This is a genomic window from Kitasatospora sp. NPDC057500 (assembly GCF_042802195.1).
Lineage (GTDB): Bacteria > Actinomycetota > Actinomycetes > Streptomycetales > Streptomycetaceae > Kitasatospora.
In genome coordinates, this window is record NZ_JBHVER010000050.1 from 1 (window position 1) to 42,426 (window position 42,426).

Genomic DNA, 42,426 nt, shown 5'->3' on the forward strand with positions numbered 1-42,426 from the left:
CGCTCGGGGCGGTCAGCCTGGTCACCGACGTCTCCTCGGAGATGGTCACGGCCGTGCTGCCGCTCTACCTGGTGCTGGGCCTCGGCCTCTCACCCCTCCAGTTCGGCTTCCTCGACGGACTGTTCAACGGCGCCACCGCGCTGGTCCGGCTGCTCGGCGGACGGCTCGCCGACCGGGGCGGCGGCCGCCACCGGACGGTCGCCGGGGCGGGCTACCTGCTGTCGGCGCTCTCCCGGCTCGGGCTGCTGCTGGCCGGCGGCGCGGCCGGCGGTATCGCCGCCGCACTGGCCGCCGACCGGCTCGGCAAGGGCGTGCGGACCGCCCCGCGGGACGCGATGATCACGCTCAGCGCACCGCCGGAGGCGCTGGGCCGGGCGTTCGGCGTGCACCGGGCGATGGACACCACGGGGGCGCTGCTCGGGCCGCTGGTCGCGTTCGCGGTGCTGTGGGCGACGGCGGACGCCTACGACGCGGTCTTCGTGGTCAGCTTCGCCACCGGCCTGCTCGGCGTCCTGGTCCTGGTGCTCTTCGTCCCGGCCGGGCCGCCCGTGCCGGCGCCCGCACCGGTACGGGCCGCGGCCGCGCCCGGGCCGGCGCGGACGAAGCACCGGGTCCTGCGCGACCCGGTGTTCCGGCGGGTGACCGCCGCCGCCGCGCTGCTGGGCGCCGCCACCATCGGCGACTCCTTCCTCTACCTGCTCCTCCAGCGCGGCCTCGACCTGTCGCCCGTCCTCTTCCCGCTGCTGCCCCTCGGCGCGGCCGCCTGCTACCTGCTGCTGGCCGTCCCGGCCGGCCGGCTCGCGGACCGGGCCGGGCGGCGCACCCCGTTCCTGCTCGGCCACGGCGCGCTGCTGGCCGCCTACCTCACCCTGCTGGCACCGCTCGGATGGCCTTCCGCCGTCCTCGTCCTCGTCCTGCTCGGCGTCTTCTACGCCGCCACCGACGGCGTGCTGATGGCGCTGGCCGGGCCGGTGCTGCCGGCCGGCGGCCGGGCGGGCGGGCTCGCGGTGCTGCAGACCGGGCAGGCGCTGGCCCGGCTGGTCGGGGCGGCCGGGTTCGGCGTCGCCTGGACGTGGTGGGGACCGCGCCCCGCCCTGCTGGCCGCCGCCCTCGCGCTGGCCACCGCTCTCGCCGCCGCCTGGCGGATCCTGCCGGGAAGGAGTGACGCATGAACCCGCTGAACCCGCGCGCAACGGTGAAGGCACGCACGACCGTGCTGGTCCTCGCCCTCCTCGTCCTGCTGGGCGGCTCGCTCGGCTACGTCCTGCACGCCCGCGAGCGCGGCGGCGGGCGGCAACTCGTCGCGGCGGAGGCCTCGTTCACCCTGAACGAGGCGGGCCTCTACTACCGCGACGGCGCCACCGGACGGGTCGCCCGCACCCCGGGCACCCCGGACGGGCCGTCCTGCGAGCGGTTCTACGCGGCGGGGGAGCGGGCGCTGTGCCTGCGGGCGCTGCCCGGCACCCCGGCCCGCACCCAGGCCGTGGTCTACGACCGGGCGTTCACCGAACTGCGGACGGTCACCGTGCCCGGCATCCCGAACCGGGCCCGGGTGTCGCCCTCCGGACAGGTGCTCTCCTGGACCACCTTCGCGGTCGGGGACTCCTACGCGAAGAGCGGCTTCTCCACCCGCACCTCGATCCTGGACCTGCGCACCGGCTACCTGGTCAAGTCGATCGAGGAGATCCCGCTGACCCTCGGCGGCGCCCGGTACCACGCCGCCGACGTCAACTACTGGGGCGTCAACTTCGCCGCCGACGAGAACCGCTTCTACGCCACCGTCGCCACCGGCGGCCGCACCCACCTGGTCGAGGGCGACCTCAAGGCGTGGTCGGCGCGCGCCCTGCGGGAGAACGTCGAGTGCCCCTCGCTCTCCCCGGACGGCACCCGGATCGCCTTCAAGAAGAAGGTCTCGGACGACCCGGCCGCCCCCTGGCGGCTGTACGTGCTCGACCTGGCCGACCTGCGCGAGCACCCCACGGCCGAGTCGCACAGCGTCGACGACCAGGCTGCCTGGCTGGACGACGCCACCCTCGCCTACGCCCTCCCGGCCAGGGAGGGCAAGGGCGGCGACGTCTGGACGGTCCCCGCGGACGGCACCGGCGCACCGCGGCTGCTGGTGCCCGGCGGCTCCTCACCGGTCACCGTGCCGGCACCGTCCCGCTGACCGTGCGGGGCGGCCCCCACTCCGCACGGTGCGGGCCGCCCCGGACCGGCTCAGCGCTGCTCGGCCAGCCAGTCGCCGAACCGGGCCTCGGCGAGCCGCGCGCCGGGCCCGGGCAGCAGCGTGCGCTCCTCCAGCGCGGCGCCGAAGTAGCGGGCGCCGGGGTCCGTCACGACCGTGCGCGGGTCGTCCGTCCCGGCCAGCGCCGTACGGACCAGCTCGTCCAGCCCGAAGACCTCGGGACCGGCCACCTCCACCACGCCGTTGACGGGCGCGCCGACCGCCGTACGGGCCACGGCGGCGGCCACGTCGTCGGAGCGCACCGGCTGGATCCTCGCGGCGGACAGCCGCACGGTGTCCCCGTCGGTGGCAGCCGCCGCGATGCCCTTGGCGAACTCGAAGAACTGGGTGGCGTGGACGATCGACCAGGGCAGCCCGGAGGCCTTGATCAGCTCCTCCTGCGCCTGCTTGGCGCGGAAGTAGCCGCTCTCCTGGAGCCGCTCGGTGCCGACCACCGACAGCGCCACGTGGTGGGTCACCCCGGCGTCCGCACCGGCCTTCAGCAGGTTGGCGGTCGAGGTGCGGAAGAACGCCAGGACGGCGTCGTCCTCGAACGAGGGGGAGTTCGACACGTCGACCACCACCGGGGCCCCCTCCAGGACCTCGGCCAGGCCCTCGCCGGTGAGTGTGTCGACCCCGGTGCCGGGGGCGGCCGGAACCGCCTCGTGGCCCTGCTCCTTGAGTGCGGCCACCAGCTTCGAGCCGATGAGTCCGGTGCCACCGATCACGACGACCTTCATGAGGGGGATCCTCTCTGTGATTCTTCCGGTTCCCGCGGGCGGCCCCGGACGTGCGCCGGCCGGCCCCGCCCGCACCAGTAGGACAGCGCGGCCCCCGGATCTGTGACAACGACCCGGGTGAACCGGGTGGTACCGGGCTCAGCCCTCCAGCGAGGCCACGAAGGGCGCCAGCCGGGCCGGGTTCATCACCCACATGATCCGCTCGATCCCCTCGGCGGAGGCGTCCAGGCAGAGCAGGGCCGTCGCGGCGCCGCCGGCGGAGACCAGCACGGCCGGCAGCCCGTTGGCCTCCACCCACCGCAGCTCCGTCCCCGGCCAGAAGCGCGGTGCGAAGGCCGCCAGGTACCTGGCCACGACGGGGCGGCCGGTGACCGGGACGCGGGAGGCTCCGCGGACGCCCCCGCCGTCGGAGTAGCTGACGACGTCCGCCGCGAGCAGTTCCTCCAGCACCGCCAGGTCGCCGGTGCGCGCGGCGCCGACGAACACCTCCAGGAGCCGCCGGTGCTCGGCACGGTCCACGCGCGCCCGGCGCGCGGCGGCCAGGTGCCTGCGCGCCCGGCTCACCAGCTGGCGGGCGTTGGCCTCGCTGGTCTCCACGATCTCCGCGATCCGCCCGTACGGGTAGTCGAAGGCCTCCCGGAGCACGTACGCCGCCCGCTCCACCGGATTGAGCCGCTCCAGGAGCAGCAGCACGGCCAGCTCGACCGCCTCGGCGCGCTCGGCCCCCAGCTGAGGATCCGCCCGGGTGTCGACGGGGTCGGGGAGCCACGGCCCGACGTACGACTCCCGCCGCACCCGGGCCGACCGGGCGACGTTGACGGCCAGCCGGGTGGTGACGGTGGCCAGGAACGCCGCCGGGTCGCGGACGCCGGCGTGGTCGGTGCTGCGCCACCGCAGCCAGGCCTCCTGGACGATGTCCTCGGCCTCCGCCGTACTGCCGAGGATCCGGTACGCGATCCCGAACAGCTGCGGACGGACCGCGAGGAAGTCCCGGGTCGCCGGGTCGGGCGGGCCGGCGTCTGCGGCGGTCTGCACGGGTCGGTGTCCTCCACTGGGTGCGGCCGGGGGAGGCCGGACACGGCCCGGGCGGGACCGCGGCCGGCCTCCCTCCCGGGCTCAGCCGAACTGGCCGGGCCGGTACGCCCCGGCGGGCTGCCGGTTGATGACGTTGATCCGGTTGTAGGCGTTGATCACGGCGATGAGCGAGATCAGCGCGGCCAACTGGTCCTCGTCGTAGTGCTCGGCGGCGTTCTCCCAGGCCTCGTCGGTGACGCCGCCGGCGGCGTCCGCGATCCGGGTGCCCTGTTCCGCGAGCTCCAGCGCGGCGCACTCGGCGTCGGTGAAGACGGTGGCCTCCCGCCAGGTCGCCACCAGGTTCAGCCGCTGGGCGCTCTCACCCGCGTGCGCGGCGTCCTTGGTGTGCATGTCCGTGCAGAAGCCGCAGCCGTTGATCTGGCTCGCGCGGATCTTCACCAGCTCCTGCGTCGCGTGCGGCAGCCCCGCGTCGGACAGCACCTTGCCGGCCGAGTTGATGTGCCGCAGGACCCTGGCCCCGACACCGTTGCCGAAGAAGTCGAGACGGGCGTCCATGGTGTGCTCCTCGTGTCGTCGGGATTCACCTTCTTGACCGGACCGGACGGCGGAATGTGACACGGCTCCACTGTGGCCCGCATCACATCTGTCGGAGCCCTGGAGGGCCGGGGATGCCGGCCGGACCCGACGGCGTGTCACAACCCGCCGGGCTCGCCGGTCTTCTGACCGTACGACCGAAGCCGGTGCCCGCCAGGGCACGGGCGAAACGGAACCCGTCGCGCGGCGCCGGCGGCGGTGGCCGGCCCCCGGAACCCCGCCGCTGTCCGCCCATGTCCGGAGGAGGACACATGCACCCCCGTTCGAAGAGCACCCTGGCCGCGCTCGCGGTGTCGGCCGCGGTACTGGCCGGGTCGGCCGCCGCGACCGGAACCGCCGCGGCGGCCGAAGGCCCCTCCGCGGCCGCGGCCGCGATCTCCGTCTGCCTGCACGCGCAGCTCGTCGACTGCGGCATGGTCCCGGTCACCGTCAAGGACGCGGGCAAGGACACCTGGTCGGGCTCCCGCTGGCAGGACTCGATCTCCTCCCTCACGAACATCACCACCGCGCGGATGTGCTTCTGGGAGCACAACGGCTACCAGGGCCGGTACTTCGTCCTGGAGAGCGGCCACCAGGTGACCGACCTCGGGGGCACCGTGTTCAACGACGCGATCTCCTCCTGGAAGCCCTGCTAGCAGCGGCCGCGCCCCGTCACGGGCCGGTCCGGCACTCCCGACGAGGAGCGCCGGACCGGCCCGCCGCGCTCGGTCCGCCGCGGCAGCGGGCCGGGCGGCCCGCGTGGGCCGGACGGCCCACGACACGATCCCCTCGACGGAAACGGAGGAATCCGTGCAGACGATTCCCACCAGCGACCTCGACCTCTTCACCGACCGGGCCCTGGGCGACCCCTACCCGCTCCACCGCGAACTGCGCGGCCTCGGCCCGGTCGTCGAGCTCACCGCGCACGGCGTGTACGCCCTCGCCCGCTACCGCCAGGTGCGCGAGGCGGCCGCCGACTGGCGGGTCTTCTCCTCGGCCCAGGGCGTCATGATGAACGACCGGATCAACTCCGCCCTGCAGGGGATCACCCTGTGCAGCGACCCGCCCGAGCACACCCGGATGCGCCAGGTGCTGGGGCGGCCGCTGCGCCCGGAGCGGCTGCGCGAGCTGGTGCCCCGGATCGAGCGCGAGGCGGAGCACCTGGTCGGCCGTCTCGTGGAGCAGGGCTCGTTCGACGCCACCACGGAGCTGGCCCGGCACCTGCCGCTCACCGTCGTCTCCGAACTCGTCGGCCTCGGAGACGCCGGCCGCGCGCACATGCTGGAGTGGGCGAACGCCACCTTCGACGCCCAGGGCCCGATGAACCGGCGGACCGTCGAGGCCTTCCCCGAGCTCGACGAGATGGTCGCCTTCGCACTGCGCGAGGCCCGGCCCGGCACCCTCGACCCGGCCGGCTGGGCCGCCGAGCTGTACGCGGCGGCCGAGCGCGGCGAGCTTCCGGTGGAGCAGTGCCCGTTCATGGTGATCGACTACATCGCGCCCAGCCTGGACACGACGATCTACGCCGTCTCCAGCGCCGTCCACCTGTTCGCGACGCACCCTGAGCAGTGGGCCGTCCTGCGCGCCGACCCCTCGCTGCTCCCGCACGCCGTCAACGAGGTGCTGCGCCTGGAGTCCCCGATACAGCGCTTCACCCGCGTCGTCACCGAGGACCACGAGGTCGAGGGGTGCACCCTGCCCGCGGGCTCGCGCGTCATGCTCCTCTACGGGGCGGCCAACCGGGACGAGCGCCAGTACCCCGACCCCGACCGCTTCGACGTGCGCCGGCGCCCCTCGGACCACCTGGCCTTCGGCCGGGGGGAGCACGCCTGCGCGGGCCTGGGCCTGGCCCGGATCGAGATGCAGGCCGTCCTGGCGGCCCTGCTGCCCCGGGTCGGCCGCTTCGAACTCCTCGCCGCGGAGCCCGTGCTCAACAACGTCCTGCGCGGGTGGGCGAGTTGCCGGGTCCGGGTGCACCCGGCGGCGGACTGACGCCGGATTGACGCCGGATCAGGAACCGGTGTCCGTCGAGGCGCGGACGACGAGCTGGGGCTGGAAGCGTTCGACCCGCTCGGTCCGTTCGCGGCTCGGCGCCTGAAGCAGGGTCAGCGCGCGTTCGGCCATCGCGGAGAGCGGGTGGCGGATGGAGGTGATGGGCGGGTCGAAGAGTTCGAGTATCTCGGTGTCGTCGAAGCCGGTGACGGCGATCTTCCCGGGCACGGCGACCGATGAGCGGTGCAGGGTGCTCACCAGCCCGACGGCGAGCACGTCCGCTCCGCAGACGACTGCGTCGATCCGGTCGCGCTGTTCGACGATGCGCCGCCCCGCCGTGCGGCCCGCGTCGGTGGTGAAGTTGGGCAGCAGGACGGTGGTGGCGCCGTCGCCCTGGACCTCGGTGAAGGCCGCGAGCCGTTCCGCGCCCGAGGAGGAGGCCTGGTCCGCGGCGACCAGCGCGATCCGGTGACGGCCCGTCTGTTCCAGGTGCTCGACGAGGAGTCGGACGGCGGCCGCGTTGTCGAGGGTGACCGCCACGGTGCCGGAGCCCTTGGCCCACCGGTCGAACAGGACGACCGGGCGGCGGGCGGCGGCGTTGCGGATGGCGGGTCCGGACTCGTTGGCCGAGACGGGGACGACGAACAGGCCGTCGACCCGCCCGCCGAGCAGCGTGTCGATCTGCTCGGCCTCGATCGCGGGGTCGTTCGCCGCGTCGGAGACCATCAGCGTGCCGCCGGCCGCCCGCACGTGCTGGGCGATGGCGTCGGCGAGCTGGACGAAGTACGGGTTGGCGAGCGTGGGGACGACCACGCCGACGGTACCGGTGCTGCCGGTGCGCAGGGCCCGGGCCGAGTGGTTGGCCTGGTAGCCGAGCCGCCGGGCGGCCTCCTCGACCCGGCGGGCGAGCTCGGGGTCGACGTTGCGCGGTGTCCCGGCGAGTACCCGTGAGGCCGTCGCGCGGGAGACGCCGGCGGCCTCGGCCACGTCGAGGAGTCGGGGCGCTGTCACGTGGGTGTCCTTCGGATGGGTGGGCGGTGGAGGGGCCACGACATCGGGGCGGTCTTTTCACGAGGAGGCTACTTGACGGCCGGGGGGTGCTGGTACAGCATGTCGGAAATCGATCTCCCAAAGGAGCGTCAATGCCGTCCATCACCGTCGTCGGTTCGGTGAACCGCGACCTCGTGCTGAGCGTCGAGGGCCTGCCGCACCCCGGCGAGACCGTGCTCGCGCGGCACTTCGCCGAGGGGGCCGGCGGTAAGGGCGCCAACCAGGCGGTCGCCGCGGCGCGCCTCGGATCCCGGGTGCGCCTGGTGGCCAGGGTCGGCACGGACGCGGCCGGCCTGCTGGCCGCGCTCGCGGCCGAGGGCGTGGACGTCACCGAGGTGCGGACGGACGAGCGGCACCCGACCGGACTCGCCGCGGTGGTCGTCGACGGCGCGGGCGAGAACACCATCGTCGTGAACCCGGGGGCCAACGCGGCCCTCGGCGCCGAGGACCTGCCCGCCAGGCTGGTCCGCTCACCCGGCGAGATCGTCCTCGTGCAGAACGAGATCGCCCCCGGTGTGGTCGACCTGGCGGTCCTGCGCACCCGCGAGCAGGGCGGGACCGTGGTGTTCAACCCCGCGCCGGCCCGCCCGGTCGCCCCGGGCGTGCTGGCGGCGGTCGACGTCCTGGTCCCCAACCTGGGCGAACTCGCCTCCCTGCTCGGCGCCGACCGCCCCGCCGGACTGCCCGAGGCGCGGGAACTGCTGGAGCACGCCGTGCTCCCCTGCCGGGCCGTCGTGGTCACCCTCGGGGCCGACGGCGCGCTGCTCAAGGAGTCGCACGGCCCCGGCGTCCTCCACGTCCCCGCTCCGCGCGTGGACGCGGTGGACACCGTGGGCGCCGGCGACACCTTCTGCGGAGCCCTCGCGGACGCCCTCGGCCGCGGCGCCGCCCTGCCGGCCGCCGTCGAACGCGCGGTGCGTGCCGCTTCGCACGCCGTCACCGGCCTCGGCGCCCAGTCCTCCATGCCCTACGCGGCCCAGCTCGACACCACCTCCCTCCCCTCCGCCCCCTGACACCCCCCACGGGCCCCTCACCAGCACAACGGAGAACCACCCATGAAGAACCTCAAGATCGGCCTGTTCGAGAACGCCCAGACCAACGCGAGCGGCACCGCCACCTGGCGCCACCCCGACAGCCGGCGGCACCTCTTCGACACCCTCGGGTACTGGCGCGAGCTCGCCACGATCTGCGAGGACGCCAAGCTGGACTTCCTCTTCCTGGCCGACGCCTGGGGCTGGTCGGAGATCGACGGCACCCGCCCGCCGATCGCCACCGAGGAGACGCTCGACCTGCCCCGGCTCGACCCGGTCGTCGTCGCGTCCGCGCTGCTGTCGACGACCACGAACCTGGGCCTGGTGATGACCGGCTCCGTCCTGGTCGAGCCGCCGTACGCCTTCGCCCGCCGGATGGCCACCCTCGACCAGCTCTCCGGCGGCCGGATCGGCTGGAACGTCGTGACGACGGGCACCGCCGACACCGCCGTCAAGGCCTTCGGCATGGAGATGGTGGCGCACGACGACCGCTACCGGATGGCCGAGGACTTCCTCGACCTCGTCTACAAGTACTGGGAGGGCGCCTGGGAGCCGGACGCCCTGGAGAAGGACAAGGACGGCCGCTTCGCCGACCCCGCCAAGGTCCACCTGGTCGACCACAAGGGACCGTTCTTCCGCTCGCAGGGCTACGGCAACACCGCACGCTCCCCGCAGGGCACCCCGGTGCTCTTCCAGGCCGGGGCCTCTCCCGCCGGCCGCCGGGTCGGCGGACGGCACGGCGAGTGCATGTTCGTCGGCAGCGGCTCCGTCCAGCAGCTCGCCGGGCACACCGCCTCCATCCGCGAGGAGGCGGTCAAGGCCGGCCGCCGGGCCGACGAGGTCAAGGTGATGTCGGCGTTCTCCTGCGTCGTCGGTGCCTCCCGCTCGGACGCCGAGCGCCGCTACCAGCGGATCCTGGACGCCCAGCGGCCCGAGGTCACCGTCGCCAGCTACGCCATGTTCACCGGGCTCGACCTCTCCTCCTACGCGCCGGACACCCCCATGACGGAGCTGTCCACCGAGATGTCGCAGACCCAGGTGGCCCGCTTCGCCGGCAAGACCGTCGGCGACGTGCTCGCCGACTGGCACACCCACGGCGTCGGCGCGCGCCCGGTCGTCGGCACGGCCGAGGAGATCGCCGACGAGATCTGCGCCCTCGCCGAGGGCGCCGACCTCGACGGGTTCCTGCTCTCCCCGGCGGTCCAGCCGGCCTCGACCACCGAGTTCGTCGAGTCGGTGCTGCCGATCCTGCGCAAGCGCGGGGTCTTCCGCGGCGAGTACACGGAGGGCGAGAGCCTGCGCGAGCGGCTCACCGGGGCGGACGACCGCGCGCTGCCGGCCAGCCACCCGGCGGCGCGGTACCGGCACTGAGAACAGCACCCGAGAGGAGAGGATGACGATGACCATGGCCACCCTTGCCCCCGAACCGGCCGGGACGTCCACGCCGGCGGAGCTGGACGCGGCGACCCTGCGACAGGCGTTCGGGGCCTACCCGACCGGTGTGGTCGCGATCAGCGCGCTGCGCGCGGGCGAGCCGGTCGGCTTCGCCGCCAGTTCCTTCGTCTCGATCTCGCTCCAGCCGCCGATGGTCGCCGTCAGCGTCGCCCGCACCTCCACCACCTGGCCGCGCCTGGCGGAGGCCCCCGTCCTGGGACTGAGCGTGCTCAGCCACGGCCAGGGCGCGCTCTGCCGGCGGCTGGCCTCCCGCGAGGCCAGGCGTTTCGACGGCGTCGCGTGGTCGGCGACGCCCGAGGGCGCCGTCCTCGTCGAGGACGCCGCGCTGTGGCTGACGGCCAGGGTGGGCGCGACCTACGACGGCGGCGACCACGAGATCGTGCTCCTGGAGCTGATGAGCGTCGAACTCTTCGACGGCGTGGAGCCGCTGGTCTTCCACACCAGCCAGTTCCGCGAGCTGCTGCCCCATGCCTGAGACCTCCGGGTCCGGCGCCCCGGCCGCCCGCCCGCACCTCACCGGCACGGTGGTGCACGGCGCCGGCCGGGGCCACGGGCTCGGGTTCCCCACCGCCAACATCGCGGCCGGCCCGGACTCCCCGGTCCCGCCGGCCGCGGTGTACAGCGGCTGGGTGGTGCGCCACCGCACCGGCGCCGTCCACCCGGCGACGATCAGCGTCGGATCGAACCCGACCTTCTGCGACACCGCCGAGGTCCACGTCGAGGCGTACTGCCACGACCTGGCGGAGGACGTCTACGGCGAACCGGTCACCGTGTGGTTCGCCGAACGGCTCCGCGACACCGTGAAGTTCCCCTCTCCCGCCGCCCTGGTGCGCGCCGTGCGGGAGGACGTCCGGCGCTCCGAGGCCGTCCTCGCCTCGGACCACGGGCGGCGCGTCCGCGACGACGCGCTCGCCGCGCACCGCAGCACCATCACCGCCCCCTGAGGCTCCCCGCACGGTCCTGCCCCCCACCACCGTGCCGCGCCTCGCCACCGGCCCCGTCCCGGGCCGCAGCTCACACCCAGGCTTGTTCCCCCAGCAAACAAAGGTGTAGGTCATGAGCGCACTCGAGTGGCTGAACAACCAGTTCAGCTTCTTCGGCATCCCCGTCTACTGGTCCGACTTCCTCGGCAACATCCTGGCGCTCGCGACCGTCTGGCTCGCCCTGCGCCGCTCGCTGGTCGCCTGGCCCGTCCAGATCCTCGGGTCGGTCCTGCTGCTGATCGCCAGCCTCAACGTCCACCTCGGCGGCAACGCCGCCCGGCAGGTCGTGATCATCGCCTCGGCCTCCTGGGGCTGGGCCACCTGGCGGCGCAGCCGGCAGCAGGAGGGCGCCATCAACGTCCGCTGGGCGTCCTGGCGGGAGCGCGCGGTCCTGATCGCCGTCATGGCCGTCGGCACCTTCGCGTTCGCCGCGGTGCTCAAGGCGAACGACGCCTCGTTCTACCCCGGCGCCCCCTGGTGGATGGTCCTCGCGGACGCCTGGATCTTCGTCGGCTCGATCCTGGCGATGTACACCCAGGCCCGCCGCTACGTGGAGTTCTGGTTCGTCTGGCTGGCCGTCGACCTGGTCGGGGTGCCGCTCGCGATCCACTCCGAGCTGTACTTCTCCGGCATCGTCTACGGGATCTTCTTCATCATGGTCCTCATCGGCATCCGCGACTGGGCCTCGCACAGCAAGGGCCAGGAGATCGCCTCCCCGCTGGAGCCGGCCGTGGTCGTGGAGGGCCGCGGCGACACGACCCCGGCCGCCAGGCCGTAACCCGGCCGCGGCGGCACGGTGACGGCCACGTCCTGCGAGCCACTCTCCCGGGCCCGCAGGACGTGGCGTCGGCGCGCTACCTGCTCCGGCCGATCAGCCGCAGGACGGAGTCCGGCGGGTCGGCTTCCTTGTCCTTGACGTGCGAGTCGGGGACCGCCGGCCCGTAGACCTGGCGCATCGGGACCAGACCGCCCCAGGCGTTGCCGTGGTCCCAGTCCCGGTCCTGCTGGTTCTCGTGCTCCGGTTCGGGGGCCGCGTGCGTCTTGGACCTCACGATCGTGTCCTTCTCCGTCAGGCTGACGGAGAGGACCCCGACGGTGGGGGTGTGCTCCTCGTCCGAGTCCAGTTCACCGCCCTTGCCGTCCTTGATCGGGCGCAGCTCGGGCCACCGGCCCGGGACGACCTGGTTGCAGAGCGCCTCGAACGCCTTCGCCCGGTTCGCCGCAGCGACCTTCCGCGCGACGCCGTCCACCACCACGGAGCGGTAGTTGAGGGAGGTGCTGATCGCCGCCCGTCCGACGAGCAGGCCGTCGAGCAGGGTGACGGCCAGGCAGACGGGGACCCCGGTGTCGCTCCACAGCTGCCGCAGCGAGGGCTCCAGCTTCGTCTGCGGCGGCCAGTGGATCGAGCCGTGCAGGTAGATCAGCTTCTGGTCGGCCTCCTCGTGGTAGGCGTAGACCATGGGCACGCACCTCGGCCGGCCCGTGACGGGGTCGACGTGGGCGAGGGAGCAGACGTAGCCCTTCCTGAGGACCGCGGTGGCCGCCGCCAGGTCCTCGACCTCCTTCGTCCGCTTGAAGTGCTGGTTCATGCCTCCTCCTTGTCGGCGTCCTCCCGGGCCTTGTCGAGGATGCCCTGGACCACGCCCGTCGGGTCCTGGCCGTGGAAGGGGCGGCCGAAGAGCCAGTTGTAGAGCATCTCCCGGGAGATCTGCGGCTGGTAGTACGGCACCTCGTGCCCGGAGTCGGGCACGGCGACCTGGGTGACGTTGTCCAGGGTCCGGACGAAGCCCTTCGGGTGCCCCTGCGCCTGCTTCCAGATCAACCGCTTGGCGTTGCCCCAGCCGTTCTTCATGATCTCGGCGAGGATCTCCTCGGTGCTCTGGTAGCCGCAGGCGGTGTCGAAGTCCCCGGTGTAGAGCAGGACCTGGTACTTCTCCTCCGCGTGGATGAGGTCGGCGTACAGCGGCGATGCGTCCGCCATGACGTCGGCCTTCAGCGCGGTGGCCACCGGTCCTGAGTTGTCCGCGAACTGCCATTCGTGCTCGGCGTGCACGGCCGTCTTCACGGGTCCGCTGTTGAGGTAGGCGGGAAGCGAACCCGGGGACAGGTCGTCCCAGCGCCGCACGTCGTAGACGTCGAAGTTTCCCCCGAACGCCAGCACGGCGTTGACCAGGCCGTTGCCGAGATCGGTGGCCTTCTTCATCCGTCCGGCCTTGAGGGCCTCCTGGAAGTCGAGGTAGGCGAGGTCCAGGGCGGCCTTCTGGTTCAGGCCGAGGAATCCGGACGCGTAGGCGTAGTCGATCATGACGCGCACCGAGAGTTCCGGTTTGATCCAGCCGTTGCCCACGGCGATCCCGCGCAGGTTGAGGTGCGTCCCGGTGCCGCCGGCGTTCTGCTCGTGGATCCGCTTGGCGATGTACGGCACGTACTTGCCCGCGTAGCTCTCACCGCAGACGTAGAGGGGACACGCCAGGTACTCCGGGTAGGTGTCGAAGAACCGCTGGAGCGCCAGCCAGAACATCTGACTGAGGGTCTCCTCGTCCTCGACGTAGACGTCCTCGGTCTCGCAGTAGCTGTATCCGGCCCCGACGGGCTGGTCCCAGTAGAGGAGGTGAGCCTCCTGGTTCCAGCTGTCGGGGCTGACCGAGACGGATCCGGCGGCGTCGTCGCCGATGCGCACCGGGCCGTTCTCCAGGAACAGCCCCGCGAGCGAGGAGGCGCCGGGCCCGCCGTTGAGCCAGATCAGCAGGGGGGTCCGCCCGATCAGCTCCTTCTGCTTGTCGGCGTCGAGGTTGGGGTCGCAGGTCTGGCTCTCGAAGAACCAGTAGAACAAGTGGCTCTTCGCCGTTCCCGGGCCGTCGACGTCCGCGTACCCGGCGTAGGACCGGGCGGTCTTCGGGAGGCCTTCCTCCTCCTTCTTGGCGGGGTCGGGGTAGAAGTGGATCTTCTGCGTGTTGGAGGCGTTCGCCGGGATCGAGTACACGGGCTGACGGGGCATGGGGCACCTTCCTTGGCGGGCTGGGGGTCAGGCCGTCAGCGTGATGCGACCGGGCAGCGGGCGGACGTAGCGGTCGATGTGGCGCTCGGTGTGCGCGACCTCCTGGAGGACCCCGATGCGCTGGCCCAGGAGGAGTTGGAGCGCGGGGAACCGCTTCTCCTCGAACAGCAGGATGTTCAGCGAGCCGCCGTACTGGAAGTAGCCGATCTCGTCGCCCTTCGTCACCGGGACCGGCGCCGACCCCGCCGTGATCCTCCGGAACGGGTCGAGGAACCGCACGGAGCCGATCGAGTTGAGGCCGACGGGCACCAGGCCGACGTAGCCCTCGCCGTCCGGGTCCCCGTTGTGGTCCAGGTACGGCGTCTTGATGATGACGTAGCCGCGGCGGAAGTCCTCGAACAGGCTGTAGTCGTACCCGTAGCCGACGTTCCCCTTGTTGAGCAGGTCGGGGAAGTCCCGGATCCCGTAGTAGACGCCGCCGATGTCGTCGCGGGACTCGACCACCTCGCCGCCGACCGGGGCGTGGTAGCGGTGGTAGGTGTCGGGCATGAGGATGCAGGACACGGCCGTGCCGCCGATGAACCTCTCGGCGTACTCGGAGCCGTCGAGCAGCCTGCCGACGCTCATGGTGACGGCGGCCTTGATGGGGAGCGGTGTGTCGGGTGCCAGATTGTCGACGATCATATTGATGATGCAGTCGGTGGGGGCGGTCACGACGCTGGGGTCCTCGGGGTAGTCGATCTTCCGCGCGTTGGGCTTCAGTTCCCTGATGAAGAACTTGTTGAGGGTCGACCAGTCACCCTCCTTGAAATCGGCCATCCGCTTCGGGCCGAGTTCGTCGATCCACTGCTGGACCAGTTTCTCGGAATCCTTGGAGTCCATCTGCCGGCCCTGCAGCTGTGTGAAGTCGGCCAGCATGTCACGCCCTGATTCGCTGGTCACGAAAGCGAGGCCGGCGGCGTTCTCGTAGCTGATCCAGCTGAATCTGCGGATGTACTGGAGTCCGTCGGAGATGGGCTGCTTCCAGCCCCAGTCGTACCACTCGACGAAGAAGTCCGCCAGGGTCTTCCCGTCCGCTCCCCGCCAGTCCTTGTAGACGTCCGAGTCCGGGTACACCGTGGGCGGCGTCAAACTCCTGATCGCCGCGTCGAACTTCTGCCGGAAGTCACTTTCCTCGTCATTGTAGAGTTTCTCGACCTTTTCCTTGAATTCCTTGATGTTCTGCGAGGCCACGTCCTGCTTCCTTCCGTTCGGTGGGACCCTCTCCGGGTGCTGGTACACCCTCACCAAGTACGGCCCGATCCGCGGGGCGCCGCGCCAGCAGCTAGGCCGTTCGTCTAGAAACCACCTCCGCCTGGCGGTACGCCGCGTGTCGATCCCGGCCGCGGGTGGTCCTGAAGTCGTAGCGGGGGAGGGGCACTTCGGCGGGGGAGTCCGCTACCGGCGGTGGACGCGCCAGGCCGTCGCGGGCCTCTACGGTCGCCCCGACGGCCCGCCGAAGCACCCGAGGGGAACACCGTGATCCGCGCCGCCAAGTCGGCCGCCGCACTGGCGGCGCTGGCCCTGACCGTCCTCACCGCACCGGCCGCCGAGGCCGCCGCCGACCCGCTCGCCGCGCTGCGCGGGCAGCAGCCGCACTGGGCCTCCTGCGCAACCGGCCCCGACGACGCCGCGGGCGCCGACCTCGACGCCGCCGGCGCCCGCTGCACCGAGGTCACCGTCCCGCTGGACTACCGCGATCCCGGCGGGCGGACGATCGGCGTGGCCCTCTCCCGGCTGCCCGCCACCGACCCCGCACACCGCCTCGGCACGCTGTTCTACAACCCGGGCGGCCCCGGCGTCCCCGCCCGCCACCTCGCCCTCGCCCTGCGGCAGGCCGCCCCCGCGCTGGGCGCCCGCTACGACATCGTCGGCATGGACCCGCGCTTCGTCGGCGCAAGCACTCCGTTCGACTGCGGCTGGCCCACGGCCGGACCCGGCTCGGCCGGACCCGACCGGCTGGCCTTCGACCGGGCCGCCGAGGTCGCCAAGGACCTCGCGGGCCGCTGCGCCCCGTACCGCGACCTGCTGCCGCACGCCTCCACCCGCAACACCGCCCGGGACATGGACCTGGTGCGCTCCGTCCTCGGCGAGCCGAGGATCTCCTACCTCGGCTCGTCCTACGGGAGTTACCTCGGCGAGGTCTACCTCCAGCTGTTCCCCGGGCGGGTCGGCCGGGCGGTGTTCGACGCCGCCATGGACCCGGACCGCTTCGGCCCCGACCTGACCGCCACCCAGGGCCCCGCGATGGACGCGGCGCTCACCGCCTGGGCCGCCTGGGCGGCTCGCCACGACGACCGCCACCACCTGGGCGCGACGACCGCCGGGGTGCTGGCCTCCGTCGAACGGGTGCGGCTGGCCGCCGGGCGCGGACCGCTGACGGTCGGTTCGCACCGGGTCGACGGCCGGGCGCTGCCGCAGGTGCTGTGGACGGTGTCGGCCGGCGACGACGCCGACGCCTACGGGGAGTTCTCCGCCCTGGTACGGGTCCTGGCCGACGCGGCGGAGGGCCGGCCGGCCCAGCCGACCGCGCTGCTGGAGGCGGTGCTGACCGGCCTGGCGGCGCCGGACACCGGTGGCTACGCCGCGGTGCAGACGGCGATCATGTGCGCGGACCGGGCCGCCTCGCGCGACCCGCTCGGCTACTACCGCGACATCCAGGCCCACCGCGCCGACGAACCGCTGTTCGGCCCGCTCACCCGCAACCTCACCCCGTGCACCTTCTGGCCCGCCGAGCCCGCCGAACCGCCCACCCGGGTCCGCAACGCCGTCCCGGTGCTGCTCGTCGGCGCCGACGGCGACCCGGCCGCCACCTACCCCGGCCAGCTCTCCGCCCACCGCGCCCTGACCGCCTCCCGCCTGGTGACCTTGCGCGGCGCCTTCCGCCACACCGTCTACGCGGGCCTGTTCGCCCCCCGCGACAGTTGCGTGGACGCGGCCGTCGACCACTACCTCGTCGACGGCGTCCTCCCGACCCACGACTACGACTGCCCGTCACCCCGCCCGTAGCCCCGGACCGCACCGGGGTTCGGCACTCCCCGGAGGACGGGACGGCCCGGCGCGGGAATCCCCTGCGCCGGGCCGTCGTTCATCCGGTGCCGGATCACCCCCGCCGTTCGAACAGCGGCACCCGTACCGGCTCCGGCCGGGGCGCGGCGGCCCGGCCCGACAGTGAGGAGTCCTGCGGCGACAGCATCAGGGCGATTCCTCCGAGCGCGAGCAGGACGAGGATCGCCACCGCGAGCGGGGTGATGAACTGCGAGGCGGGGAGGCCGTCGGCCGGGGCGCGGCCGTCGAGCACGACCGAGACCGCGGCCATGCCGGTGTAGTGCATGGCGACCACGGCGACCCCGGCGATCAGCGCCGACGCCAGCGAGGCGAGCAGACCGGTGATGTTCAGCGTCATCCACAGCGCGACGGTGGACGCGGCCACGGCGATCGCGACCGAGGCGGCGACGATGGGCGTGTCGTAGGAGACCTGTCCCTGGACGTGCATCGCCGCCATGCCGAGGTAGTGCATCGCGGCGACGCCCAGTCCCATCACCGTGCCGCCGATCAGCAGGGTGGACAGGCCGCGCGGCCGGTAGCCGACGTAGAGGATGCCGAGGCCGCAGACCGTGATCGCGAGCAGCAGGCTGCACAGCGTCAGCGGCACGTTGTAGAGGATGGTCGAGCCGGTGACGTTGAAGCCGAGCATCGCGATGAAGTGCATCGTCCAGATGCCGCAGCCGATCTCGGCGGCGCCGAGCAGCAGCCAGCCGAGCCGCCGGCGCGGCGGCAGGTCGAGGGCGCGGACGGTGCAGCGGAGGCCGAGTGCGGCTCCGAGGCAGGCGACCGCGTAGGAGAGGACGGGATTGATCCATCCGTAGTGGAAGCCGTCGATGGGGGCGGTATGGGTGTGCATGGAGGTACCTGAGCTGACCTGTGGTTGATGGACGGGTTCGGGAGCGGCCCGCGCCGTGACGAGGGCGGCGCGGTCCTCCCGGCTCCAGGGGTACACGGAGGACCGGAACGTCCGGGGAAGGCCGGCTGAAGGGTAGTGGTCCACCGGTCGGCGGCGCCCAGGTGTCGGGCCGCACCCGCCCCCGGTCGGTGTACCGTCACATCGCTCCTTGAAGGCCCGGTTTCGGCGACCCCCGCTGCCCGCCCGGTCTCGAAGGTCACGGACGGTGCCGCGGAGGTGTCGGCAGAGCCCCACCGGCCTCACGTGCGGCTCCATACTAACGACCCCCGCAGGTCAAGGACCGGGCGGGGGTTCTCCGGGGGATTTTTCGTGAAGGTTGCGGGTCGACGGTCCCGTGGCGGGTGGACCGCGCGGAACTGACGCCGGGTGCGCTGAAGGGGAGCAGGGCCCCCCGGCCGGACCGATCGGGGAGGGGGCCCGCCGCTACCGCTCCTGCCGCCGCGTGACCTCCGCGACCAGGGCGGTGATGTGGGCACGGGTGACGCCGAGGCCGAAGCCGGTGAACTTCAGCAGCGGCACCTGGTGGGCGGCGGCCAGGAGCCGGGCGTCGCTCTCGGCCAGGGTGGCGGCGAACGGGAGGTCGGCCAGGTGCTCGGCGAGGACGGCGGAGCCGATCGGGTGCGCGAGCCACTCGCCCAGGCTGGAGTGCGGGGTCAGCGGGTCGAGGACGCCGTCGCCGGGCGTCCGCAGCCAGGTGCGCAGGCGGATGTCGCGGGAGGAGGCGCCGACCTCGACGGTGAAGGTGCCGGGGTCCAGCCGCCAGGTGCCGCGGGTCGTCGACCAGCGGGCGAGGTCGCGGGCGGTGATCCGGAACTCGGCGCGGCCCGAAGCGCCGGGCTCCAGGCGGAGCTTGGCGAATCCGCGCAGTTCGTGGCGGGGCCGGGTGGGCTGCGGCTCGTCGACGGCGAGGTAGAGCTGGACGATCTCGGCGCCGGCGCGGGAGCCGGTGTTGGTGACGGTGACGCGGGCCGTCCAGGCGTTCTCGCCGATCCGCTCCACCTCCAGGTCGTCGTGGTCGAAGGTGGTGTAGCTCAGCCCGTGGCCGAAGGGGTAGGCGACCGGGACGTCCACGGTGTCGTAGTGGCGGTAGCCGACGTAGCGGCCCTCGCCGTACACGCTGTGCCCGTCCTGGCCGGGGAAGTGCGGGTAGCAGGGGGTGTCCTGGATCCGGAGCGGGATGGACTCGGTGAGCTTGCCGGACGGGCTGTGTGCGCCGAACAGCAGGTCGGCGAGGGCGCTGCCGCCGGCCTGGCCGCCGAGCCAGGCCTCCAGGACGGCGGTCGCGTCGTCCTGCCACTCGGCGACGGAGACCACCGACCCGTTGGCCAGCACGACCGCGACCTGCGGGCAGACCGCGGCCACGTGCCGCAGCAGCTCCAACTGCTCGGCGGGCAGCCGGATGTGGGAGCGGTCGAGACCCTCGGTCTCGGCGGTGTCGGGCAGGCCGAGGAAGAGCAGCGCGGTGTCGGACCCGGCGGCGAGGGCGACCGCCTCCGTGGCGAGGACGGCGTCGGGGGCGCCGTCCAGGGTGAAGCCGGGGGCGAAGGCGAGTGCGAGGCCGGGGCCGGCCTGGGCCCGGAGCGCGTCCCAGGCGGTGTCGAGCCGGGTCGGGGTGACCCGGGAGCTGCCGTGGCCCTGGTAGCGGGGGGTGCGGGCGAACTCGCCGATGACCGCGACCCGCCGACGGGCCTGCGGGTCGAGGGGCAGCAGGCCGCCGTCGTTCTTGAGCAGCACGGCGCCGTCGCGGGCGGCCTCGCGGGCCAGTTCGTGGTGGGCGTCGGCGTCCCAGGCGGCCGACTGTCCGGCCCGGTCCACCCGGTCGCGCAGCCGCAGCACGCGCTCGGCGGCGGTGGCGACGGCGGACGCCTCCAGTCGGCCCTCCTCGACGGCGGTGACGATCTCCTCGTCGGTGCCGGTCGGCGGCATCTCCAGGTCGAGCCCGGCGGCCAGGGCGGCGACCCGGTCGTTGACGGCGCCCCAGTCGGACATCACCAGGCCGTCGAAGCCCCACTCCTCGCGCAGGATCCGGGTGAGCAGCCCGCGGTCCTGACTGGCGTGCACGCCGTTGATCCGGTTGTAGGAGCACATCACGGTGTACGGCGCGGCCTCGCGCACGATGTGCTCGAAGGCGGGCAGGTACAGCTCGCGCAGCGTCCGCTCGTCGACGTCCGCGCTGACCCGCATCCGCTCGGTCTCCTGGTTGTTGACGGCGAAGTGCTTGACGCAGGCGCCGATCCCCAGGGACTGGATGCCGGTGACGACGGCGGCCCCCATCCGTCCGCTGAGGTGCGGGTCCTCGGAGAAGTACTCGAAGTTGCGGCCGCACAGCGGGCTGCGCTTGATGTTGACGCCGGGGCCGAGGACGACGTCGACGCCGAAGACGGACGCCTCCCGGGCGAGGGCGGCGCCGACCCGGTGCGCGAGACCGGTGTCCCAGCTGGAGCCGAGGGTGACGGCGGGCGGGTAGCAGGTGGCGGGCAGGCCGGTGCCGAGGAAGGAGACGCCGGGGCCGTCCCCGGCGGGGCGGCGGATGCCGTGCGGGCCGTCGGAGACGGTGAGTGCGCGGACCGTGTCGCGCACCGCCGTGGTGGTCCACGAGGTCGCGCCGGAGGTGAGCGACGCCTGCTCGGCGAGGCTCAGTTCGGAAGCCCGGTCGGAGGTCATGCGGTCCTGCTCTCTCTGCGCTGGTGCGGGCCCGGGGGGCCGGTCGGCGGGGCCGCCGCCGGGAGGTGGGTGGGGGTGGTGCTCAAGGACGGCTCCTTCGCCGTACAGGTGGGGGGTGGCGTCACCCTAACCGTGAAAACTTAGGAGCTCAAGGTTTTCGTGCTCCCGCTCCGCCCCGGACTCGTAGAATCCGCTCATGACCAAGCCCCGGGGCCCCTACGCCAAGACGTCCTCGAAGCGACGGCAGATCATCGAGGCCGCGCTCGCCGCCTACGCCGAGGCGGGCAGCCGCAAGGTGTCGGTGCGCGACATCGCCCAGCGGGTCGGGATGACCGACGCCGGGGTGCTGCACCACTTCGGCGGCCGGGAGGCCCTGTTCACCGCCGTCCTCGCCGCCCGTGACGCCGCCTCCGAGGAGCGGTTCGGGGCGTTCGAGGACCGCGGCGTGGACGACTTCCTGCGCATCCTCGCCGACAACGCGTCCACGCCCGGCCTGGTCAAGCTCTTCGTGGACCTCGCCGCGGCCGCCGCCGAGCCGGCCCACCCGGCCCACGGCTACTTCGGCGAGCGCTACGACGGCCTCCGCCGGCGCCTCGCCGACAAGGTCCTCACGCAGGACGCCGTCCGGCCGGACACCGTGGACGAGGACCGCGCGGCCGAGGCCGCCTGGGCGGCCCGGATCCTGATCGCCGCGACCGACGGACTGCAGCTCCAGTGGCTGCTCGACCCCCGCATCGACATGGCCGACGACATCGGCCGCCTCGCCGGCGTGCTGCTGGACGCCCGGGTGGAACGGGAGCGCCCGGTCAGCTGACCGGGACGGCCAGCAGTGTCCGCCACCCCCGCCGGACCAGCCCGGGCACGTCGACCGACGGGTCGTTCAGCCCCTGCAACTGCGCCCCCTCGACGAGTGCCAGGAAGGCGGCGGCCGTGAAGTCGGGGTCCGGCCCCGGATCCACCGAGCCGTCCGTCCGCCGTGCCTCCAGGTGGCCGCGCACCGCCGAGCGGAAGCGCTCGAACCGCTCCCGGAAGTACGGGTGCGCGGGGTGCCCCGGGTCCAGCGAGGCCGCCGCGAGGTGGACGTACAGCCGCACCCGCGCCGGGTTCGCCGCGTTGGCCTCCATGACCCGCGCCATGAACTCGCCGGGATCGCCGGCCCCGGCCAGCGCGTCCCAGCGCAGCGCCGCCAGTTCGTCGGTGTCGCGCAGGACCTCGGTGAGCAGTTCGTCCTTGGACGCGAAGTGGTGCATCAGCCCGGTCAGGCTGATCCCGCTCTCCTTGGCGATGGCGCGCAGCGACGTGCCCCGCTCGCCCTCGCGGGCGAACACCTCGAAGGCCGCCGCCAGGGCGCGTTCACGCTGCGCCCGTCCCTTGGGCGTGGAGCTGCGGTTGGCCACGGGGGGATTTTATGCGACCGCCGCAGGTCGTCCCGGCGAGGTCTTGTCGCGAAAAACCGAACACTGTACTGTTCCGGTCACCTCCCGACCGAAGCCGGACCACGGCGCCGACGCGCGCCCGGCCGGCCGCCGACTCCGCGGACCGCGCGCCCACCGCCCCGCCCTCCGCGCGGGCCCGTGACGGCACTTCCCCGAGGACACCCAATGGACACTGACGTCATCATCGTCGGAGCCGGCCTGGCCGGACTCACCGCCGCCCACGAACTCACCTCCCGGGGACGCAAGGTGATCCTCGTCGACCAGGAGAACGCCGCCAACCTCGGCGGCCAGGCCTGGTGGTCCTTCGGCGGCCTGTTCCTGGTCGGCTCGCCCGAACAGCGCCGGATGCGCGTCAAGGACTCCTTCGACCTCGCCTGGAGCGACTGGCAGGGCAGCGCGGGATTCGACCGCCAGGACGACGAGGACCGCTGGGCGGTGCGCTGGGCCCGGGCGTACGTCGAGTTCGCCGCGGGGGAGAAGCGCTCCTGGCTGGCCGGCCACGGGCTGCGCTTCCTGCCCACGGTCGGCTGGGCCGAGCGCGGCGACCTGCGCGCCGACGGGCACGGCAACTCGGTCCCGCGCTTCCACGTCGCCTGGGGCACCGGCACCGGCGTGGTCGCGCCGTTCGCCCGCTCCGCCCGGCAGGCCGCCGCCGAAGGCCTGCTGACCTTCCGCCACCGTCACCGCGTCGACGAGATCGTGGTCACCGACGGCGTGGTGACCGGCGTGCGCGGCCGGGTCCTGGCCCCGGACGACTCGGTGCGCGGCGCGGCCTCCAGCCGCGAGGAGGCCGGCGACTTCGAACTCTCCGCCCAGGCCGTGGTGGTGGCCGCCGGCGGTATCGGCGCCGACCACGACCTGGTCCGCGCCCACTGGCCGGCCCGGCTGGGCACCCCGCCCGCGCACATGGTCACCGGCGTCCCCGCCCACGTCGACGGGCGGATGCTCGGCATCACCGCCGACGCCGGGGCGCGGCTGGTCAACAGCGACCGGATGTGGCACTACACCGAGGGCCTGCACAACTGGGACCCGATCTGGCCCGGCCACGGCATCCGGATCCTGCCCGGCCCCTCCTCGATGTGGTTCGACGCCCTCGGCCGCCGCCTTCCCGAGCCCTGCCTGCCCGGCTACGACACCCTGGGCACCCTGCGCCACCTGCGCACCGACCCGGAGCTGGCCGGGCACGACCACTCCTGGTTCGTGCTCACCCAGAAGATCATCGAGAAGGAGTTCGCCCTCTCCGGCTCCGAGCAGAACCCCGACATCACCGCCGGCGACCGCAAGGCCTTCGTGCGCGAGCGGCTGCTCGGCAGGGGCGCGCCCGCGCCGGTCGAGGCGTTCAAGCGGCACGGCGAGGACTTCGTGGTCGCCGCGACGCTGGAGGAACTGGTCGCCGGGATGAACGCGCTGACCGACACCCCGCTGCTGGACGCGGCCCGGATGCGGGAGCAGGTCGAGTCCCGGGACCGCCAGCTGTCCAACCCCTACAGCAAGGACGCCCAGGTGCAGGGCCTGCGCAACTCCCGCCGCTACCTGGGCGACCGCCTCGGGCGCACCGCCGCCCCGCACCGGCTGCTCGACCCGGCGGCCGGCCCGCTGATCGGCGTCAAGCTGCACGTGCTCACCCGCAAGACGCTCGGCGGCATCCAGACCGACCTCTCCTCCCGCGCGCTCGGCGCCGACGGCACGCCGGTGCCGGGACTCTACGCGGCGGGCGAGGCCGCCGGGTTCGGCGGCGGCGGAGTGCACGGCTACAACGCGCTGGAGGGGACGTTCCTCGGCGGCTGCCTGTTCTCCGGCCGCGCGGCCGGTCGCGCGGCGGCGGAGGCCACCGCCTGACCGGCAGGCCGAGGGAGGACGGGGTTCCGGTCACCGAGGGGTGTGTTTTTGGACTGCCGCGACGGGTCGCGCAGGTGTTCCCGGGAGCGGGTTGCCCGGACTGGTGATCGATGGTTTCCTCGGTCCTCGTGACCTCTCCGGGACCACGTGTCGCATACGAAACTGATGCTACATCAGTTCATGGCGCTACGTCAGAAGACCTGTCCCAAGCGGGACTTGAATGGATCGATGACGATCCGTCAGGACTGTTGACCGACCCGGCCGACGGTCCGGCGGCGGGCGTCCGGGCGGCGGGCGTCCCGGTGGTGGTGGACGAGCGGGACCGGTGCTTCTTCGACCACCCGCTCGACCACGTGCCGGGGATGGTGCTGGTGGCGGCGGTCCTCGACCTGCTCCGGGCGCGGGCACCGCGACAGGCGGCCGACGGCCGGCTGCGGCTGTCGCTGACCTTCGACCGGATGTGCGAGCTGGGCCCGCCGGTGTGGTTGCACAGCGAACCCGCCGCGGCCGACGACGGCCCGGCGTGGCGGCTGCTGGCCGTGCAGGACGGCGTGACCGTCTGCCGGGCCTCGGCCGGCCTCGGCGGCGCCGCCGGCCCGGCCGTGCCGCCCGCCACCGCCCGGGCCGTGGTGTCCGGCGGCGCCCGGGAGCGGCACGCGGCACCCGCCGACCCGGCCCTGGTCCACCGTCACCTGCCGGAGAACGTCATGGTCGGCGGAGCGGTGCGGACGGAACGGGCGGCCGTACTGGTGCCGCCGCCGGGGCACCGGCTGGCGGGCGCAGGGACGCACACCCCGGCCGCGCTGATCGAGTCGGCCCGGCAGTTGGCGACGATGCTCGGCCACACGGCCCACGGCCGCGCCGCGGACGCGCAGATGCTCTGGCTGTCGCTGGAGGCGGACCTGCCGACCGGCCTGCCGGCGGCGGTGCCGCTGGAGCTGTGGTGGGAGTTCGCACCGCCGCGCGGCGCACGCGCGGTGTACCGGTTCGCCGTGGTGCAGGCGGAGAGCGGCGAGCGGTTCGGACGGGTCGAGATCGGCGTCCACACCCTCAGCCGCGCCGGATACCTGAAGCGGAGGGCGGCCGGATGAGTGCGGTGGAACCGGCGGCGGGCACGGGCCGCCCGTCCTGGGCGGCGCGGGCGCCGCGGCTGTTGTTCGTCGTCGCGGTCCTCGCGGTCGGCACCGGGCTCGTGGTCCACCTGCGGCACGCCGGCGACCCGGTGGACCTGGTCGCCGCGGTCCTGGCCGCCTGCTACCTGGGGTGGCTGGCGGTGGAGATCCCGGTGACCTTCCGCACCTCCGGCGCCGCGCCCAGCGAGTCGGCGACGCTGCTGCTCTACGCGGCGGCCCGGATCGCGACGGCGGCCGCGGCCGTGCTCGGCCCGCTGCCCTGGGACACCTGGTCGCCGCTGCTGCTGATCCCGGCGGCGGTGTTCACCGGCGGGGTCGTGCTGCGCCAGGCGGCGATCCGCACGCTGGGCCGCTTCTACTCCCACCACGTCACCCGCCAGAGCGACCACCAGGTCGTCACCTGGGGCGTCTACCGCGTCATCCGGCACCCCGCCTACGCGGGGATGCTGTCGGCGCACCTCGGTTTCGTCGCCTTCTTCCTGAACCCGCTGAGCGCCGTCCTGCTGGTCGCGCTCGCCGCCGCGATCACCTTCCGGATCCGCACCGAGGAGCGGATGCTGATCGACATCCCGGGCTACCGCGCCTACGCGGACGGCCACGCCCGCCTCCTGCCGGGCCTGTGGTGAGCGCGCCCGTCCGCCCGGCGCGGGTCCGGGTTCCGGCCACCCCGGACGAACTGCTGACGACCACCCGCTCGGTGCGCCTGCGGCTGGACCTGACGCGTCCGGTGGACCTCGGCGAGGTGCGCGCCTGCGTGGAGACCGCGCTCCAGGCGCCCAACGGCGGAAACACCCAGCGCTGGCACTGGCTGGTGGTGACCGACGTCGGCCTGCGCGAGCGGATCGGCGCGGTCTACCGGAGGGCCTTCGAGGTCCGCTATCCGCCCTCGGCCCGCGCGGGAGGCTTCGGCGCCGGGCTGACCGACCGGATGCTGGAGGGCGGCCGGCACCTGGCGCGGCACCTGCACGAGGTGCCGGTCCTGGTCGTCCCCTGCCTGGACCTCGGCGGCCGGCCCCTGCCCGCGGGCAACCAGGCGGGGCTGTGGGGCTCGCTGCTGCCGGCCGCCTGGAGCTACATGCTCGCCGCGCGCGCCCGCGGCCTCGGAACGGCCTGGACCACGGTGCACCTGGACGCGGAGAAGGAGGTCGCCGACCTCCTCGGCCTGCCGGACGGCGTCCGCCAGGGGGCACTGATCCCCACCGCGCACGTGGTGGGCGACGGATTCGGACCGGCACCGCGCCGGTCCGTGGACAGCGTGCTGCACCTGGACGGCTGGGGCGGCGGGGCGGGCAGGGGCGGCGAAGGGTGGGGCGGATGACCGAGTTCGTGGTGACCGCGGCGGGGGGCGGCGGTGCGCCGGCGGACGCCGCGCGGGTGGGGAACAAGTTCGCCCGTCAGGAGGTGCTGCGGCGGGCCGGGTTCCGGGTACCGGAGTTCTTCTGCCTGACGGCCGCGGCCTTCGACGAGGCCCTGGACGCGCTGCGCCCCGCGCTGCCGCCGCTGCCGGCCGACGGCGCCGGGCAGGACGCCGTCGAGGCCTGGTGCGCGGCCGCCCGCGCGGCGCTGGTCGCCTCGGCCCCGCCCCCGGTGCTGGCCGAGCGGGTCCGCGAGGAGTTCGCCGCGCTCACCGGGCCGGACGGCCTGGTCGCGGTCCGGGCCTGTGTGGTGCCGGTCACCGGTGCGGACGGGGCGGTGGGGGAGGACAGCGCCGTCGACCCCTTCGCGGGCATGAGCGACAGCTTCCTCTACGTCGACGAGGACGGCCTGGCCGACGCGGTGGTGCGCTGCTGGGCCTCCGCCTTCAACCCCCAGGCCGTCCGCTACCGCATCCTGCGCGGCCTCGACCCGCGCCGCGCCCGGGTCGCGGTCGGCGTGCAGCGGATGGTGCCGGGCACCCGCTCGTTCGTGGCGTTCACCCGCGACCCGAGGGACGGCTCGGCGCGCCGCGTGGTCGCGGCCGCGTACGGCATCGGCGAGGGCGTCGTCCAGGAGAAGGCCGACGTCGACCACTTCTTCCACGACCCGGCCACCGGAGCGGTGAGCGCCCGGACCGTGCGCAAGCGGTGGGCGATGGGCCTGCCCGAGGGCGCCGCCTCCGGCGCGCCGGAGCTGCTGCCGGTCCCCGGGGAGCTGGCGGACGTACCGGTCCTCGACGACGACCAGGTGCGCGCGGTGGGGGAGTTGGCCGCGCGGGTGGAGGAGCTGTTCGGCGTCCCGCAGGACATCGAGGGCGTCCTCACCGAGGACGGCACCGTCCACCTGGTCCAGGCCCGCCCGATGGCTCCCCCGCCCGTGGCCGAGGGCCCCGACCGCGTCTACTGGGGCAACCACAACATCACCGAGAGCTTCCCCGGCATCTCGGGCGCCCTCACCTACTCGCAGTCCCGCGAGTTCTACCGCCGCTCCTTCGCCGACCTCTACCGGCGGATGGGCGTGCCCGACTCCTGGGTGCGGGACAACGCGCACCGCCTCGCCCGGATGGTCGGCTACCTGGAGGGCCAGGTCTACTACCGGCTGGACGACTGGCACGCCCTGCACGGCCGGATGCCGATGTTCGAACTGGTCCGCCGGGGCTGGGAACAGGCGATGGGCATCACCGGCCCGGCCCGCGGCGCGCGCCGCTGGTCCGCCCCGGCGGTCGCCCGCGCGCTGCCGCGCCTCGCCTGGCGCAGCGCCCTGCACCCCTGGCAGGTCAAGGGCTTCCTGCGCTGGTGGGACCGGCAGATGGCCGAGGCGGAGACCGTCGGCGACTCGCCCGAGGAGCTGATCGCCTTCTACCGCCGGCTGTGGGAACGCGCCGGCGAACGCTGGGGCGTGACCCTGGTCAACGCCTTCCTCGCCCTGGTGGTGCTCGGCGCCGGAAGCGCCCTGCTGCGCCGCTGGACCGGCGAGGGCCCGCAGGTGCTGGTCGGGCTGATGGGCGGCGGGCGCGAGAACCGCTCCCTGGAGGCGGTGCGCGCGGCCATGGGCCTGGCCGAACTCATCGGCGGGGTGCCCGGGTTGCGCGCCGCCGTGCTCGACGACGGGGGCGACCCCGAGGAGCTGTGGCAGGAGATCGTCACCGGCCGCCACGGCGAGCCGGTCGCCGACGCCGCCCGCGGCTACCTCGCCCGCTACGGCGACCGCGCGCTGCACGACCTCAAGCTGGAGGAGCCCACCCCCCGCCAGCGCCCGTGGACCGTGCTCGCCCTGATCCGCCCGCTGGTCCGACAGGGGGTGACCGTCGCCGCCGGCCGTGCCGACGAGCAGGCCGCCGCCCGGCGCGCCCGCGAGCGGCTGCGCGAGGTGTGCCCCGATCCGGCGCGGCGCGCCGTCCTGCTCGGTCTCGCCACGCTGGCCCGCGACCTCGCCCGGATCCGCGAGGACACCCGGTTCTGCCGCACCCAGCTGTTCGGCCTCTCCCGCGACGTGATGTGGCGGCTCGGCGCCGAACTCGCCCGCACCGGCGTCCTGGACGACCGGCTCGACATCGCCGACCTCACCGTCGAGGAGGTCATCGGCGCCTTCGACGGCACCGGCGCCGACGGCGACCTGCGCGCCCTGGCCGCGCTGCGCCGCGCCCGGCGCGAGCAGTGGGCCCGGAACCCGCAACGGCCCGCCCTGCTGGGCACCCCCGCCGGGCTGCCGCTCGCCCGGGCCCTGCCGCACGCCACGGCGGTCGGCGCGGCCGGCGCCGCGAGCGACGACGTGCTGCACGGGATCGGTTCCAGCGGCGGCGTGGTCCGCGGCCGGGCGAAGGTGGTGCTCGACCCGTCCGCCGGTCCCGACCTCGCCGCCGGGCACATCCTCGTCGCCCGGGAGACCGACCCCGGCTGGCTGTTCCTGATGATGTCCGCCGCGGGCATGGTCGTGGAGCGCGGCACGCTGCTGTCCCACACCGCGATCACCGGCCGGCTGCTGGGCGTGCCCACCGTGGTCGCCGTGCCGCGGGCCACCACCGAGATCCCGGACGGCGCCTGGATCGAGATCGACGGCACCGCCGGCACCGTCCGCCTGCTCCCGCCCGCCGAACAGCCCGCCGAGCAGGCCGCCTGGCAGCCCGCCGACGCCGACCCCGCCGCCACCACCGAGAAGGGCGGGACCGCATGACCGACCCGGCCCGCTTCCCCTTCCCGCCCGCCGACGACGTCCGCCCGCCCGACGCCTACCGCGAGGTGCTGCGCACCGGCGCCCCGCACCCGGTCCACCTGTCCAGCGGACAGCCCGCCCTGCTGGTCACCCGCCACGAGGACGTCACCGCCGTCCTCGGCGACGACCGCTTCAGCCGCGCCGGCTACACCGAACTCGCCCGCCCGCTGTTCGCCCGCAGGACCGAGTCCGTCCTGCTGGCCACCGCCGACGCGCCCGACCACACCCGCCGCCGCCGCGCGATCCTGCCCGCCTTCACCGCGCGCCGGGTCCGCCTGCTGCGCCCCCGCCTGGAGGCCCTCGCCGAGCGGCTGCTCGACGACCTGACCGGCGGCGCCGCGACCGGCGAGGCCGACCTGGTCGGCGGCTTCACCGTGCCCTTCCCGATGCAGGTCGTCAGCGAGGTGCTCGGCGTCCCGGTCGAGGACGGCACGATGCTGCGTGCGGAGGTCGACATCCTGATGTCCACCTCCGGCCACACCCGCGAGGAGGTCGCCGCCGCCCAGGCCCGGACGGACGCGTACTTCGCCGCCCTGGTCGCCGGCAAACGCCGCGCCGCCGAGGCCGGGCACCCCGCCGACGACCTGCTCACCCGCCTCGCGCTGCGCCCCGACGACGACCCCGCCCTGCGCCTCTCCGACCGGGAGGTGGTCGCCCTCGGCTCCGGGATGCTGATGGCCGGCTACGAGACCACCGGCAACTCCCTCGGCATGTGCGTCCTGCTGCTGCTGCGCCACCCCGCCCTCGCCAGGACCCTGCGTGAGCACCCCGAACGGATCCCGGCGGCCGTCGAGGAGATGCTCCGCTTCACCTCCCTCAACAACACCGGCGGCGCCCCCCACCTGGTGACCGAGGACACCGAGCTGGGCGGCTGCCCGGTGGCCGCCGGGCGGATCGTCGTCCCGCTCACCGACACCGCCAACCGCGACCCGGCGGTCTTCACCGACCCGGACGTCCTCGACCCCGACCGCCCGGACGTCGCCGCCCACCTCGCCTTCGGCCACGGCCGCCACCTCTGCCTGGGTGCCGAACTCGCCCGCGCCGAACTGCGGACCGGCCTCGGCGCGCTGCTTCGCCGCTTCGGCACGCTGGAACTCGCCGTACCCGAGGAGGCGTTGGAGTGGCGCCGGACGATGTTCATCAACGGCGTCCGGCGACTGCCGGTGCGCTGGACCGCCGCCGGGCGGCCCGCATGACCGACCAGCGCGCGCTCCCCGCCGCCCCCGCCGAACCGGGCCCGCCCGCCGCCCGCCTCGCCGCGTTCGTCCGCGGCAGCTTCCCGCTGCCGCTGTCCCTGCTGTTCGCCGCGCTCTGGGCGCTGGGCGCAACCGGCCTGTTCGCCGCCGCCGACGGCCGCCCCGCCCACTGGCGGCCCGGGTGGGGCACGGCCACGGCCGCGCTGACCGTCCTGGTCGACCTGCTCCTGCTGCGCGCCGCCGACGACCTGCGCGACCTGCCCTACGACCGGCGCCACAACCCCTCCCGCCCGCTGGCCCGCGGCGCCGTACTGCCCCGCGACCTCCACGCCCTCACCGCCGCCGGCGCCGCCCTGCTGCTCCTGCTCAACGCCGGCAACCGGCCCGCCCTGCTCCTGCTCGCCGCCCAGTTCGCCTACACCACCCTGCTGGTGGGCGCCGAACTGCGCCTCGGGTGGCCGCGCGGCGACGCCGTGGTCACCGCGGTCCTGCTCAGCTCCCCGGTGCAGATCCTGCTCAACCTCTACCTCTACGCCGTGTTCCTGCACGACACCGGCACCGAGGCCGGCCCGCCCTGGCGCGAGGCCCGGCACGCGCTGCCGCTGCTCGCGGTGATCATGCTCGCCGCCACCCACCACGAGCTCGCCCGCAAGACCGTGCGCGCACCCGGCCCGCACGAGCGCAGCTACGTCCGCGTCCTCGGCCTGCGCACCACCGTCGCCCTGGCGCTCGGCTGCGCCGCCGCGTCCGCCGCCGCCTCCCTCGCGGTGCTGCGCCCCTGGACGGGCGGCCCGGCCTGGTGGGGCTGGCTCGTGCTGCTGCCGCCCGTCCTCGCGGCCCTCGCCGCCCGGAACTTCACCCGCACCGGGGCGGCGCGCTGGCCCGTACCGGCGGTGATCGGCTACCTGCCGGCCGTCTTCGCCTGCCATCTGCTGATCGGTCTGGGGAGCACCTCGTGAGGACGGACCACCTGTACATCGCCGGCCTGGCCGCCCACGTGCCCAGGCTCTGGCCGGTCGCCGACGCGGCCGCCGCCGGCCGGCCCGGCGCGGAGCAGGCCCTGGCCGACGGCTGGACCAGCGTGTCCGTCGCCGACGACACCCCGGCGCCGGAACTCGCGGCCGAGGCTGCCCGGCTCGCGCTCAAGCGCTCCGGCCTGCACACCGAGGACGTCGCCCTCGTCCTGCACGCCGGCACCTACCACCAGGGCCCGGACGGCTGGTACGCCGCGAACTACGTCCAGCACCACGTCCTCGGCACCGCGGCCCCGGCGATCGGCCTGGACCAGGGCTGCACCGCGATGCTGGACGGCGCCCGCCTGGCGCACGGCCAACTCGCCCACGCCCCGGCCCGCTCCGCCGTCCTGGTCTCGGCGGCCGACAACTTCGGCACCACGACCCTCGACCGGTTCACCTACGCCCACGGCTGGGGCACCGGGCGCGGCTCGATCCTCGGCGACGCCGGCTGCGCCGTGCTGCTGTCCGCCACCGCCGGACCACTGCGGATCCGCTCCCTCGTCCAGTCCTCGCTCTCCGCCTGGGAACGGCTCTACCGGGGCACCGAGGAACTGTTCCCGCCCGGCCCGGCGGGCGGCGCCCCCGTCCCGCTCGGCCGGCGGATGGGCGCCTACGCGGACCGGGTGACCGACCGGGACCTGCGCCGGAGCATGGCCCGCGAACTCATGGCGGCCCGCACCGCCGTCGCCCGCCGGGCGATCGACGAGGCAGGCGTCACCGCGGCCGGCATCACCCGGGTCACCCACGTCTTCAGCGGCCACCCCCGGTACCTGGAGGGCCTGCTGCGCCCGCTGGGCATCGACCCCGGGCGCGGCGTGCTCGACCTCGGCCGCACCCTCGGCCACCTGGGCGCCTGCGACCAGTTCCTCGCGCTGGCCCACCTCCTGGAGACCGGCGCCGTCGGCCCGGGCGACCACGTCCTGCTCATCGGCAACGGGGCCGGCATCTCCCTCGCCGCCGCCGTCGTCGAGGTCCTGGAGCACCCCGCCCGGTGATCCGCCGGCGGCCCCAGGAGCAGGCTGTTCATCAGCCTATTCACCCTCCGGAGTGCTCTCCACCCTTCCCCGGACCCACCGGGCGACTATCATCAAGATGTTGTGACCAGTCGTCAGAACGATGAGACAGCAACCGGCATCACCGAAGAATCGGCCGATGTGGTGATCCTCGGCGCGGGCCCGGCCGGCCTCGTCCTCGGCAACCTCCTGCACCGGGCGGGCATCGACTGCGTCGTCCTCGAACGCGCCGACCGCGCACACCTCCACGCCCGCGCCCGGGCCGGCTTCCTCGCCCGGAACACCGTGCGCGTGCTGGACCGGCACGGCCTCGCGGACGGCCTGCACCGCCACGGGAAGCCCCACACCACCTGCGAGTTCCGCACCGGCGACGGCCGCTTCCGGCTCGACTACGCGCACCTCGGCCGCGGCGAGTCCCACACCGTCTACCCGCAGCAGAACCTCGTCGCCGACCTGCTCGCCTCCTACCTGGACGCCGGCGGCCGGCTGCACTTCGGCACCGAGGCCCACCGGGTGATCGGCACCGACGGCGACCGCCCCGCCGTCGAGGCGAGCGGGCCGGACGGCCGCCCCGTCCGCTGGCGGGCCCGCTACGTCGCCGGCTGCGACGGCCGCCACGGCGCCGCCCGACGCTCACTGCCGCCCGGCGCCGTCGTCCACCACCACGACCACGGCCTGTCCTGGCTCGGCCTGCTCGCCGAGGCACCGCCCAGCCTGGACGCCGTCGGCTACGCCGTGCACCGGCGCGGCTTCGCCGGCCACATGGCCCGCACCGACCGGATCACCCGCTACTACCTCCAGTGCGAGCGCGGCACCCTGCCCGAAGCGTGGAGCGAGGAGCACATCTGGCAGGAGCTGGAGGTGCGGCTGCGCGCCGCCGAACACGGCCCGCTGCACCGGGGGAGCATCGTCCAGCGCGCCGTCGTCGACCTGGAGTGCGACGTCGTCGAACCGCTGCGCCACGGCACGCTGCTGCTCGCGGGCGACGCCGCGAGCCTGATCACCCCCTCCGCCGCCAAGGGCGCCAACCTCGCGGTGCTGGAGGCGGAACTGCTGGCCACCGCCCTCGTGGACGAGCTCGCCCACGGCGACGGCCGCGCCCTGGCCGGCTACTCCGACCGCTGCCTGGAGTACATCTGGCGGGCCCAGGAGTTCTCGCACTGGATGGTCCGGCTGCTGCACGCCGTGCCCACCCCGCACGGCGGCCCGTCCTCCTTCGACGAGGGACTGCGCCGCGCCCGCCTGACGGCCCTGCGCACCTCGCGCGCCCAGCAGGACTGGTTCGCCGAGAACTACGTCGGCCTCTGACCCCCCCCCGAGCACCCTCTCCCGCACCAAGGACGCACCACGATGACCACCGAGGACGACACGTCCCGCCTCCGCGCGACGGCCGACTTCGTCCGCCGCCACGACACCGCCACCCTGCTCCCGCTCCTCCTGCCCGGCCCCGACGACGCCCACCTGCGCACCCTCACCCGCCATCTGCGCTTCCTGCACGCCGCGGTGCTGGTCTTCCCGCCCGACACCCGGACCCTGCTCGCCGACCTGACCGCCTGCGGCCTGGCCGCCGACACCCCGCCCGGCCCCAGCACCGTCGTCCGCCGTCGGCTGGCCGAGCGCCACCGCCGCGAGCCGGCCGCGCTCGACGTCACCATCCGGCGCCCCGCCGTCCCCGGCACCGGCCCCACGCCCCGCACCGTCGAGGTGTTCGCGCTGACCGTGCCGCCCGGCTCCGACCTTCGAGCGCTCGCCGACCACGAACGCGCCCACCAGCACGAGGCCCACCTCGCCTTCGAGGTCCTCCACCCCGAACCGCTGCTCCTGCGCGGCCTGTGCGCCCTGCTCACCGAGTACGGCGCCACCCCCGACGGCGGCGGCCACAACCCCCACGAGAACGGCACCGTCCTCTACTTCACCGCACCCCCCACCGCCCGGGCCGGCTACCGCCGCCTGGAACTGTACGCACCGGGCGAGCACCCCGACGCCCTCGCTGCCCACCTGGCCGCCTCCACCGCCCGTCCGCCGGCCGAGACCCTGCTGCGCCTGCTGACCGGCGCCTGGACCACCCAGGCCCTCGCGGCCTTCGCCCGGTTGCGGCTGCCCGAGGCCCTGGCCGACGGCGAGGCCGTCCCCACCGCCACCCTCGCCGCCCGCACCGGCACCCACCCCCGCGCCCTGGCCACCCTGCTGCGCTACCTCGCGATGCTCGGCGTCGTGGCACCCGAGGGCGACGGCCACCGCCTCACCGCCGCCGGCGTCCTGCTGCGCGAGGACGCCGAAGGCTCGATGCGCCCGCTGGCCCTGCTCTACGGCGGCCCCTTCTACCGCTCGTTCGGCGCACTCGACCACACCGTCCGCACCGGCGAACCCGCCTTCGACCACCTGTTCGGCGAGAACCACTTCGACCACTTCGTCCGCGACCCCGCCCTCGCCGACCTCTTCGACCGCTCGATGGCGGCGAGCGCCCGGATGTTCGACCCCGTCCCCGACCACCCGGCCCTCACCGCCGCGGCCCGCTCCCCGGCCGGCGCCACCGTCGTCGACGTCGCCGGCGGCAACGGCGAACTCCTCGCCCGCGTCCTCACCGCCCACCCCCGCCTGCGCGGCGTCCTGCTGGAACGCCCGCACGCCGTCGAGGCCGCCCGCGCCACGATGGCGGCGGCGGGCTGCGCCGACCGCTGCGAGTTCCGCGCCGGCGACTTCGCCGACGTCCCCGAGGGCGGCGACGTCTACCTGCTCTCCCGGGTGCTGCACGACTGGGACGACGAACGGTGCCGCGCGATCCTGCGCCACTGCGCCCGCGCGATGCCCGCGCACGCCGACCTGCTCGTCGTCGAACGCCTGCTGCCCGCCGACGGCTCGCCCTCGCTGGCGACCGCCTGGGACCTCCACATGATGTGCAACGTCGGCGGCCGCGAACGCCGCGCCGACCACTACGCCGCCCTCCTCGCCGCCGCCGGCCTCGACCTCCGCGGCCACAGCCCGCTCCCGCTCGACGCCGCCCTCCTGCACGCCCGCAGGGCCGCCGCGCCGCGCGAGAGCGCAGGACAACAGGGGGTGGTGGCGGAGTGAACGCCGGGTGACCAGGGCAATGGTCCGGACAGTTCCCCGGTAGTACAGCGAAAGCGAGCCCCCACCTGGATCTCGGCGTGCGCTGGAAGCTGCACGGTGACGGGCGGACGCCCGCACCGGGAGCGGTCGTCCGCCCCGACGAACGGCTCTCCTGGCCCCGGACGGCGGGGCTCGGCACCCAGCACGTGGTGGCCGTGTTGGGCGCGAGCCTTGTCGCCCCGGAGCGTTGAAGAACCTGGACCGGCTTGTTGGGGACCAGCTGGGGACCTTGCGAGCGGCATGGCTTCACCGTGCTGCGCACCACCCGGACCCCGTGGCTGGGCCCGCCGCTCGGCGGGGTGCCTGTGAGTGGGGGTCACAGGATGAACGGGCGACTGGTTGGCGGGGCGGCCGGGGGACAGGATGGCCGGGCTGCGCGGCATTTCCTGTCCCTATGTCACCCCGAAGGCAGTGATCATCCTTGACCAGTATCTCCGCGGCTCCGCCCGGTGAGAGTGCGGCCTCGTTCGACCGGTTGCGCTACGCGGGCGTCTTCGTCCTGCTGTTCCTGTTCGGCACCGAGACCTTCCTGGTCTCGCCGCTGCTGCCGACCATCGCGGACTCGATCAAGGTCAGCGAGGCGGCCGCCGCGTCCAGCGTCACCGCGTACGTGCTGGTCTACGCGGTGTTCGCGCCCTTCCTCGGCCTGCTCAGCGACCGCTTCGGGCGCCGCCGCACGCTGGTGGCCGGGACGGTGCTGTTCGTGCTCTCCAATGTCGGGGCCGCCGTCTCCACCGATCTGACGGGCCTGGTGCTCTCCCGGGCGCTGGCCGGGCTGGCCGCCGCCGCGGCCGGGCCGGCGATCTGGGCGCACATCGCCGAGACCGCCCCCGACGCCGTCCGGGGCCGGGCGCTGGGCCTGGGCATGGCGCTGTTCTCCTGCGGCCAGGTGATCGGCGTCCCGCTGGGCGGGTTCCTGGCCGGGGCGGCGGGCTGGCGGTCGGCGTTCTGGGCGCTGGCCGTCGGTACGGCCCTGGCCGTGCCGCTGCTGCTGCGGCAGGTCCCGGCGGGCGACCCGGCGGCGGAGCGGCCGGCCTCCGGCGGGGCCGTCCGGGCGCTGCTGGCGGGCTGGGGCGACCCGGTGTTGCGGCGGGCGCTGCTGGTGAACACCGTCTTCAACGCCGCCAACCTGGGGACGTTCACCTTCCTCGGGGTGGTGCTGGTGGAGCGCTTCGACCTCTCGGTGCAGGCGCTCGGCCTGGTCGGCGTGCTGGTCGGCGCGGGCAGTGTGGCCGGTTCGCTGCTCGGCGGGCGGCTGGGCGACCGGGCCCGCGCCGCCGGGCGGCACAACCTGCCGCTGCTGCCGGTCTGGGGCGCGCTGCTGGCGCTCGGCATCCTGCTCACGGTCGGGGGGCCGGGCCTGCTGGTGGCGCTGGTGGGCGTGGTCGTCTGGTTCGTGGCCAGCGGCGGCTTCGTGACGGACCAGCAGACCCTGGCCGGCACGGTCGCCCCCGAGCTGCGGGCCACCTCCAGCGCCTGGCTGACCTCCACCATGTACGCGGGCACCGGGCTGGGGGCCTGGGCGATCGGGGCCTACGGCGACGCGGCGGACAGCACGCTGGTGGTCGGCCTGGTGCTGGCGGTGGTGGCTGCGGCCGGGGCCCTGCTGGTCAGCACCTCGCTGCGGAACCGGCAGGCGGCCGGCTGATCGGCGCCGGAGGGGAGCACCGAAGCCCGTACGGGGTTCCGTACGGGCTTCGGCGTGTGCCGGGGCGGTGCGGTCAGCCCGCCTGCTGGACGGGCAGCGGGCGCAGCGGGCGGTCCACCAGGTCGGTCATCCGGCTGCGGTCCTCGGCGGCGACCGGGGTGAAGAGCAGCACCAGGGCGGAGGGGTCGTCCACCGGGTGGAAGGAGGAGAGCGAGAGCCGGACGGGCCCGACGCCGGCCGGCTCCACGGTGACCGTGCGGGCGGTCAGTTCGGCCACCGAGTGGCAGCCCCACCAGTGGCGCAACTCCGGTGCGTCCTGGTCGAGCCGGCGGTAGAGCTCGCCGGTGCGCGGGTCGGCGAGGGCCGGGCCGGCCTGGGCCCGGAAGTGCTGGAAGACGTTCATGGCCAGCGGCTCCCAGTCGCGCAGCACGCCGCGCAGCCGGCGGTCGGCCGCCATCAGCCACATCAGGTTGCGCCGGTCGGCGGGGACGGCCTCCGGCGGGCCCCAGAGCGCGCCCCAGGCGGCGTTCCAGCCGAGCAGGTCGAAGTGGCGGTCCAGCAGCACGGCCGGGCTGGCCGGCCAGGAGTCCAGCACCGGCTGGACGGCGTCGGCCAGCCGGGCGGCGGCGCCGTCCGCCGGGGCGGCCGGCTCGTGGTAGCCGGCCAGGCGCATGGCGTGCCGCAGCCCGGCCGCGTCCAGCCGCAGTGCCCCGGTGACCGCCTCCAGGACCTGCCGGGAGGCGGTCACCCGGCCCTGCTCCAGCCAGGTGTACCAGGCCAGCCCGACCCCCGAGAGCGAGGCCACCTCCTCCCTGCGCAGCCCCGGGGTGCGGCGGCGCGCGGTGGACCGCAGGCCGACGTCGGCGGGCTTGAGCTGCTCGCGGTGGGCGCGCAGGAACGCGCCGAGTTCGTGGCTGGCGAGGGGAGTTGACATGGCGTTGGCTCCTCTGGGGGCGGGGCTGCGTCGTACCTCAGACTAGAGCGGCAGCCGTGCGGGCGGGTCGCTCCCGGTGGCGCGGGCGGATCAGCGCGGCGCCAACCGCCAGAGCCGTACCGGCATGTGGCTCACCCAGCCGCGTTCGGCCTGGCGGCGGGCGGCGCTCTCGCCGACGGCCGTGAAGAAGGCGGGCCGCAGGGCGGGGGCCACCAGCCGGCTGTAGTAGTCGCCGAAGGTGGCCGCGTGGAAGTGCTCGTACTGGGCGGCGTCCTGGACGGTGACCACGGCGTCCCGCTCCAGGTGCGACTCCACGGTGAAGAACTCGCCGAGCAGTTCGGCCAGGTCCTCGACCGTACGCGTCCGGGTGGCGATCGGCAGCACCTCGCCCTCGCTGAACACCTGCGGCACCAGGGCGGGTTCGGTGCCGGTCGCGATCAGCGCGTCGCGGACGATCTCGTCCTCGCCGCCGAGCCCGTGGGCGTCCCGGGCGGGGTGGTAGGTGGTGAGCAGGAAGCGGCCGTCGGGGGCCAGCCGGTCGGCCACCCAGCGGAAGACGCGGTGCTCCACCGGGTACAGCCAGTGCAGCACCGAGGTCATGGTGACCACGTCGGCCCGGACGTCCAGCGGCTTCGGATCGGTCAGGTCGGCCCGGTGCAGGACGGTGCGGCCGGGGAAGCGGGCCAGCCGCTCGGTGGCCTCGGCTATCCGGTGCTCGGAGCGCTCCAGGCCGACGGCGAGCCGCAGCGAGGGGTGGCGGTCGAGGGCGGTCTCCAGCAGCTGGCCGATGCCGCTGCCGAGGTCGACCAGGGTCTGCGGGCTGCCGGTGACCTGGTCGAGGACCCAGTCGCGGTCCTGGACCTGGCGCAGCCGGCTGGCGTCGGCGTAGCCGGCCAGCGTGCCGGCCTGGATCTCGATGGCGGATGCGGTCACTGCCGGGCCTCCTCGGGGGCGGTGCCGGCCGCGGTGGCGGCGTGCGGCTCGGGGGCGGTGTCGATCAGGCGCAGCAGCCGTTCGCGGGTGCTGCTCTGGTCGTAGCGGTTGAAGATGTTGATCCGGTTGCGGGCGAGGTCGCCGCGGTGGACGTACTCGTAGAGGTCCTGGCGCTGGCCGAAGCCGTCGCCGGTCAGCTCCCAGGCCAGCCTGAACAGGCGGGACTTGTGCTCGGCGTCGATGTCCTTGCCGCGCATGTAGCGGTCGATGTGCGGGCGGAGCCGGGGGTTGGCGAGGTCGCCGGCGGTGGGCTGCATCAGCAGGCCGGAGGCGCCGATCCTCCGGACGATCTCCACCGCGCTCGCCGCCACCTCGGCGGACCAGACCCGGCTGGCGGCGGTGTCGCCCGGGGCGAGCAGCCCGCTGTCGGTGACCCGGGCGCGGGCCTCGGCGGCGTCCAGGAAGTACTCGGTCAGCTCCGCGTACCCGGCCAGCCGGCCCAGGTCCTCCTGGATGTTGCGGAAGCCCTTCACCCCGATCGACTCGGCGACCAGGGTGGCGGTGGCCAGCAGGGTGCGCAGCCGCTCCCGGTAGCGGACGTGGCCGATGTAGGCGCTCCACGCGTTGATCCGGCCCAGGCCCACCCGGGCCAGCTCGCCGTCGCGCAGGAGGAAGACGCGGTCCCAGGGCACCAGCACGTCGTCGAAGAACAGCATCGCGTCCTGCTCGTCGTACTTGGCGCCGAGCGGGTGGTCGTGGCCCCACGGGGCGCTGCCCAGCGGCTCCCGGCAGAGGGTGACCAGGCCGGGGGTGTTCAGCGGCAGCGCGAACCAGACCACGAACTGCTCGCCGCGCCGCTGGGTGAAGGAGGCGGAGAGGTATACCAGCACCTCGTGGGCCAACGGGGCGAGGGTGGTGAGCTGCTTGGCGCCGCGCACCACGATGCCGCGCTCGTTCTCCTCCAGGACGCGCAGGGCGAGGTCGGGCTCCTCCACCGGATCGGCGGAGCGGTCGATCTGCGGGTCGCCGAGCGCGTGCGAGAGGACGAGGTCGTTGTCGGCGCAGTGCCGGTACCAGGCCTCCGCGTTGGCGCCGAACCGCTCGTCGTTGCGGGCCAGCTGGTGGCGGAAGTCGTAGACGCCGAGCGCGATGGAGGCCATGAAGGAGGGCGAGCGGCCGTGCTGGCCCAGCGCCTCGGCGTGCCAGAACTCGGCGCTGCGGCGCTGGAGGCGCAAGTCCTCCAGGGTGCGCGGCGGGGCGTAGGCGCGGGCGATCCGGCGGCCGGTGTCCGGGTCCTGCACGGTCAGCAGGTCGCGGTGCTCGGGGTCGTGCTGGAGGTCGAGCAGCCGGGCCAGCTCCAGGGCGGCGGGGCGGAAGGCGGGGTGCTCGGCCGGGTCGGCGACACGCTTGCCGTCCAGGTAGAGCTCGCGGCCGTCGTCGAGTTCGGCCAGGTACCGCTCGCCGGTGAGCAGTCCCCGTGCGGTGGCCGGTGTGTCCAGCAGGGTCATGCGGTGGCTCCTGTCGAAGTCATGGTCGGGGCGTCGGTGGGCTGCCGGTCGGTGGGCTGCCTATTGGAGGGTTGCCTGTCGGCGGGCTGTTTGTCGGTGAGGGCGGGTGCGGGACCGGTGGGGGCCGGATCGGCGAGCGGGTGGGCCAGGGCGCGGTAGCGGCCGTCGTGGTACAGCAGCGGCTCGCCGGGGGCGCCGTCGGTGGCGACCACCTCGCCGACCAGCAGGGCGTGGTCGCCGCCGGGCAGGATCGTGTGCAGCCGGCAGTCGAACCAGGACAGGCAGTGGTCGACCACCGGCGCGCCGGTCACCTCCACCCGCATCGGCACAGTGGTGAACATGCCGAGCGCCCGGCCCGCGCCCGGGGTGGCGAAGCGGCGTCCGACGGCCTCCTGGCGCGCGGTCAGCACCGACACCGCGAACCGGCCGGAGTCCCGGACGGCCGCCGCCAGCGGGCTGCGGGCGGCCACCGCCACGCTGACCAGCGGCGGGTCCAGGGAGAGCGTGCCGAAGGAGGAGACCGTCTTGGCGAAGACCTCGTCGCCGTCCCGGGCGGTGAGCACCGCGACCCCGGTCGTCCAGTGGCGGGCGGCCGCCCGGACGTCCTGCGGCTCCACCGGCCGGTGCCCGCGCACGGGGCTCATCGGAGCGCCACCCGGTACGCGCGCAGCCACTCGTCCAGCTGCACCAGGTGGTCCAGGCCGCCGACCGGGTTGGGCGCGGTGCGGGGGCTCGGCAGCGGCCGGCCCTCGGCCAGCAGCCGGCGTACGGTGGCCCGGTCCACCAGGTCGAAGACCGGCGCCTGCGGGTCGGCCAGCAGGGCTTGCGCCCGCTCGGTCAGCACCTCCGTGTAGCGGACGGCCGGGGTGGACGGGTAGCCGCTCTTCGGCCGGTCCGCCACCTGCGGCGGCAGCAGGTCCCGGACGGCGTCCCGCAGCAGGCCCTTCGGTCTGCCCTCCGGCGCCTTCAGCGCCCAGGGGACGTTCCACAGGTACTCCACCAGCCGGTGGTCGCAGAACGGCACCCGGACTTCCAGGCCGACCGACATCGACACCCGATCCACCCGGTCCAGCAGCGGTGGCAGCCAGCGGGTCAGCGCCAGGTGGAACACCTCGCGCACCCGGGCGTCCGCCGCCGACTCGCCGGCCAGGCGCGGGACTTCGGCGATCGAGTCGCGGTAGGCCGCGGCGGTGTACTCGGCCGGGCGGACCTCGGTCGCCACCTCCGCGCGCAGCAGGTCGGCCGGGGTGGCGCGGCCGTGCAGCCAGGGGAAGGTGCCGGAGGCCAGCGCCGCCGCGTCGTGGAAGTACGGGTAGCCGCCGAAGATCTCGTCGGCCGCCTCGCCGGACAGCGTCACCGTGGAACGCCGGCGCACCTCGCGGAACAGCAGGTGCAGCGAGGCGTCCATCTCGCCCCAGCCCGGCCGGTCGCGGGCCGCCAGCACCACGTCCCGGGCGGGCAGCAGGTCGTCGTCCGGCACCAGGACGGCCGTGTGCAGCGTGCCGATGTGCTCGGCGGCGGCCTGCACGTACGGTGCGTCCAGGGTGGTGCGCCAGGCGTCCGGGGTGCGGTCGGCGCTGCCGGGGAAGTCCACCGAGAAGCTGGTGATCTTGCCCTGGCCGGCCCGCTCCCGGGCGATCGCGGCCAGCGCGGTGATGGCGCTGGAGTCCACCCCGCCGGACAGCAGGGTGCAGAGCGGCACATCGCTCAGCAACTGCCGCTCCACCGCGTCCGCCAGCAGCTCCCTGACCGTCGCCCGGGTGCGCTCCGGAGAGTCCTCGTG

37 protein-coding genes and 1 pseudogene are annotated in these 42,426 nt (G+C 74.5%); 23 read left to right on the top strand and 15 right to left on the bottom strand.

What is annotated here, in order from left to right; genetic code table 11:
• Both ACFU74_RS13845 and ACFU74_RS13850 read left to right on the top strand, forming a co-directional pair.
• A partial coding sequence (locus tag ACFU74_RS13845; protein ID WP_380756023.1) for an MFS transporter occupies nucleotides 1-1,172 on the top strand: 1,172 nt, incomplete at its 5' end.
• Nucleotides 1,169-2,167, top strand: coding sequence for a hypothetical protein (locus tag ACFU74_RS13850; protein ID WP_380756025.1), 999 nt, complete (start codon nucleotides 1,169-1,171; stop codon nucleotides 2,165-2,167). The genes ACFU74_RS13845 and ACFU74_RS13850, both read left to right, overlap by 4 nt.
• Nucleotides 2,168-2,217: 50 nt before the next feature.
• Here ACFU74_RS13850 and ACFU74_RS13855 read toward each other — a convergent pair whose 3' ends face one another.
• The 3 genes from ACFU74_RS13855 to ACFU74_RS13865 form a co-directional block, all read right to left on the bottom strand.
• Nucleotides 2,218-2,964, bottom strand: coding sequence for an SDR family oxidoreductase (locus ACFU74_RS13855; protein ID WP_380756027.1), 747 nt, complete (start codon nucleotides 2,962-2,964; stop codon nucleotides 2,218-2,220).
• Nucleotides 2,965-3,102: 138 nt separating this feature from the next.
• Nucleotides 3,103-3,999, bottom strand: coding sequence for an RNA polymerase sigma-70 factor (locus ACFU74_RS13860; RefSeq protein ID WP_380756029.1), 897 nt, complete (start codon nucleotides 3,997-3,999; stop codon nucleotides 3,103-3,105).
• An 81-nt stretch (nucleotides 4,000-4,080) separates the two neighbouring features.
• On the bottom strand, nucleotides 4,081-4,554 hold the full coding sequence (locus tag ACFU74_RS13865) for a carboxymuconolactone decarboxylase family protein (protein WP_380756031.1): 474 nt from the start codon (nucleotides 4,552-4,554) through the stop codon (nucleotides 4,081-4,083).
• 290 nt (nucleotides 4,555-4,844) lie between these two features.
• Here ACFU74_RS13865 and ACFU74_RS13870 point away from each other — a divergent pair, with 290 nt between their 5' ends.
• Entirely contained in the window at nucleotides 4,845-5,228 is a 384-nt protein-coding gene (locus ACFU74_RS13870; protein WP_380756033.1) for a hypothetical protein, read from the top strand.
• 154 nt (nucleotides 5,229-5,382) lie between these two features.
• Nucleotides 5,383-6,564 carry a cytochrome P450 gene (locus ACFU74_RS13875; protein WP_380756035.1) on the top strand — a complete coding sequence of 394 codons (1,182 nt, stop codon included), beginning with the start codon at nucleotides 5,383-5,385 and terminating at the stop codon, nucleotides 6,562-6,564.
• A gap of 18 nt (nucleotides 6,565-6,582) precedes the next feature.
• Here ACFU74_RS13875 and ACFU74_RS13880 read toward each other — a convergent pair whose 3' ends face one another.
• Nucleotides 6,583-7,575: a LacI family DNA-binding transcriptional regulator gene (locus ACFU74_RS13880; protein ID WP_380756038.1), complete on the bottom strand. Its 993-nt coding sequence runs from the start codon at nucleotides 7,573-7,575 to the stop codon at nucleotides 6,583-6,585.
• Between the two features lie 131 nt (nucleotides 7,576-7,706).
• Between ACFU74_RS13880 and ACFU74_RS13885 the strand changes: the two genes are divergently transcribed.
• The 5 genes from ACFU74_RS13885 to ACFU74_RS13905 all read left to right on the top strand — a co-directional run bounded on the left by ACFU74_RS13885 (nucleotide 7,707) and on the right by ACFU74_RS13905 (nucleotide 11,861).
• Nucleotides 7,707-8,627: a ribokinase gene (locus tag ACFU74_RS13885; protein ID WP_380756040.1), complete on the top strand. Its 921-nt coding sequence runs from the start codon at nucleotides 7,707-7,709 to the stop codon at nucleotides 8,625-8,627.
• A gap of 42 nt (nucleotides 8,628-8,669) precedes the next feature.
• Nucleotides 8,670-10,016 (top strand): NtaA/DmoA family FMN-dependent monooxygenase, encoded by a 1,347-nt coding sequence (locus tag ACFU74_RS13890; protein ID WP_380756042.1) that lies wholly within the window; start codon nucleotides 8,670-8,672, stop codon nucleotides 10,014-10,016.
• Between the two features lie 28 nt (nucleotides 10,017-10,044).
• Entirely contained in the window at nucleotides 10,045-10,575 is a 531-nt protein-coding gene (locus ACFU74_RS13895; protein ID WP_380756044.1) for a flavin reductase family protein, read from the top strand.
• The gene (locus ACFU74_RS13900) at nucleotides 10,568-11,044 is read left to right on the top strand and encodes a riboflavin kinase (protein WP_380756046.1); all 477 of its coding nucleotides are present in this window, start codon (nucleotides 10,568-10,570) and stop codon (nucleotides 11,042-11,044) included. The genes ACFU74_RS13895 and ACFU74_RS13900 overlap by 8 nt, the downstream gene beginning before the upstream one ends.
• Nucleotides 11,045-11,156: 112 nt before the next feature.
• Nucleotides 11,157-11,861, top strand: coding sequence for a nicotinamide riboside transporter PnuC (locus tag ACFU74_RS13905; RefSeq protein ID WP_380756048.1), 705 nt, complete (start codon nucleotides 11,157-11,159; stop codon nucleotides 11,859-11,861).
• Between the two features lie 76 nt (nucleotides 11,862-11,937).
• Here ACFU74_RS13905 and ACFU74_RS13910 read toward each other — a convergent pair whose 3' ends face one another.
• The 3 genes from ACFU74_RS13910 to ACFU74_RS13920 are packed head-to-tail and all read right to left on the bottom strand — an operon-like array spanning nucleotide 11,938 to nucleotide 15,314.
• Entirely contained in the window at nucleotides 11,938-12,672 is a 735-nt protein-coding gene (locus ACFU74_RS13910) for a pyridoxamine 5'-phosphate oxidase family protein (RefSeq protein ID WP_380756050.1), read from the bottom strand.
• The gene (locus tag ACFU74_RS13915; RefSeq protein WP_380756052.1) at nucleotides 12,669-14,081 is read right to left on the bottom strand and encodes a hypothetical protein; all 1,413 of its coding nucleotides are present in this window, start codon (nucleotides 14,079-14,081) and stop codon (nucleotides 12,669-12,671) included. The genes ACFU74_RS13910 and ACFU74_RS13915 overlap by 4 nt, the downstream gene beginning before the upstream one ends.
• Nucleotides 14,082-14,108: 27 nt before the next feature.
• Nucleotides 14,109-15,314 carry a phosphatidylserine decarboxylase gene (locus tag ACFU74_RS13920; RefSeq protein ID WP_380756054.1) on the bottom strand — a complete coding sequence of 402 codons (1,206 nt, stop codon included), beginning with the start codon at nucleotides 15,312-15,314 and terminating at the stop codon, nucleotides 14,109-14,111.
• Between the two features lie 285 nt (nucleotides 15,315-15,599).
• Here ACFU74_RS13920 and ACFU74_RS13925 point away from each other — a divergent pair, with 285 nt between their 5' ends.
• On the top strand, nucleotides 15,600-17,129 hold the full coding sequence (locus ACFU74_RS13925; protein WP_380756056.1) for an alpha/beta hydrolase: 1,530 nt from the start codon (nucleotides 15,600-15,602) through the stop codon (nucleotides 17,127-17,129).
• A gap of 94 nt (nucleotides 17,130-17,223) precedes the next feature.
• Here ACFU74_RS13925 and ACFU74_RS13930 read toward each other — a convergent pair whose 3' ends face one another.
• Entirely contained in the window at nucleotides 17,224-18,024 is an 801-nt protein-coding gene (locus ACFU74_RS13930; protein ID WP_380756058.1) for an MHYT domain-containing protein, read from the bottom strand.
• Nucleotides 18,025-18,507: 483 nt separating this feature from the next.
• A complete protein-coding gene (locus ACFU74_RS13935) occupies nucleotides 18,508-20,748 on the bottom strand; it encodes a glycoside hydrolase family 3 C-terminal domain-containing protein (RefSeq protein WP_380756060.1) in 2,241 nt (746 codons plus the stop codon).
• Between the two features lie 196 nt (nucleotides 20,749-20,944).
• Here ACFU74_RS13935 and ACFU74_RS13940 point away from each other — a divergent pair, with 196 nt between their 5' ends.
• Nucleotides 20,945-21,562 (top strand): TetR/AcrR family transcriptional regulator, encoded by a 618-nt coding sequence (locus ACFU74_RS13940; protein ID WP_380756062.1) that lies wholly within the window; start codon nucleotides 20,945-20,947, stop codon nucleotides 21,560-21,562.
• Here the strand turns inward: ACFU74_RS13940 and ACFU74_RS13945 are convergent.
• Nucleotides 21,555-22,145 carry a TetR/AcrR family transcriptional regulator gene (locus tag ACFU74_RS13945; RefSeq protein WP_380756064.1) on the bottom strand — a complete coding sequence of 197 codons (591 nt, stop codon included), beginning with the start codon at nucleotides 22,143-22,145 and terminating at the stop codon, nucleotides 21,555-21,557. The genes ACFU74_RS13940 and ACFU74_RS13945 overlap by 8 nt on opposite strands.
• A 204-nt stretch (nucleotides 22,146-22,349) precedes the next feature.
• Between ACFU74_RS13945 and ACFU74_RS13950 the strand changes: the two genes are divergently transcribed.
• From ACFU74_RS13950 to ACFU74_RS14005, 12 genes and pseudogenes are all read left to right on the top strand, one after another.
• A complete protein-coding gene (locus tag ACFU74_RS13950) occupies nucleotides 22,350-24,023 on the top strand; it encodes an FAD-binding dehydrogenase (RefSeq protein ID WP_380756066.1) in 1,674 nt (557 codons plus the stop codon).
• Between the two features lie 248 nt (nucleotides 24,024-24,271).
• Nucleotides 24,272-25,114 carry an AfsA-related hotdog domain-containing protein gene (locus tag ACFU74_RS13955; protein WP_380756068.1) on the top strand — a complete coding sequence of 281 codons (843 nt, stop codon included), beginning with the start codon at nucleotides 24,272-24,274 and terminating at the stop codon, nucleotides 25,112-25,114.
• On the top strand, nucleotides 25,111-25,782 hold the full coding sequence (locus ACFU74_RS13960; RefSeq protein WP_380756070.1) for a methyltransferase family protein: 672 nt from the start codon (nucleotides 25,111-25,113) through the stop codon (nucleotides 25,780-25,782). Before ACFU74_RS13955 ends, ACFU74_RS13960 begins: the two co-directional genes overlap by 4 nt.
• The gene (locus ACFU74_RS13965) at nucleotides 25,779-26,474 is read left to right on the top strand and encodes a nitroreductase family protein (protein ID WP_380756072.1); all 696 of its coding nucleotides are present in this window, start codon (nucleotides 25,779-25,781) and stop codon (nucleotides 26,472-26,474) included. The genes ACFU74_RS13960 and ACFU74_RS13965 overlap by 4 nt, the downstream gene beginning before the upstream one ends.
• Nucleotides 26,471-29,245, top strand: coding sequence for a PEP/pyruvate-binding domain-containing protein (locus ACFU74_RS13970; RefSeq protein ID WP_380756074.1), 2,775 nt, complete (start codon nucleotides 26,471-26,473; stop codon nucleotides 29,243-29,245). The genes ACFU74_RS13965 and ACFU74_RS13970 overlap by 4 nt, the downstream gene beginning before the upstream one ends.
• Nucleotides 29,242-30,480, top strand: a complete 1,239-nt coding sequence (locus ACFU74_RS13975) for a cytochrome P450 (protein ID WP_380756076.1) — start codon at nucleotides 29,242-29,244, stop codon at nucleotides 30,478-30,480. The genes ACFU74_RS13970 and ACFU74_RS13975 overlap by 4 nt, the downstream gene beginning before the upstream one ends.
• Nucleotides 30,477-31,439, top strand: a complete 963-nt coding sequence (locus ACFU74_RS13980) for a hypothetical protein (RefSeq protein ID WP_380756078.1) — start codon at nucleotides 30,477-30,479, stop codon at nucleotides 31,437-31,439. The genes ACFU74_RS13975 and ACFU74_RS13980 overlap by 4 nt, the downstream gene beginning before the upstream one ends.
• Nucleotides 31,436-32,491 (top strand): ketoacyl-ACP synthase III family protein, encoded by a 1,056-nt coding sequence (locus ACFU74_RS13985; protein WP_380756081.1) that lies wholly within the window; start codon nucleotides 31,436-31,438, stop codon nucleotides 32,489-32,491. Before ACFU74_RS13980 ends, ACFU74_RS13985 begins: the two co-directional genes overlap by 4 nt.
• Before the next feature lie 159 nt (nucleotides 32,492-32,650).
• Nucleotides 32,651-33,817 (top strand): 4-hydroxybenzoate 3-monooxygenase, encoded by a 1,167-nt coding sequence (locus ACFU74_RS13990; protein WP_380756099.1) that lies wholly within the window; start codon nucleotides 32,651-32,653, stop codon nucleotides 33,815-33,817.
• A 42-nt stretch (nucleotides 33,818-33,859) separates the two neighbouring features.
• Nucleotides 33,860-35,581: a methyltransferase gene (locus ACFU74_RS13995; protein ID WP_380756083.1), complete on the top strand. Its 1,722-nt coding sequence runs from the start codon at nucleotides 33,860-33,862 to the stop codon at nucleotides 35,579-35,581.
• 65 nt (nucleotides 35,582-35,646) lie between these two features.
• Nucleotides 35,647-35,802: pseudogene (locus ACFU74_RS14000) on the top strand (nitrate reductase); the annotation flags it as partial.
• Between the two features lie 239 nt (nucleotides 35,803-36,041).
• Complete coding sequence (locus tag ACFU74_RS14005) at nucleotides 36,042-37,268, top strand: MFS transporter (protein WP_380756085.1); 1,227 nt, start codon at nucleotides 36,042-36,044, stop codon at nucleotides 37,266-37,268.
• Nucleotides 37,269-37,341: 73 nt separating this feature from the next.
• Here the strand turns inward: ACFU74_RS14005 and ACFU74_RS14010 are convergent, their stop codons facing one another.
• The 5 genes from ACFU74_RS14010 to ACFU74_RS14030 all read right to left on the bottom strand — a co-directional run.
• Nucleotides 37,342-38,202: a helix-turn-helix domain-containing protein gene (locus tag ACFU74_RS14010; RefSeq protein ID WP_380756087.1), complete on the bottom strand. Its 861-nt coding sequence runs from the start codon at nucleotides 38,200-38,202 to the stop codon at nucleotides 37,342-37,344.
• A 90-nt stretch (nucleotides 38,203-38,292) separates the two neighbouring features.
• On the bottom strand, nucleotides 38,293-39,135 hold the full coding sequence (locus ACFU74_RS14015) for a class I SAM-dependent methyltransferase (protein ID WP_380756089.1): 843 nt from the start codon (nucleotides 39,133-39,135) through the stop codon (nucleotides 38,293-38,295).
• Nucleotides 39,132-40,643 carry a 4-hydroxyphenylacetate 3-hydroxylase family protein gene (locus ACFU74_RS14020; RefSeq protein ID WP_380756091.1) on the bottom strand — a complete coding sequence of 504 codons (1,512 nt, stop codon included), beginning with the start codon at nucleotides 40,641-40,643 and terminating at the stop codon, nucleotides 39,132-39,134. Before ACFU74_RS14020 ends, ACFU74_RS14015 begins: the two co-directional genes overlap by 4 nt.
• Nucleotides 40,640-41,287 (bottom strand): flavin reductase family protein, encoded by a 648-nt coding sequence (locus tag ACFU74_RS14025; RefSeq protein WP_380756093.1) that lies wholly within the window; start codon nucleotides 41,285-41,287, stop codon nucleotides 40,640-40,642. The genes ACFU74_RS14020 and ACFU74_RS14025 overlap by 4 nt, the downstream gene beginning before the upstream one ends.
• Nucleotides 41,284-42,426: asparagine synthetase B family protein (locus ACFU74_RS14030; protein WP_380756096.1), on the bottom strand; the 1,143-nt coding region annotated here is incomplete at its 5' end. The genes ACFU74_RS14030 and ACFU74_RS14025, both read right to left, overlap by 4 nt.

Bases quoted from the DNA above. Each gene is read 5' to 3' on its own strand.
- ACFU74_RS13970 (WP_380756074.1), top strand. From the start codon at position 26,471: ATGACCGAGTTCGTGGTGACCGCGGCGGGGGGCGGCGGTGCGCCGGCG.
- ACFU74_RS13870 (WP_380756033.1), top strand. From the start codon at position 4,845: ATGCACCCCCGTTCGAAGAGCACCCTGGCCGCGCTCGCGGTGTCGGCC.
- ACFU74_RS13995 (WP_380756083.1), top strand. From the start codon at position 33,860: ATGACCACCGAGGACGACACGTCCCGCCTCCGCGCGACGGCCGACTTC.
- ACFU74_RS13900 (WP_380756046.1), top strand. From the start codon at position 10,568: ATGCCTGAGACCTCCGGGTCCGGCGCCCCGGCCGCCCGCCCGCACCTC.
- ACFU74_RS13935 (WP_380756060.1), bottom strand. From the start codon at position 20,748: ATGACCTCCGACCGGGCTTCCGAACTGAGCCTCGCCGAGCAGGCGTCG.
- ACFU74_RS13850 (WP_380756025.1), top strand. From the start codon at position 1,169: ATGAACCCGCTGAACCCGCGCGCAACGGTGAAGGCACGCACGACCGTG.
- ACFU74_RS13930 (WP_380756058.1), bottom strand. From the start codon at position 18,024: ATGCACACCCATACCGCCCCCATCGACGGCTTCCACTACGGATGGATC.
- ACFU74_RS14025 (WP_380756093.1), bottom strand. From the start codon at position 41,287: ATGAGCCCCGTGCGCGGGCACCGGCCGGTGGAGCCGCAGGACGTCCGG.
- ACFU74_RS13915 (WP_380756052.1), bottom strand. From the start codon at position 14,081: ATGCCCCGTCAGCCCGTGTACTCGATCCCGGCGAACGCCTCCAACACG.
- ACFU74_RS14020 (WP_380756091.1), bottom strand. From the start codon at position 40,643: ATGACCCTGCTGGACACACCGGCCACCGCACGGGGACTGCTCACCGGC.
- ACFU74_RS13885 (WP_380756040.1), top strand. From the start codon at position 7,707: ATGCCGTCCATCACCGTCGTCGGTTCGGTGAACCGCGACCTCGTGCTG.
- ACFU74_RS13890 (WP_380756042.1), top strand. From the start codon at position 8,670: ATGAAGAACCTCAAGATCGGCCTGTTCGAGAACGCCCAGACCAACGCG.
- ACFU74_RS13865 (WP_380756031.1), bottom strand. From the start codon at position 4,554: ATGGACGCCCGTCTCGACTTCTTCGGCAACGGTGTCGGGGCCAGGGTC.
- ACFU74_RS13855 (WP_380756027.1), bottom strand. From the start codon at position 2,964: ATGAAGGTCGTCGTGATCGGTGGCACCGGACTCATCGGCTCGAAGCTG.
- ACFU74_RS13950 (WP_380756066.1), top strand. From the start codon at position 22,350: ATGGACACTGACGTCATCATCGTCGGAGCCGGCCTGGCCGGACTCACC.
- ACFU74_RS14010 (WP_380756087.1), bottom strand. From the start codon at position 38,202: ATGTCAACTCCCCTCGCCAGCCACGAACTCGGCGCGTTCCTGCGCGCC.
- ACFU74_RS13975 (WP_380756076.1), top strand. From the start codon at position 29,242: ATGACCGACCCGGCCCGCTTCCCCTTCCCGCCCGCCGACGACGTCCGC.
- ACFU74_RS13895 (WP_380756044.1), top strand. From the start codon at position 10,045: ATGACCATGGCCACCCTTGCCCCCGAACCGGCCGGGACGTCCACGCCG.
- ACFU74_RS13980 (WP_380756078.1), top strand. From the start codon at position 30,477: ATGACCGACCAGCGCGCGCTCCCCGCCGCCCCCGCCGAACCGGGCCCG.
- ACFU74_RS13940 (WP_380756062.1), top strand. From the start codon at position 20,945: ATGACCAAGCCCCGGGGCCCCTACGCCAAGACGTCCTCGAAGCGACGG.
- ACFU74_RS13960 (WP_380756070.1), top strand. From the start codon at position 25,111: ATGAGTGCGGTGGAACCGGCGGCGGGCACGGGCCGCCCGTCCTGGGCG.
- ACFU74_RS13905 (WP_380756048.1), top strand. From the start codon at position 11,157: ATGAGCGCACTCGAGTGGCTGAACAACCAGTTCAGCTTCTTCGGCATC.
- ACFU74_RS13910 (WP_380756050.1), bottom strand. From the start codon at position 12,672: ATGAACCAGCACTTCAAGCGGACGAAGGAGGTCGAGGACCTGGCGGCG.